57 protein-coding genes (2 of these 57 running past the window's edge) are annotated in these 56279 nt (G+C 56.7%); 32 read left to right on the top strand and 25 right to left on the bottom strand.

Annotation, left to right across the window (positions count from 1 at the left end; translation table 11 throughout):
- A protein-coding gene (locus tag GOW92_RS21530) for a TIGR00730 family Rossman fold protein (protein ID WP_170564755.1) crosses the window boundary here: on the bottom strand, window positions 1–224 show its beginning. The gene continues 328 nt to the left of window position 1, outside the view; only the first 224 of its 552 coding nucleotides appear in the window; it begins with the start codon at window positions 222–224; its stop codon lies beyond the left edge, outside the window.
- A gap of 126 nt (window positions 225–350) precedes the next feature.
- Between GOW92_RS21530 and GOW92_RS21525 the strand changes: the two genes are divergently transcribed.
- The 3 genes from GOW92_RS21525 (at window position 351) to GOW92_RS21515 (ending at window position 4027) form a co-directional block, all read left to right on the top strand.
- The gene (locus GOW92_RS21525; RefSeq protein WP_170564751.1) at window positions 351–1667 is read left to right on the top strand and encodes a LysM peptidoglycan-binding domain-containing protein; all 1317 of its coding nucleotides are present in this window, start codon (window positions 351–353) and stop codon (window positions 1665–1667) included.
- 79 nt (window positions 1668–1746) lie between these two features.
- A complete protein-coding gene (locus tag GOW92_RS21520; protein WP_170564748.1) occupies window positions 1747–3546 on the top strand; it encodes an ABCB family ABC transporter ATP-binding protein/permease in 1800 nt (599 codons plus the stop codon).
- 157 nt (window positions 3547–3703) lie between these two features.
- The gene (locus tag GOW92_RS21515; RefSeq protein WP_170564745.1) at window positions 3704–4027 is read left to right on the top strand and encodes a hypothetical protein; all 324 of its coding nucleotides are present in this window, start codon (window positions 3704–3706) and stop codon (window positions 4025–4027) included.
- A gap of 43 nt (window positions 4028–4070) precedes the next feature.
- On the opposite strand, the gene GOW92_RS21510 is transcribed toward GOW92_RS21515, so the two are convergent.
- Together GOW92_RS21510 and GOW92_RS21505 are read right to left on the bottom strand one after the other, a co-directional pair.
- Window positions 4071–7868, bottom strand: a complete 3798-nt coding sequence (locus GOW92_RS21510) for an efflux RND transporter permease subunit (protein ID WP_170564742.1) — start codon at window positions 7866–7868, stop codon at window positions 4071–4073.
- Window positions 7865–9097, bottom strand: coding sequence for an efflux RND transporter periplasmic adaptor subunit (locus GOW92_RS21505; protein WP_170564739.1), 1233 nt, complete (start codon window positions 9095–9097; stop codon window positions 7865–7867). Before GOW92_RS21505 ends, GOW92_RS21510 begins: the two co-directional genes overlap by 4 nt.
- Before the next feature lie 226 nt (window positions 9098–9323).
- Here GOW92_RS21505 and GOW92_RS21500 point away from each other — a divergent pair, with 226 nt between their 5' ends.
- From GOW92_RS21500 to GOW92_RS21480, 5 genes are all read left to right on the top strand, one after another.
- Window positions 9324–9995 (top strand): hypothetical protein, encoded by a 672-nt coding sequence (locus GOW92_RS21500; RefSeq protein WP_170564736.1) that lies wholly within the window; start codon window positions 9324–9326, stop codon window positions 9993–9995.
- 42 nt (window positions 9996–10037) lie between these two features.
- Window positions 10038–11360 carry a PQQ-like beta-propeller repeat protein gene (locus tag GOW92_RS21495; protein WP_170564732.1) on the top strand — a complete coding sequence of 441 codons (1323 nt, stop codon included), beginning with the start codon at window positions 10038–10040 and terminating at the stop codon, window positions 11358–11360.
- A gap of 48 nt (window positions 11361–11408) precedes the next feature.
- Window positions 11409–12872: a ribosome biogenesis GTPase Der gene (der, locus tag GOW92_RS21490; protein WP_170564729.1), complete on the top strand. Its 1464-nt coding sequence runs from the start codon at window positions 11409–11411 to the stop codon at window positions 12870–12872.
- Window positions 12873–13035: 163 nt separating this feature from the next.
- Entirely contained in the window at window positions 13036–14022 is a 987-nt protein-coding gene (locus GOW92_RS21485) for a fatty acid desaturase (RefSeq protein ID WP_170564726.1), read from the top strand.
- 90 nt (window positions 14023–14112) lie between these two features.
- On the top strand, window positions 14113–14742 hold the full coding sequence (locus GOW92_RS21480; RefSeq protein ID WP_170564723.1) for a helix-hairpin-helix domain-containing protein: 630 nt from the start codon (window positions 14113–14115) through the stop codon (window positions 14740–14742).
- A 55-nt stretch (window positions 14743–14797) separates the two neighbouring features.
- Here the strand turns inward: GOW92_RS21480 and serS are convergent, their stop codons facing one another.
- Together serS and GOW92_RS21470 are read right to left on the bottom strand one after the other, a co-directional pair.
- Window positions 14798–16090, bottom strand: a complete 1293-nt coding sequence (gene serS, locus GOW92_RS21475; RefSeq protein ID WP_170564720.1) for a serine--tRNA ligase — start codon at window positions 16088–16090, stop codon at window positions 14798–14800.
- A gap of 72 nt (window positions 16091–16162) precedes the next feature.
- The gene (locus GOW92_RS21470; protein WP_170564716.1) at window positions 16163–17827 is read right to left on the bottom strand and encodes a mechanosensitive ion channel family protein; all 1665 of its coding nucleotides are present in this window, start codon (window positions 17825–17827) and stop codon (window positions 16163–16165) included.
- 201 nt (window positions 17828–18028) lie between these two features.
- On the opposite strand from GOW92_RS21470, the gene yajC reads away from it, so the two are divergent.
- From yajC to GOW92_RS21420, 10 genes are all read left to right on the top strand, one after another.
- The gene (gene yajC / locus GOW92_RS21465; RefSeq protein ID WP_170564713.1) at window positions 18029–18316 is read left to right on the top strand and encodes a preprotein translocase subunit YajC; all 288 of its coding nucleotides are present in this window, start codon (window positions 18029–18031) and stop codon (window positions 18314–18316) included.
- A 33-nt stretch (window positions 18317–18349) separates the two neighbouring features.
- Window positions 18350–20011, top strand: a complete 1662-nt coding sequence (secD, locus tag GOW92_RS21460; RefSeq protein ID WP_170564710.1) for a protein translocase subunit SecD — start codon at window positions 18350–18352, stop codon at window positions 20009–20011.
- Between the two features lie 2 nt (window positions 20012–20013).
- Entirely contained in the window at window positions 20014–20982 is a 969-nt protein-coding gene (secF, locus tag GOW92_RS21455) for a protein translocase subunit SecF (protein ID WP_170564708.1), read from the top strand.
- The gene (locus tag GOW92_RS21450; RefSeq protein WP_170564706.1) at window positions 20969–21745 is read left to right on the top strand and encodes a sulfite exporter TauE/SafE family protein; all 777 of its coding nucleotides are present in this window, start codon (window positions 20969–20971) and stop codon (window positions 21743–21745) included. Before secF ends, GOW92_RS21450 begins: the two co-directional genes overlap by 14 nt.
- A complete protein-coding gene (locus GOW92_RS21445; protein WP_170564704.1) occupies window positions 21732–22085 on the top strand; it encodes an Mth938-like domain-containing protein in 354 nt (117 codons plus the stop codon). Before GOW92_RS21450 ends, GOW92_RS21445 begins: the two co-directional genes overlap by 14 nt.
- Window positions 22086–22232: 147 nt before the next feature.
- A complete protein-coding gene (gene ccmA / locus GOW92_RS21440; protein WP_170564702.1) occupies window positions 22233–22847 on the top strand; it encodes a heme ABC exporter ATP-binding protein CcmA in 615 nt (204 codons plus the stop codon).
- Window positions 22844–23500, top strand: coding sequence for a heme exporter protein CcmB (ccmB, locus tag GOW92_RS21435; RefSeq protein ID WP_170414442.1), 657 nt, complete (start codon window positions 22844–22846; stop codon window positions 23498–23500). The genes ccmA and ccmB overlap by 4 nt, the downstream gene beginning before the upstream one ends.
- A 61-nt stretch (window positions 23501–23561) precedes the next feature.
- The gene (locus GOW92_RS21430) at window positions 23562–24335 is read left to right on the top strand and encodes a heme ABC transporter permease (RefSeq protein ID WP_170564700.1); all 774 of its coding nucleotides are present in this window, start codon (window positions 23562–23564) and stop codon (window positions 24333–24335) included.
- Entirely contained in the window at window positions 24332–24490 is a 159-nt protein-coding gene (gene ccmD / locus GOW92_RS21425) for a heme exporter protein CcmD (protein ID WP_170564698.1), read from the top strand. Before GOW92_RS21430 ends, ccmD begins: the two co-directional genes overlap by 4 nt.
- Window positions 24483–25019, top strand: coding sequence for a DsbE family thiol:disulfide interchange protein (locus GOW92_RS21420; protein WP_170564696.1), 537 nt, complete (start codon window positions 24483–24485; stop codon window positions 25017–25019). The genes ccmD and GOW92_RS21420 overlap by 8 nt, the downstream gene beginning before the upstream one ends.
- 108 nt (window positions 25020–25127) lie before the next feature.
- On the opposite strand, the gene acnA is transcribed toward GOW92_RS21420, so the two are convergent.
- Window positions 25128–27818 (bottom strand): aconitate hydratase AcnA, encoded by a 2691-nt coding sequence (gene acnA, locus GOW92_RS21415; RefSeq protein ID WP_170564693.1) that lies wholly within the window; start codon window positions 27816–27818, stop codon window positions 25128–25130.
- A 231-nt stretch (window positions 27819–28049) separates the two neighbouring features.
- Here acnA and GOW92_RS21410 point away from each other — a divergent pair, with 231 nt between their 5' ends.
- Window positions 28050–28751 carry a DUF1223 domain-containing protein gene (locus tag GOW92_RS21410; RefSeq protein WP_170564690.1) on the top strand — a complete coding sequence of 234 codons (702 nt, stop codon included), beginning with the start codon at window positions 28050–28052 and terminating at the stop codon, window positions 28749–28751.
- Here the strand turns inward: GOW92_RS21410 and GOW92_RS21405 are convergent, their stop codons facing one another.
- From GOW92_RS21405 to purB, 4 genes are all read right to left on the bottom strand, one after another.
- On the bottom strand, window positions 28752–29675 hold the full coding sequence (locus GOW92_RS21405; RefSeq protein ID WP_170564687.1) for a lysophospholipid acyltransferase family protein: 924 nt from the start codon (window positions 29673–29675) through the stop codon (window positions 28752–28754).
- Between the two features lie 115 nt (window positions 29676–29790).
- Window positions 29791–30882, bottom strand: coding sequence for a flagellar motor switch protein FliG (locus tag GOW92_RS21400; RefSeq protein WP_170564684.1), 1092 nt, complete (start codon window positions 30880–30882; stop codon window positions 29791–29793).
- A 68-nt stretch (window positions 30883–30950) separates the two neighbouring features.
- Complete coding sequence (locus GOW92_RS21395) at window positions 30951–31490, bottom strand: tetratricopeptide repeat protein (protein WP_170564681.1); 540 nt, start codon at window positions 31488–31490, stop codon at window positions 30951–30953.
- A gap of 378 nt (window positions 31491–31868) precedes the next feature.
- Entirely contained in the window at window positions 31869–33173 is a 1305-nt protein-coding gene (gene purB / locus GOW92_RS21390; protein WP_170564678.1) for an adenylosuccinate lyase, read from the bottom strand.
- An 89-nt stretch (window positions 33174–33262) separates the two neighbouring features.
- On the opposite strand from purB, the gene GOW92_RS21385 reads away from it, so the two are divergent.
- From GOW92_RS21385 to GOW92_RS21365, 5 genes are all read left to right on the top strand, one after another.
- A complete protein-coding gene (locus tag GOW92_RS21385) occupies window positions 33263–33595 on the top strand; it encodes a hypothetical protein (RefSeq protein ID WP_170564675.1) in 333 nt (110 codons plus the stop codon).
- Window positions 33592–34014, top strand: a complete 423-nt coding sequence (locus GOW92_RS21380; protein WP_170564672.1) for a DUF6314 family protein — start codon at window positions 33592–33594, stop codon at window positions 34012–34014. The genes GOW92_RS21385 and GOW92_RS21380 overlap by 4 nt, the downstream gene beginning before the upstream one ends.
- Window positions 34015–34082: 68 nt before the next feature.
- The gene (locus GOW92_RS21375; protein WP_170564669.1) at window positions 34083–34670 is read left to right on the top strand and encodes a biotin transporter BioY; all 588 of its coding nucleotides are present in this window, start codon (window positions 34083–34085) and stop codon (window positions 34668–34670) included.
- A gap of 141 nt (window positions 34671–34811) precedes the next feature.
- A complete protein-coding gene (locus GOW92_RS21370; protein ID WP_170564666.1) occupies window positions 34812–35369 on the top strand; it encodes a hypothetical protein in 558 nt (185 codons plus the stop codon).
- A gap of 10 nt (window positions 35370–35379) precedes the next feature.
- The gene (locus GOW92_RS21365) at window positions 35380–35730 is read left to right on the top strand and encodes a hypothetical protein (RefSeq protein ID WP_082649311.1); all 351 of its coding nucleotides are present in this window, start codon (window positions 35380–35382) and stop codon (window positions 35728–35730) included.
- 9 nt (window positions 35731–35739) lie between these two features.
- Here the strand turns inward: GOW92_RS21365 and GOW92_RS21360 are convergent, their stop codons facing one another.
- A complete protein-coding gene (locus GOW92_RS21360) occupies window positions 35740–36954 on the bottom strand; it encodes a bifunctional alpha/beta hydrolase/OsmC family protein (RefSeq protein ID WP_170564663.1) in 1215 nt (404 codons plus the stop codon).
- 241 nt (window positions 36955–37195) lie between these two features.
- Here GOW92_RS21360 and GOW92_RS21355 point away from each other — a divergent pair, with 241 nt between their 5' ends.
- Window positions 37196–37390 carry a hypothetical protein gene (locus tag GOW92_RS21355; RefSeq protein WP_170564660.1) on the top strand — a complete coding sequence of 65 codons (195 nt, stop codon included), beginning with the start codon at window positions 37196–37198 and terminating at the stop codon, window positions 37388–37390.
- Between the two features lie 4 nt (window positions 37391–37394).
- On the opposite strand, the gene dddP is transcribed toward GOW92_RS21355, so the two are convergent.
- A complete protein-coding gene (gene dddP / locus GOW92_RS21350; RefSeq protein ID WP_170564657.1) occupies window positions 37395–38738 on the bottom strand; it encodes a dimethylsulfonioproprionate lyase DddP in 1344 nt (447 codons plus the stop codon).
- A 123-nt stretch (window positions 38739–38861) separates the two neighbouring features.
- Between dddP and GOW92_RS21345 the strand changes: the two genes are divergently transcribed.
- Window positions 38862–39605, top strand: coding sequence for a heme-dependent oxidative N-demethylase family protein (locus GOW92_RS21345; protein ID WP_170564654.1), 744 nt, complete (start codon window positions 38862–38864; stop codon window positions 39603–39605).
- 36 nt (window positions 39606–39641) lie between these two features.
- Here GOW92_RS21345 and GOW92_RS21340 read toward each other — a convergent pair whose 3' ends face one another.
- The 5 genes from GOW92_RS21340 to GOW92_RS21320 all read right to left on the bottom strand — a co-directional run bounded on the left by GOW92_RS21340 (window position 39642) and on the right by GOW92_RS21320 (window position 44126).
- Window positions 39642–40553, bottom strand: coding sequence for a hypothetical protein (locus tag GOW92_RS21340; RefSeq protein WP_368040314.1), 912 nt, complete (start codon window positions 40551–40553; stop codon window positions 39642–39644).
- Between the two features lie 199 nt (window positions 40554–40752).
- On the bottom strand, window positions 40753–41541 hold the full coding sequence (locus GOW92_RS21335) for a lytic murein transglycosylase (protein WP_170564648.1): 789 nt from the start codon (window positions 41539–41541) through the stop codon (window positions 40753–40755).
- Window positions 41542–41607: 66 nt separating this feature from the next.
- On the bottom strand, window positions 41608–42252 hold the full coding sequence (locus GOW92_RS21330) for an MSMEG_1061 family FMN-dependent PPOX-type flavoprotein (protein WP_170564645.1): 645 nt from the start codon (window positions 42250–42252) through the stop codon (window positions 41608–41610).
- Window positions 42253–42352: 100 nt separating this feature from the next.
- The gene (gene glnA / locus GOW92_RS21325; RefSeq protein ID WP_170564642.1) at window positions 42353–43759 is read right to left on the bottom strand and encodes a type I glutamate--ammonia ligase; all 1407 of its coding nucleotides are present in this window, start codon (window positions 43757–43759) and stop codon (window positions 42353–42355) included.
- 28 nt (window positions 43760–43787) lie between these two features.
- Complete coding sequence (locus GOW92_RS21320) at window positions 43788–44126, bottom strand: P-II family nitrogen regulator (RefSeq protein ID WP_058274017.1); 339 nt, start codon at window positions 44124–44126, stop codon at window positions 43788–43790.
- Window positions 44127–44295: 169 nt separating this feature from the next.
- Here GOW92_RS21320 and GOW92_RS21315 point away from each other — a divergent pair, with 169 nt between their 5' ends.
- The 3 genes from GOW92_RS21315 to tig all read left to right on the top strand — a co-directional run bounded on the left by GOW92_RS21315 (window position 44296) and on the right by tig (window position 48792).
- On the top strand, window positions 44296–45849 hold the full coding sequence (locus tag GOW92_RS21315) for an NAD(P)H-hydrate dehydratase (protein WP_170564639.1): 1554 nt from the start codon (window positions 44296–44298) through the stop codon (window positions 45847–45849).
- Window positions 45850–46151: 302 nt separating this feature from the next.
- On the top strand, window positions 46152–47276 hold the full coding sequence (locus GOW92_RS21310) for a porin (protein ID WP_170564636.1): 1125 nt from the start codon (window positions 46152–46154) through the stop codon (window positions 47274–47276).
- Window positions 47277–47460: 184 nt separating this feature from the next.
- A complete protein-coding gene (gene tig / locus GOW92_RS21305) occupies window positions 47461–48792 on the top strand; it encodes a trigger factor (RefSeq protein WP_170564827.1) in 1332 nt (443 codons plus the stop codon).
- Window positions 48793–48891: 99 nt separating this feature from the next.
- Here the strand turns inward: tig and GOW92_RS21300 are convergent, their stop codons facing one another.
- The 7 genes from GOW92_RS21300 to rpsF form a co-directional block, all read right to left on the bottom strand.
- Window positions 48892–49743 carry an acyl-homoserine-lactone synthase gene (locus tag GOW92_RS21300; RefSeq protein WP_170564633.1) on the bottom strand — a complete coding sequence of 284 codons (852 nt, stop codon included), beginning with the start codon at window positions 49741–49743 and terminating at the stop codon, window positions 48892–48894.
- A gap of 96 nt (window positions 49744–49839) precedes the next feature.
- Window positions 49840–50541 carry a LuxR family transcriptional regulator gene (locus GOW92_RS21295; protein ID WP_170564630.1) on the bottom strand — a complete coding sequence of 234 codons (702 nt, stop codon included), beginning with the start codon at window positions 50539–50541 and terminating at the stop codon, window positions 49840–49842.
- 214 nt (window positions 50542–50755) lie between these two features.
- On the bottom strand, window positions 50756–51244 hold the full coding sequence (locus tag GOW92_RS21290; RefSeq protein WP_170564626.1) for a lytic transglycosylase domain-containing protein: 489 nt from the start codon (window positions 51242–51244) through the stop codon (window positions 50756–50758).
- A 153-nt stretch (window positions 51245–51397) separates the two neighbouring features.
- On the bottom strand, window positions 51398–51754 hold the full coding sequence (locus GOW92_RS21285) for a hypothetical protein (protein ID WP_170564623.1): 357 nt from the start codon (window positions 51752–51754) through the stop codon (window positions 51398–51400).
- 238 nt (window positions 51755–51992) lie between these two features.
- Window positions 51993–52613, bottom strand: coding sequence for a 50S ribosomal protein L9 (gene rplI, locus GOW92_RS21280; RefSeq protein ID WP_170564620.1), 621 nt, complete (start codon window positions 52611–52613; stop codon window positions 51993–51995).
- A gap of 12 nt (window positions 52614–52625) precedes the next feature.
- Window positions 52626–52853, bottom strand: coding sequence for a 30S ribosomal protein S18 (gene rpsR, locus GOW92_RS21275; RefSeq protein ID WP_005982441.1), 228 nt, complete (start codon window positions 52851–52853; stop codon window positions 52626–52628).
- Between the two features lie 27 nt (window positions 52854–52880).
- A complete protein-coding gene (gene rpsF / locus GOW92_RS21270; protein ID WP_170564617.1) occupies window positions 52881–53234 on the bottom strand; it encodes a 30S ribosomal protein S6 in 354 nt (117 codons plus the stop codon).
- Window positions 53235–53518: 284 nt separating this feature from the next.
- Between rpsF and GOW92_RS21265 the strand changes: the two genes are divergently transcribed.
- Entirely contained in the window at window positions 53519–54037 is a 519-nt protein-coding gene (locus GOW92_RS21265; protein WP_170564614.1) for a hypothetical protein, read from the top strand.
- 128 nt (window positions 54038–54165) lie between these two features.
- Window positions 54166–54738 (top strand): YceI family protein, encoded by a 573-nt coding sequence (locus GOW92_RS21260; RefSeq protein ID WP_170564612.1) that lies wholly within the window; start codon window positions 54166–54168, stop codon window positions 54736–54738.
- 71 nt (window positions 54739–54809) lie between these two features.
- Here GOW92_RS21260 and GOW92_RS21255 read toward each other — a convergent pair whose 3' ends face one another.
- Window positions 54810–56036 (bottom strand): cytochrome b/b6 domain-containing protein, encoded by a 1227-nt coding sequence (locus GOW92_RS21255; protein ID WP_170564609.1) that lies wholly within the window; start codon window positions 56034–56036, stop codon window positions 54810–54812.
- Window positions 56037–56197: 161 nt separating this feature from the next.
- On the opposite strand from GOW92_RS21255, the gene fabD reads away from it, so the two are divergent.
- A protein-coding gene (gene fabD, locus GOW92_RS21250) for an ACP S-malonyltransferase (protein WP_170564606.1) crosses the window boundary here: on the top strand, window positions 56198–56279 show its beginning. Its footprint extends 857 nt past the window's final position; only the first 82 of its 939 coding nucleotides appear in the window; the start codon lies at window positions 56198–56200; its stop codon lies beyond the right edge, outside the window.

Raw genomic sequence — 56279 nt, 5'->3', positions numbered from 1 at the left:
ACTTCACGTTGCAGAAGATGCACGGGGATGACACCGAACGTGTCGCCGCCAGCGGATTGCGCGGCACGTGCAACCTCGCCCATCAGCCCGACATCTCCGGCACCGTAGACCAGTCGCCAGCCTTCTTCGGCCAAAAGGGTTCCGAAGTGCTGCGCCGCTTCGGAATAGGCCGGATTCGCGCCATTTCGTGACCCGCAATACACACAGACAGATTTCTGAGACATGGGTTGGCTTCTCCGGGCTTGTATCTGGGCTTTTGACCCGTGATAGCGGGATTGATAGATTGGCTCAACCGTCAGGCAGAATGTGTTATACTCAAGGCACTTGCGCTGCGGAGTGAAGGGAAAAGAATGAATTCCAATTCGGGAAGCGAAAGTTCCGGAACTTTCACCTGGGGGGTGATTGCCGGCGTCGTTGCACTGGTCGGAGCCGGTGGGTTGTACCTGTCCGGTATCTTCGGTGCTGGTCCTCAGGACGCTGTGCCGCAACAAGACACCGCCGTCCAGACCACGGAAGCAGCCAGTGCGAATTCTACCCCCTCTGAGGATCAGAGCGCGGTAGCTCAGGAACAGGAAACCATTGATCAGTCTGATGGCACTTCTGTACCAGCGAAGGACACGGCCGAAGCCGAGCCGGTTGCCGCACCACCGACTCTGGACCAGATTTTTGTTGAACCCGACGGAAATACTGTCCTTTCGGGCAACGCAGAACCGGGTGCGGACATTCGCGTTTTGCTGGATGGTGAGCAGGTACACAGCTTTACCGTCGACGACTCCGGTCAGTTTGCCGAGTTTCTGTTGATCCCATTCTCAGATGATGCACGCGGGTTAACACTGGAAACTGCGGGTGAGGATCAAACTGTCCGTTCGGACGATTATTTGATTGCTGCCTTGCCTGAACCGGAACCGGCAATTGAGCAGATAGCGGCCTTGGAAACAGGTGACGCCGCCAGTGATGAAACTGCAGAGGCGCAAGACACGTCGACGCCCGCGTCGACAGATGAAACAGCGACAACCGGTGACGCCGAAACGGCGGATGCACCTGCAGATCAAACAGAGGATCAGCCCCAGGAAAATGCACAACAAGTCGCTGAAGAAAGCAATGAAAGTCAACAGGTTGCTATTTTGCGTTCAGGTGAAGACGGGGTTGAACTGGTTCAATCTCCAACAGCTGCACCCGATACCTCGGATGAGGTGGCGTTGGACACGATCGGGTATTCTGACGCTGGCGACGTTGAGCTGACAGGTCGGGTGCCGGACGGGTCTGCGGTGCGGCTGTACCTGGACAACCAGCTTGTCGCCGATTTGCCGCTGGTTGATGATGGTAAATGGCGCAGCGAGTTGGAAGGGATTGACCCTGGCATCTACACCCTGCGCGTGGATGAAATCGCAACGGATGGCACAGTGGTCAGCCGCCTTGAAACGCCGTTCAAGCGTGAACCACTGGAAGTTCTGCGTGCCGCAGAAGGTGGTGACCAGCCCGAAAGCGAACCGGATACGCCCCCAATCCGCGCGGTCACCGTGCAGGAAGGCGACACGCTTTGGGCCATTTCGCGTGACCGGTTCGGCGACGGTATCTTGTACGTGAAACTGTTCGAGGCCAATCGCAACGCGATCCGCGATCCGGACCTGATTTACCCGGGGCAGATCTTTACCATCCCGGAATAAACTTTTCCCTCTGGCCCTTGCCGGGCCCGGGGTCTATCTCTGACCGCAGATCAGGTACGTGATGAGAAGAGCAGCCCCAATGACCTCAGCCGATTTACCTACGTCCGAGGAACGCCGCTCTGGCTGGCGCACGATCCGCAAGGTTGCGCCGTATCTGTGGCCTGACGACGAGCCTTGGGTAAAACGTCGCGTCGTCTTGGCGATGGGCATGTTGGTTCTGGCCAAGCTGATCGCAGTCTATACCCCGATCCTATACAAAGGCGCGGTCGATGGGCTGGCGGGCGAAGGTGTTCCGCCGCTAGCGTTGGGTGCTGTTGGTCTGACGGTGGCGTATGGCGTCGCGCGGATGATGACCGTCGGCTTCCAACAGCTTCGTGATGCGGCCTTTGCTCCGGTTGGGCAGCGAGCCTTGCGTGCGCTGGCGTTGGAGACGTTCCAGCATATCCACCAACTCTCCATGCGTTACCACGTGACGCGTCGCACCGGAGGGCTGAGCCGGATCATTGAGCGCGGCGTGAAAGGCGTGGAATTCCTACTGCGCTTTTTGCTGTTTTCCATCGGCCCGCTGATCCTGGAACTGGTGCTGGTCGCGATCATCCTGATGTGGTTGTTCGACGTCTGGTACCTGGTTGTCGTTGCCGTCACGATCGCGCTTTACATCTGGTTCACCTTTGCGGTGACCGAATGGCGTGTGAAGCTGCGCCGCGAAATGAATGATCAGGACACCGAGGCCAACCAACGGGCAATCGACAGCCTGTTGAACTTCGAAACCGTCAAGTATTTCAACGCGGAACAGCGCGAAGCTGAACGGTACGATGTCTCGATGAAGGCTTATGCCGGAGCGGCGCTTAAAACGGCCTATTCACTGGCCTTCCTGAATTTCGGCCAGTCCTTTCTGATCACATGCGGGCTGATCGGCGTGATGGTTCTGGCAGCCCTTGGGGTACAGCAAGGAACGCTGACCGTTGGGGACTTCGTCATGGTCAATGCATACATGATTCAGATCACTGTGCCTCTGAACTTCTTGGGCACCGTTTACCGAGAAATTCGCCAATCGCTGGTGGATATGGGGCAGATGTTCGACCTGCTGGAGCAACCGACCGAGGTGCAGGACAAGCCCGACGCGCCTGATCTTGTGGTCGATGGTGGCCAGGTAACGTTGGACAATGTCCACTTTGGCTATGATGCGGATCGTGAAATCCTCAAAGGCGTGTCACTGATGGTTCCCGCTGGGCAGACCGTTGCAATCGTGGGCGCCACTGGCTCGGGCAAGTCTACAATTGGCCGCTTGCTGTTCAGGTTTTACGATGTCACTGGTGGCGCGTTGAAGATCGACGGACAGGACGTGCGCGATGTGACCTTGGACAGCCTGCACGCGGCCATCGGCGTTGTGCCGCAGGACACGGTGCTGTTCAACGATACTATCCGCTACAACATTGCCTATGGCCGGGATGGAGCTACTCAGGCCGATGTCGAAGCTGCAGCCAAGGCAGCTCAGATCCACGATTTTATTGTGACCTTGCCCGAAGGCTACGACACCAAGGTTGGCGAACGGGGTCTGAAGCTGTCGGGTGGCGAAAAGCAACGGGTCGGCATTGCGCGGACACTGCTGAAAAACCCGCCGATCCTGCTGTTGGACGAGGCGACCTCGGCGCTGGATACGGACACCGAAAAGGACATCAAGGACGCATTGGCGCGGGCAGGCGAGGGGCGAACCGTGATGACGATTGCACATCGCCTGAGCACCATTGCCGAAGCGGACCGTATTGTCGTGCTGGAACGTGGCGAAATCCTGGAGCAAGGCACTCATGACGAGCTGTTGCAGCGCGAAGGCCGCTATGCACAGCTTTGGAGTCGCCAGCAAGCGGACGCCGCCTGACCCAGTCGCAGGACTATAGGTAGGCGTAAACAGAACAGCGCTCAAAAAATGCGGTTGTTCGCCCAAGTTTAATTTGACGCTCATTTTTGTTGGTGACAATTCAAATAAAGTCACGGTGCCAGGCATTTGGACCGGACTTTAAACAAAGGAATATCGAATGAAAAAGCGTGCAGCAGCAGCGTTTACCGCAGCTGTTCTTATGGCGACTTCGGCCTTTGCCGAGGATCTTGAGTTTCTGGTGGTGAACGAATCCAGCGCGGATCTGGTCGAATTCAATATCTCACCCGCGTCCTCCGATAGTTGGGAAGGAAATCTGCTGAGCGGCGGCTATGTGGCACCCGATTACGAAATCGACGTTGTGATCGCGGATGGTCTGACAACTTGTGTTTATGATATTCGGGGCGGGTTTGACGATGGCTCGTCGGTTGAAGACTTCGGTTTGAATCTGTGTGATCTGGGTGAGTATGTGTTCACCGACTAAGTCTTAAAAAGAAAATGGCGAACCCTGCGGTTCGCCATTTGCATTACTCCGCCGCCTTGAGGGGGGATGTCGGCGGGTGATCAGGACGCTCGTCCTTGTCGGCCTCTGGTGAAGGTGCGGTGGGTGTCTCATCCCCCCAAACAACTTCCGTGGCCTGTACCTGACGTGCAGCGCGACCCACGGCCATATCCTGAGCGATTTGGCTCGTACGACCCGCGGTTGCTCTTGCCAGTGTTTTGGCCGCCCAAACAGCATAGGTGGTAACCCATACCCGCAGCGCCAGGAACGATGGCGTTACGATTAGAGTCAGGACCGTTGCGATACCCAGCCCAAACACAACCGCGGTCGCCAGTTGTTTCCACCAAAGCGCCGTCGGGCTGTCGATAGAGTAACCGCCGTTGATGAAGTCCAGCGACAATCCGAACATCATCGGTGTCAGGCCGGCCATCGTTGTCAGGGTGGTCAGAAGAACCGGACGAATACGCGCCTCAGCCGTACGGATGATCGCCTCGATCCGTGGCATATATCGGCTATATTCCTGATAGGTATCGATCAGAACAATGTTGTTGTTCACCACAATCCCTGCCAACGCCACAATCCCTGTCCCGGTCATGATGATCGAAAACGGTTGCTGCATGACCATCATCCCGATCAGAACACCGGTAGTCGACAGAACAACCGCCAGCAGAACCAGAACCGAGTTGTAGAACGAGTTGAACTGCGCCAGCAGGATCACGAACATCAGCCCCAGCGCACCGGCAAAGGCGTTCATAAGAAACGCCCCTGATTCTGCCTGGTCTTCCTGATCTCCGGTCCATTCCCAGCTGACTGTGTTTGCGAAGGGATCGGTTTCCAGCCATTCGGTCAGAACTGCAATGCGTTCGTTGGGATTGATCAGGCTGAGCCGGGCGTCGCCGGAGTCAATGTCGGCACGCACAGTGTCGAGGTTTTCTGCACCTGTTAGCGTCACCAGTTCATAGAGATTGCCCGTCGGGCCGGTGAGCGTTGCGCCGGTTGGTTCAGCTCCTTCGACCACCTCCCGCACGATCGCCAGACGCTGTTCGGTGCCATCGGGGTTATCCATGACAACCTTGCTTAGACCCGGTTCAACATCCGCCTTCACATCGTAATAGCGCTGCTGGTTGACCCGGTTGATCTCGGCCAGCTTGGCCACTGGTTTGCGCGTAACGAAATTCGACAGGGGCACAAGGCCATCTGGCGTGCGAACTTTGAGCGTGTCCAGCGTGGACAGAACGCGGTCGGCATCGGGCAAGCGGACGCGGATTTCGATCTCTTCGTCCACGGTGTCCGGGCGCATTTCTCCCAGCAGCAGCCCGCGCGTGACCAACTGTACCATCGCGCCAACGGTCGCCACATCGGCGCCGAAACGTCCCGCTTTTGCGACATCCACATCAATCTGCCAGTCGATACCGGGCAGGGGAAGCGTGTCTTCGATCTTGATCAGACCAGGGGTCTCATCGAAAACCTCTCTCGCGGCTACGGTGGCCGCGGTTAGGTCTTCCCAGCCGTCCGCCTTAATACGAAGGTGAACCGGTTTGGCCGAGGCCGGACCTTGTTCCAGTGGTTGGATATCAACGATGAAGCCCGGCAGGTTGGCAAGATCAGCGGTCAGATCGTCCAGAACCACGTTTCCATCATATTCCGGTGCAATGGTTTCGCGATCCAGCAACCCGCCCAGAATCGGTTCGGACAGATTGGGCCGGTCCTCCCACGGGATGATCTCGAACTGGACACGGCCTACAGTATCGGCCGGTGCCTCTGCACCCCCGTTGTTCTGATTCAACCCGCCTTCGCCCGCAAAAGCAAAGACGTTTACGACCGCAGGATGCGCGCTGATGATCTCTTCGGCGGCCAAAACCATCGCGTCCTTTTCCGTCAGCGAGAGGTTGCCCCGCGCGCGGACGTAGGCCGTGGCCTGTTCCGGCTCGGTTTCCACAAAAAACTCGACACCGCGATTGTTGTTGCCAAAGGCGGTCATTACCGCGACGACGGCGAAACCGATAGCTAAGATGGACACAATTGGCATGATCGGATTGCCGACCAAGAATTTCATCACGTAGCCAAAGTTGGTATGTTCTCGGGCAGTGTGGACATGGTTGTCCGGCGCGCGCTGGATTTTGGCCGCGCTCAGCGTGATCGACCCGCCAAAGGCTCCGAACATCAGCAACAGGGCACCAAATACCACACCGCCAGCAGACGATCCGGGCATCAGGTAATCGGGGTTCACCATCTGCATCGCGCCCAGGAACATCATATACAAAACCGGTGGGATCATGATGACGCGCACCCACCACGCCGTTCTGGCGCGCAACCAATCAGAAGTGCGGTCAAACACGCGGCTCACCCGCCCCGAGACACCACCCACAACCGGCAGATAGACCAGAGCCACGACCAACGACGCCGACAAAACAAAGATCAGCGTGATCGGCAGCATCTTCATGAACTCGCCCGGAACGCCGGGCCAGAACAGCATGGGTAGGAAGGCACAGAGTGTTGTCGCGGTCGACGACACAATGGGCCAGAACATCCGTTGTGCTGCCTCAACATACGCATGCATCGGGCCGACGCCTTCCTTGATGCGTTTGTCAGCATACTCCACGACAACGATGGCCCCATCGACCAGCATCCCCACGGCCAGGATCAACCCGAACATCACCATATTCGAGATTGTGACCCCGATCATCGCCAGAAAGGCGAAACACAGCAGGAATGAGGTGGGAATTGCAAAGCCCACCAGCAGAGCCGCGCGGGTCCCCAGCGAAGCCAGAACAACGATCATTACCAGAGCGATAGCGGTCAGAACCGAGCCTTCGAGCTGGCGAACCATCGAATCGACAATGCGGCTCTGGTCATTTGAGGTGCCAAGTTGGATGGCCGCCTGCATATCGGCGGGCCACTTGGCTTGTGCGGCGGCAATGGTCTGTTTCACGCCATCAACCGTGTCGATCAGGTTAAAACCCTTGCGCTTGACCACCTGCAGCGCGACGGTCTGCTCTCCGTTGAAACGGGCAGTCCCTTCGCGGTCTTCAAAGGTATAGTTGACCTGCGCCAGTTCACCCATTGTGACGACCCGGTCGCCATTAACCTTGACTGGCAAATCATAAACATCCTGCGCAGTTTTGAAGGATGATGGGATCTTTACCGAGAATGCGCCCTGTTCCGTTTCGACTTCACCGGCTGCAATCAATTGGTTGTTATTGCGAACTACGTCGATAAGTTCAGCTGCGGTAACATTGTACGCCTCAAGTCGCAGAGGGTCGATGATCACCTCTAGCAACTCGTCCCGATTGCCCGCGATGCCGGCTTCCAGAACGGAGTCCATGGCCTCGAGGTCATCCTGCAAGTCCTTGGCGACGCGCGCCATTGTGCGTTCCGGGACCGCCCCTGTCAGGTTGACGATTACAATGGGGAATTCCGAAAAATTGACCTCGGTGATCGTGTATTGCTCGGCTCCGTCGGGGAACTCGCCCTGGGCAGTATTCATCGCGTCGCGTACATCAGCGATGGTGGCGGACTTATCCCACCCGAACTCGAACTCCATCAGGATGCCGGCGTAGCCCTCGGCGGCGGTTGCTGTCATCTTATCCAGCCCGTCGAGATCGGCCATCTCGGTTTCCATGGGCTTGACTAGAAGATTTTCGCTGTCCTCAGCTGAAATGCCCGGGAACTGGACCGATACGAACAGCATCGGGATATCGATGTCCGGTTCGCCTTCTTTCGGCAGGTTCACATAGGCAAACCCACCAATCACAATCGATATAGCGATAAAGGCCAGAACCATTCTGGCCCGGCCGGCGGCCCAACTGACGATTCCGGTCATTTCGCGGCTTCCTGATATGTAGGCTCGACGATGACGCCACGGGTCACGAATTCCTGCCCGACAACTATGATGTCAACAGTTTCCGGCAGCCCACCGACCCAAACGCCTTCGGCGGTGTCACGAAGAAGAACAATGGGTTGGAAGTCGACCACGTTGCCTTGGCCAACGACGCGAACACCGAGTTGGCCGTTATTGTTCAAGGTCAGCGCTGATTGCGGCAGGAAATGCGCCTTGGCTCCGGCGGCCGAAATGCTGATGTCGGCGGTCTGACCGTCCCGAATGGCCAGCTCCGGGTTGGGAACGGTGATCTCAACCTCGAAGGTACGGGTGGTTTCATCGGCGGAACGGCTCAGGAATGTCACACGACCGGCGACTTGCAGACCGGTTACCAGTTGCGCCTTGGCCTCGGAACCAACAATCACTCGGTTAACTTCGGTTTCAGGAACAAACCCAACCAGCTTGATCGGGTCCAGTTGGATAACGGTCGCGCACAGCGAGCCGGGCTGCATTAGGCTGCCCAATTCGGCGGTGTCGCTTTCCAGAAGGCCTTTGAAAGGGGCTTCGATGGTCTGGCGGTCAATTTCGCGTTCTGCAGCTTTGACTTCGGCGGTTGCGGCTTCGATCCCGGCGCGGGTGGCCTCAAGGCCGGCTTCAGCCGTTTTGATGCCAGCCTCAGCGGTCCTCATGGATGCCTCGCTTGAGATTCTGCGTGTTTCCGATCCAAACCCGGAATCGGACAGCTTGTTTGCGGCTGTCAGGTTGATCTCGGCCTCGGCAACGCGCGCATGTGCTTCCTCAAGACGGGCTTCGGCTTCTGGAATGCGGCTTTCGGCCTCCAGCTTAGCAGCCTTGGCTTCGGCCAAACTGGCGGGGCGAGTGCCCGGGTCCAGCTCGCACAGGAGATCGCCAGCTTCGACGAACGTACCTTTGCGTTTGGGTTCAGAGATGACAGTCGAAGTGGTTTCGGCCAGAACTTCGACCTGGCGGTTGGCCTTGGTCTGGCCTCGCAACAGTACGGCGCTGTCAATTTCGCGTGCGGTTGACCTCAGGGCAACTACGCCAATCAACGACTGATTCACGTTCGCTATGTCACCGGATTCGCCGGCAGCTTCGGGGCTGGCCTCGGCTTCAGCGCGTCCGGCAAAGGCGAACAGGGTGTCTCGTTCAAAAACCAACAAAAACAAAATAACAATCACCAAAGCGGCGTTTGCCAATGAAATCAAGCGCATGCAGGACAACTCCCAGAATTCTTTGCCACGTCTTATTTGGCGGTCATGCTAGAAAGTGGGGACGATTATGTACCGTTTCCACACTAAACTGAATAGTTCGGTTTAATTTTTTCTACAAGAGCGGAGGCCCCCGGCTGGATTGTGGAAAATCGGGCTCTTGGCTTGGCGATTGCGCCGGGGTATGACATGGCGCCATACACCAAGGATGCAGCCCCGGAGGGCAGGGATGAGCGACGTCGACAGTTTTATTGATGAGGTGACCGAAGAGGTGCGCCGCGACCGACTGTTTCTGCTGTTGCGCAGATGGGGTTGGGTCGGTGTGCTTGCGGTTGTCCTGATCGTGGGCGGTGCTGCGTTCAACGAAGTACGCAAGTCGCGCGCAACCAGTCAGGCGCAGGATTTGGGTGATTCAATCCTGGCGGCGCTGGCACAGAATCAGTCGGATGACCGGGCCGCCAGCCTTGCCGCCGTCGAAACGCAATCGCCGGGTGGGGATGCGGTTCGCAACATGTTGTTGTCGGCCTCTCAGCTTGAGGCCGGATCAGAGCCGGATGCGGTCGCCAGTCTGAACGCCGTTGCATCGCAAGGGGATCTACCGGAAATTTATCGTGCGATCGCGGCGTTCAAGGCGCTGCTTTTGCAAAGCGACACTATGCCGGCAGCCGATCGTCGTGTTCAATTTGAAGCGCTGGCCGCACCGGGTGCGCCGCTGCGGTTGCTGGCCGAGGAACAACTGGCCCTGATTGATGTGTCCGAAGGCAATGTTGAAGCGGCCATCACGCGGCTGCAGACTTTGCGACAGGACGCAGAGGTTGGCGTGGATTTGCAGCAGCGTGCAGCTCAGTTGATTGTGGCACTTGGTGGCGAACCAGAGCCACTGGTAGCCCAGCAGGGCTGATCTGGTGACGGCAAGAAAAATCACAGGCGAGTTCGGAATATCATGGTAGCAAGTCTATTCTCCCGTATTGGATTGCCGCTGGCAGCCCTTTCCCTGACCATGGTCGCTGCCTGTCGCGAGCCCGAAGTCATTTTGCCGGGGCCGCGTGAAGATATTCGTCCCGCTATCGATTCCGAAACAGTGGAAATCCGCGGTTCGAAACCGATCAGTTTGCCTGCCCAAAAAGCCAATGCAAGTTGGCCGCAAAGCCCGGGTACGGCTGCGTTCCGTACGACCAACGCACAGTTGCGCACCACGCCGCAGCGTGTCTGGTCCGCATCCATCGGTAAGGGCGACTCGCGCAAGCAGCGGATCACAGCCGACCCCGTTGTGGCTGGTGGGTTGATCTATACGCTGGATGCAGGGGCAACGGTGTCCGCCGTGTCGCCGCAAGGACAGCTCGTTTGGGATACCGATCTGATTCCACCAAGTGATGGCGACTCGGACGCCACCGGTGGCGGCTTGGCGTACGACAATGGTGTGCTTTATGTCTCTTCCGGTTATGGCAGACTGACAGCGCTGGATGCCAAAACCGGTACAGTTCGCTGGCAAAAGAGGTTGAACGCAACCGGTAGCGGCGCGCCGTTGGTCAGCAACGGGCTGCTGTATCTGGTCGCCGGTGATGAAACCGGGTGGGCAGTCAACACCAAGGACGGCCGCATAGCCTGGCAAATTCAGGGCATCCCAAGTGTCGGCAACGTTTTGGGTGCGCCCGCGCCAGTTATCGCATCAGATTTTTCCGTATTCGCCTTTGGCTCGGGGGATATCTCAGCGACGTTCCGTCGAGGTGGTATTCGCCGCTGGAACGCTTCTGTCGCCGGCGGACGTCGTGGACGAGCAGCGGCGCAAATCGTTGATGTGACCGGCGGGCCGATGGTGGTGGGCGACAAGATTTATATCGGCAACCATTCCGGGCGCACGGTCGCTTTCGACGCAAATTCCGGCGAACGGATTTGGACCGCAGACGAAGGAGCCGTCGATACGGTCTGGGCCGCAGGAAACAACATTTTCCTGATTAGCGACCGCAGCCAACTGGTGCGGCTGGACGCGGCAACCGGAGCGATTGTCTGGGCGCAGGACCTGCCGGGCTTTGTCAAAGACAAGCCGGGGCGCCGTGGGCCGATCTATGCGCATTACGGGCCGATCATGGCGGGCGGGCGCATCGTTATTGCCTCGAACGACGGCTATATTCGGTTCTTCAGCCCGGTTGACGGCACGCTGGTTCACCGCGTCGAAGTGCCAGGTGGCGCGACGACGGCACCGGTTGTGGCCGGACAGACGCTGTACGTTGTGTCGACCAAAGGTGATTTGCACGCTTTCCGTTGACGACAAGATGCGCTAAAGGGCGCGTCTGAGTCTTGAAAGTTGAGTATCATGTCGCTGACCCTCGCCATCGTGGGGCGCCCGAATGTGGGCAAATCCACACTGTTCAACCGCCTCGTGGGCAAACGTCTGGCTCTAGTCGACGACCAGCCCGGTGTAACGCGCGACCTGCGCGAAGGCGAAGGGCGTCTGGGTGACCTGCGATTTACCGTGATTGACACTGCGGGTCTTGAAGACGCGACCGATGACAGCCTACAAGGCCGTATGCGCCGCCTGACCGAGCGCGCCGTGGACATGGCCGATGTGTGCTTATTCATGATCGATGCGCGGGTCGGGATTACTCCAACCGATGAGATGTTTGCCGAAATTCTGCGTAAACGTTCCAAGCACGTGATCCTTGCTGCCAATAAAGCCGAGGGTAATGCAGCGGATGCAGGTGTGCTTGAGGCCTACAACCTGGGTCTGGGTGAACCGGTTCGCCTGTCGGGCGAGCATGGCGAGGGGATGACCGATCTTTATTCCCAGCTTATGCCCTTGGCCGATGCGGCCGAGGAAAAGGCCGTCGACGATACCCCGGTGACTGATATTGAACTGGACGAGGATGGAGAGGGCGAAACGCCACTGATCACCGCTGCCAAACCGCTACAGGTGGCTGTCGTCGGGCGCCCGAACGCCGGTAAATCCACGTTGATCAACAAGATCGTTGGCGAGGACCGTCTGCTGACCGGCCCCGAAGCCGGGATTACACGCGACGCGATCAGCCTGCGCCTAGACTGGGCGGACCCGGACGGGGAAAGCACGCCCATGCGTATCTTCGATACCGCCGGGATGCGCAAAAAAGCCAAGGTTCAGGAAAAGCTCGAAAAGCTCTCAGTCTCGGATGGTCTGCGCGCTGTTAAGTTTGCAGAAGTTGTTGTTGTACTGCTGGATGCGGCCATCCCCTTCGAACAGCAAGATCTGCGTATCGCCGATCTGGCCGAACGTGAAGGCCGCGCTGTCGTTGTCGCCATCAACAAGTGGGACATTGAGGAAGACAAGCAAGAAAAGCTGCGGGATCTAAAAGAGTCGTTCGAGCGTTTGCTGCCGCAGTTGCGAGGCGCGCCTTTGGTGACGGTTTCGGCAAAGACGGGTCGGGGGCTGGAACGTCTGCGTACCGCCATCCTGCGTGCGCATGACGTCTGGAACCGCCGCGTTCCGACAGCTGCGTTGAATCGTTGGCTGACGGCAATGCTGGAACAGCACCCGCCGCCAGCGCCACAGGGCCGCCGGATCAAACTGCGCTATATGACTCAAGCCAAGACCCGCCCACCTGGGTTTGTGGTCATGTGTTCGCACCCTGACAAGATGCCGGCCAGCTATACGAGGTATCTGGTCAATGGCCTGCGCGAAGATTTCGATATGCCCGGCACTCCGATCCGTCTAACTTTGCGCGGCCAGGGGGACAAGAACCCCTACAAGGGACGCCGCAAGAAAAACGCGGGTGCATTGGCCAAACATCTCAAAGGCCGCGCGTAACTGCGCCAATTTTCAGCATTTTTGTCTGAGGGGCGTGACAGCCCCATTTCCCCGCGCTAGCATTCACTGGCGCGCATCTGTTTCGCGCGCATATTATTTCATGCGGAACTTCCGCACCCGTTTTTGACAACCATTGGACCTAACCAACGTGGGGAGCGGCTGGATGGATCTGAGGGAATACACAAGGCAATACGCGGTTCAGGACAACAGATTGGCCGCGCTGAGCTATTTTGGAACCTTCGCGGTGTATTTCACATCACTTGCGCTGGCGATTGCCTATGTGGATCGCTGGTACGTCATGATCCCGGCCGGGATCGTCTTTGCCTTTTCTGCGGTGCGCCTCTACGTGCTACAGCACGACTGCGGACATCACTCTTTGTTCGAAACGCGTGCCCAGAACGAATGGGCCGGGCACGGGCTGTCGCCGTTCACCTTTGCTCCGTTCGAAGTGATGAAGCAGAACCATAATCTGCATCACGCAGGTATTGGCAATCTGGAGCATCGCGAAACCGGCGAAATCCACACCATGACTCTGCGAGAATGGAACGCGGCTGATTGGAAAACGCGCTTGTTTTACAGGCTTTACCGCAACCCGTTCATCCTGGTTCCAGCTGGGGCACTGTTCACCTATTTCATCCGCTACCGCTGGCCCAAGAACACGGTGCGGTTTGGCGTCAAAGGCGTTTTGCTGCACAATCTGTCGATCATCGTTTTTCTTGGTCTTTTGTATTTGATCGCTGGCGCAACAGGTATTTTGGTTTGGTTGGTGTTTTCACTGCTGGGCGGGATGCTGGGTGTGTTTCTGGTCTACCTGCAGCATAATTTCGAGGACACTTATTGGGATCGCCGCCCGGATCTGGACCCAAAACTGGCAGCGTTGCAGGGATCATCCGCGTTGGATTTTGGGTGGTGGTTCGACAATGCGGTCGCTTGCATCACGCTGCATGACATCCACCATTTCAATGCCCGCATTCCGTCGTACCGGCTGCGTGCGTGCCACTATAACCTTCCGCCAGAATTTACACCGCGTCGGATTAAATTCCCCGAGGCCGTCGCGGCATTGAACCTGAAACTGTGGGACGAGGACGCCAAGCGGCTTGTGCCGTTTCCCAGAAAGGATCAATCCGGTAATCTTGCACACAGTAATTGACCAAATGGCCCGCATCTCTGGGCGCAGGCTTGTGAGAGAGCGTATCCAGTATACATAGGACAACGCAGGGAAAATCAGAAAGGACAAAGAATGACCGCAGTGACCGCAATAAAAGGCGTCGGAGAAGGGCTTGCAAAGTCGTTGTCTGCCAATGGTTTCAAAACCGCCGAAGCCGTAGCCAAAGCAACCCCCGCTGCACTGGTCAAAGTTCCCCGTATCGGCACGGCCCGCGCGGCCGGTCTGATCGCGGCCGCGAAAGAGGCGACAGCGGCTAAACCGACGGCGGCAAAACCCGCGGCGGCCAAGCCTGCCGCTAAGCCTGCGGCCAAGAGGACTGCTGCGACAACTGCAACGCGCCGCGCACCTGCCAGAAAAACTGCGCCGCGCCGACCCGCGGCGCGCAAGACCATTGCCGCCGCTGCCGCCGAGAAACGGGCGGAGGAGGCTGCACGCAAAGCGGCGGAGGAGAAAGCCGCAGCCGCATTGGCAGAAGCCAAGGCTAAGAAGAAGGCAAAGGCAAAGGCCAAGGCTGAAAAGGCCGCCAAAAAGCTGCAGGAGATGGAAGCTGTCTTCTCAAAAGCCAAGGACAAGGTGAAAGCCAAGGCGAAGAAAGATAAGAAGAAAGACAAAAAGGACGGCAAGAAAAAGGCCGACAAATCGGACAAAAAGAAAGATAAGAAGAAAGACAAGAAGAAGGGTAAGAAAAAGGCGAAGAAGTAAGGCTTCTCCGCCTGGTAGTTTCTTGAACTGGTGCCCTATTGGGCTCCGGTTTTCTTTATGCCAGCGTACCGTCCAACTGCAGCGTCAACTTGCCGCCAAGGTAAGGGGACAGAACCTCGGGCAGGGTAACGGTGCCGTCTGCATTCTGGCCGTTTTCCAGCACAGCGATCAAACAGCGCCCAACGGCCAGACCTGATCCGTTCAGCGTGTGGACGTATTCCGGTTTGCCGCCACCTTCGGGACGGAAGCGCGCGTTCATCCGGCGCGCCTGAAAATCACCGCAGGTCGAGACCGAGCTGATCTCGCGATAGGTGTCCTGACCAGGCAACCATGCTTCGATGTCAAAAGTCCGGCGCGCGCCAAAGCCCATGTCACCGGTGCACAGGATGACGGTGCGATAGGGGATGCCCAGCTTTTCCAGAATACCCTCGGCACAGCGTAGCATGCGTTTTTGCTCGTCATCCGATTTGTCCGGATGCGTGACCGAGACCATCTCGACCTTTTCGAACTGGTGTTGACGCAGCATCCCGCGGGTATCTTTGCCCGCGCTGCCGGCCTCGGACCGAAAGCAGAGCGAATGCGCGGTATAGCGGCGGGGCAGGTAGCTTTCCTCGATCATCGTGTCGTTGACGATGTTGGTCAGCGAAACCTCAGAGGTTGGGATCAGCCACCAGCCCTCGCGAGTCTGATAGCTATCCTCGCCGAACTTCGGCAACTGGCCGGTGCCTTGCATCATTTCGGACAGAACCAGAACCGGGCCGTTTACCTCGGTCAGCTCGTTTTCGTTAATGTGCGTGTCCAGCATGAACTGCGCCAAGGCGCGGTGAACGCGGGCGACGCCGCCGGACAGCAGCACAAAGCGCGAGCCAGACAGTTTTGCCGCTGTTTCGAAATCCATGCCGTTTTGAACAGCCTCGATTTCGAAATGCTCTTTAGGTGCAAAATCCAACTCTCGCGGAGCGCCCCAACGGTTGACCTCGACATTGTCGTTCTCATCCGCACCTTCAGGCACGTCCTCAGCGGGCAGGTTCGCGATGCGGATCAACTGATCAGTCAGCAGCGCGTCCAGGTCCTTGGCTTCGGTTTGCATCCGGGAGATTTCGGCCTTTTTTTCAGCGACCAGCGCGCGCAGACGCTGAAATTCAGCTTCGTCACCGCGTGCCTTGGCAGCGCCAACTTCCTTGTTGGCCTTGTTCTGTTCGGCTTGCGCCGTTTCCGCGGCCAAAATCTTGGCCCGGCGGCTTTCGTCCAGCCTTAGCAAATCTGACGACACCGGCGCGTCCCCACGGCGCGCAAGTGCGGCGTCGAAGGCGGCTGGGTTTTCGCGAATGGCGCGGATGTCGTGCATGGTTCAGATCCTTAAATGCGTGAATCACTGAATCCGCTTATGCACCATCTGAAAGGCAGGGTGTAGCGCCGGTTACGACTTATCGGCGTCCGCGTGTGTTTCATGCGCCAGATGGCCATCCCAATGCTCGGTCGGGATCTTGGGATCAGGCGGATCAGCCATGTAAGAGGGCGTCATGATTTGCACACCGTTTTCATTGAACACGGCTACGATATTGCGATGCAGGTCCGACCGGATTTTCGGAATTATGCTGCCTCGGGTCGTGTAGCCGTTGATCTGGTAATTGATCGCGTAGTCCGCCAATGCCGTCCACAAAACAAAAGGTTCCGGTTTGGCCTTGATACCCTTGGTCCGGTTGGCGGCCTCGATCAACATCGCCTCGACCTTTTCCGGTGGCTCTTCGTAACCAATGCCGACCGTAGTGTGCAGCAGCAGCCCGCTTCCATCGGTCTTCTTCGAGAAGTTGACCACGTCCGAGTTCATAAGTTGCGCATTTGGGATCGAGATCAGCTCATTCTTGATGGATTTCAGGTGCGTCTCCATCAGCTTGATTTGAACCACGTCACCGATGTGATCGCCGATTTGAATGCGATCCCCAATTGAAGTCGAACGGCGGTAGATCACGAACAGACCGGCCAGCATGTTTGACACCACTGAATTGGCGCCAAGCGACAGCATCGCGCCCACGAGAATGGTCAATCCTTGGAATGCAGCCGAGTCCGATCCAGGGATGTAGGGGACCGCGAAGACCAAGGCGATCAGGATCACGACAACGCGTGCAATGTTGAAGGTTGGGCTGACCCAGTGTTTTTCGAAATCGCCCATATCGAATGAGCCCGCTTCGACAGCGTCAAAAAACACCCGCATCCCCTTGATGATGTACATCGTTACCCAGGCGATCAAACCCAGCATGATCATGTTGGGGATGTAGCTGATAACGCCTTTGAAGATCAGCAGGACAGGCTCTGTCAGGTAAGTCAGCAGAAGCTGGGCGAAATAGCGAGTTTCGGCGAAGGCCAGCAGAACAAACGAGAGGTAGTAGTAGAAACCCAGGAAGAAGATGATGAGCAGAACAAAACTCAGCCCGTACCGGACGAGCGCTGCAATCGCCTCAGCCTGAACGCTTTTGGCCGTCGCGGTTTCCACGTCTTTAAGATGACGGGAGACAAACTTCAGTGTCTTCCTTCGTATGCGACGGTGCAACCAGAGGATCGCAACGACAAACGCAACGAACCCCAAGGTCCATGCGGCGGCCTCGATCGCACCGGAAACGCGCGCCTGTTCGGTGCGGTTGGAGCGATAGGATTCAATGGATTGTTTGATCGCGTCCCCGTGTAAAACACTCAGAACACTCAGCTCCATCTGTTCCAATTCGGCGTCAGCTTCGGTAACGATCGAGATTCTCTCACCATCAGCCAGTGTCCAGATACCAAACTCGGTTTCTTCGTATGTGATCTCGACCTCTTGCGTGTCCGAGGCTTCTGCGACTTCGACAATCTTGTTCTGAACAATCTCCGCTCGTTCGGGGGCGGGCAAGGCACTAGACCCACGGACCCGGAACAACACGTCCCCGTCCACTATAACCGGGGCGACGAAGGCATCCGATTCCGTACCCTCAGAAGCCGGCGGCTCGGCCGGTGTTTCCTGTGCCGACGCAGCGTCTGAGAGCCAAAGGCTGGCAGCCAGTGCTGTCACAAAATAAGCCAACAAAAGGAAGGGCTTGAATTGTCGTGTCATATGTCCCCCTTAGCCCAAACTATACCCAGTTTCGGTGACCTGCCTAGGACATATCTGCAACGCCTGGCTTGTTCTTTGCACACTGTGGTCAGATCCCGGTGGAGTTCGGCGCGGCCTTCGCTTGCAAAGGCGCAACTCAGAGCATAGGTTCTCGCCAAATTTGCGGAGCTTCTCCGCAGCACCAAAACAAAGGAATATCCCATGGAAGGTGGCGCAATCGCCCAGTTTCTCCCGCTGATCCTGATCTTTGCGATCATGTATTTTCTGCTCATCCGCCCTCAGCAGAAAAAGATGAAGCAGCATCAGGCCATGGTCGAGGCAGTGCGCCGCGGCGATCAGGTCGTCACCCAGGGTGGATTGATCGGCAAGGTGTCCAAGGTCAAGGAAGGCGACAACGAGATCGAAGTTGAAATCGCCGAGGGTGTGAAGGTTCGTGTGGTCAAATCGACCATTGCGCAGGTTCTGAACAAAACCGAACCTGCGAAGTAACTTCGCGCGATAATTCCTTGAAAAGGCAGGGTAATGCTGCAAATTGATACCTGGAAGCGGGTTCTGATCTGGTCGGTCTGCGTGATCGGCCTGCTGATGGCCCTGCCGAATGCGTTTTATACGCGCGTCGAGCAATCCAACGATGCCAAGGCCGCAATCGAGCTTGGCATCGACACTCCTGAAATGCAGGCCGAGGCGGCGCAATGGCCGAACTGGCTGCCGTCGTCCTTGGTCAATCTTGGCCTTGATCTGCGCGGTGGCGCGCATTTGCTGGCTGAAGTTCAGGTCGGTGATGTGTACGAATCCCGGATGGAGGCAATGTGGCCCGAAATCCGCGATGCGCTGCGAGATGAACGCGCCACGGTTGGCACCATTCGGAAACAAGATTCCGCTCCGGACGAGATTCGGGTGCGCATCAGTCAGCCCGAGGGCATGTCGCGTGCGTTGGAAGTTGTGCGCGGTCTGGCCCGTCAGGTGCAGACCCTGACAGGGGTAGGTGCGACCGATATCGAGGCGCGGGCTGAAGGTGACACAATCGTCGTTCAATTGTCCGAGGCGGAAAAGCTGGCCTCAGACGACCGAACCGTGCGCCAGTCGCTTGAAATTGTGCGCCGCCGTATTGACGAAGTCGGTACACGTGAACCCACAATCCAACGCCAAGGTGCGGATCGTATCCTGATTCAGGTGCCAGGTATCGGCAGCGCTGGTGAACTGAAGGAGATCATCGGCACCACTGCTCAGCTGACGTTCAACCCGGTTGTGGGGCGGGGTACCAACCCGGACGCAGTGCCGGGGATTGGCGAAAAGGTCCTCCCCTCTATCGACGAAACCGGCTTGTTCTATACGGTCGAGTCGGCTTCGGTCGTCACCGGTGAAGAGCTGGTGGACGCGCAGCCGGCCTTCGATCAGAACGGTCGCCCGGCGGTCAGCTTCAGGTTCAATACATCGGGAGCGCGCAAGTTCGGCGACTATACGCTGGAAAACATCGGCCAGCCTTTCGCAATCATTCTTGATGATGAGGTCATCTCGGCCCCTGTCATTCAAAGCCACATTCCAGGCGGCTCGGGCATAATCACCGGCAACTTCACCGTTGAAGAAAGTACCAATCTGGCAGTTCTGTTGCGCGCAGGTGCTTTACCAGCGGGGCTGGAGTTCCTCGAGGAACGGACCATTGGTCCGGAATTGGGTCAGGACAGCATTGATGCCGGCAAGGTCGCGACGATCGTAGCCTTTGCCGCAGTGCTGGTTTTCATGGCGCTCAGCTACGGCCTGTTTGGTATCTTTGCCAACATCGCTCTGATCATCAACGTGGGCCTGTTGTTTGGCCTGCTGTCCCTGATCGGAGCGACCCTGACACTGCCTGGTATCGCTGGTATCGTACTGACGGTTGGTATGGCGGTGGATGCCAACGTGCTGATCTTTGAGCGGATCCGAGAAGAATTGAAATCCGCAAAGGGCCCTGCACGCGCCATCGAGTTGGGTTATGAAAAAGCACTCTCGGCTATCCTGGATGCGAACGTCACAACGTTCATCACCGCCGTGATCCTGTTTGCAATGGGCAGCGGCCCGGTACGCGGTTTCGCAATTACGTTGGGTCTTGGTATTCTGACCTCGGTCTTCACCGCGATCTTCGTGACGCGTTTGATGATCGTCATCTGGTTCGAACGCCGCCGCCCGAAAACGATCGAGGTTTGATCATGAGACTGAAACTCGTACCCCAGAACACCTCGTTCGATTTCTTCAGCCGCTGGAAGATCTGGCTGGGAATCTCAGCCCTTATGATGATCGTGGCCTTCACGTCCTTCATGCTTCAGGGCCTGAACTTCGGTATCGACTTCCGGGGCGGTACCACGATCAGAACTCAAAGTGCAGAAGTCGTGGATGTTGGTGCTTATCGTGAAGCCATTGCGCCGCTGGAATTGGGCGACGTGACCATTACTGAGATTTTCGATCCCACTTTTGGTGAGGACGAAAACGTCGCGATGATCCGCATTCAGGCGCAAGCCGATGCCGAGGCTGTGTCGGCCGCAACGGTGACTGCCGTGGAAGAGGCGCTCAAAATCGCTGCGCCAGATATTCAGTTTGTGTCCGTCGAATCTGTCGGCCCCAAGGTCTCGGGCGAATTGATCCAAACGGCGGTGATCGCGGTGGTGCTCGCTATTGGTGCGGTGCTTGTCTACATATGGCTGCGCTTCGAATGGCAGTTCGCTTTGGGCGCGGTGGCCGCGCTGGTGCATGACGTGATCCTGACCATCGGGATTTTCTCGGAACTGCAAATCCGGTTCGACCTGGCTATCATCGCCGCGCTGTTGACCATCGTTGGCTATTCGCTGAACGACACCGTGGTCGTGTTCGACCGCGTCCGCGAGAACCTGCGGAAGTACAAGAAGAAGGACCTCAAAGAGGTTCTGAACATCTCGATCAACGAAACACTCAGTCGAACAGTAATGACCTCGGTTACCACCCTGTTGGCTCTGATCTCGCTCTATGTGCTGGGCGGGGACGTGATCCGCGGCTTTGTCTTCGCGATGATCTGGGGCGTGATCGTGGGGACATACTCTTCGGTCTTTGTGGCCTCGACCATCCTGCTGTGGCTGGGCGTCAAACGCGACTGGTCGAAGCCGTCAAACAACGCGGGCAACCAGTTCGCAAATGTGGACGCCTGATCTGCTCGGCCAGTCCCCCACGGGGCTGGCCGTTATCGTTTTGGCAGCGACTCTGGGCGGGATCGTACGCGGGTTTTCCGGTTTTGGGACCGCGTTGGTTTTTCTACCTTTGGCCACCCCATTCCTTGGTCCGTTCGGAGCGCTGATCGGATTGACAGTCATGGACATCTTCGGGCCACTCCCTAACCTCCGCCGGGCGTGGCGCGCCGTTGACCATGGCGATCTGATGCGACTGTTGCTGGGTTGCGCTTTGGTCCTGCCAATCGGCTTGTGGATGCTTACGCAGGTCGAGCCAGAGGTTTTTAGATACGCCGTCAGTATCCTCGCTCTGTTTATGCTTGCGATTCTGATTCTAGGACTACGCTACCAAGGGCGCGTGCGACGTACGATGGTGACGGCGATCGGTGGAGCTGCAGGGTTTCTCGGCGGGGTTGCTGGGCTGCCTGGGCCGGCGGTGATCCTGTTCTACATGTCCCGTCCACTGCCGGTTGAGGTCATTCGGGCCACCATCCTGCTATTCCTATTTGGTTTCGACTTTCTGATCTTCGGTTTCCTGACCAGCATGGGGCGCGTGACCCTTGATAGTGTTGTGCTGGGGCTGGCTCTGTCTGTCCCAAACCTTTTGGGCAATTGGCTGGGTGGCTGGTTGTTCAATCCGGAAAAGGAAAAGATCTATCGCACCGCGGCCTATTTGGTGATCGCGCTTGCCGCCTTGTCGGGCCTGCCGCTTTGGGGCATAGAAGACATCCATGCGGTTGAATGAGATCACATATAACGGCGCATCCCCCGTAGACGGGTACGGACCAGGTTTTTTCCGTATCGGTGGCCGGGTTTATGAAGGCTCGGTTCTGACTGGCCCTTCGGGCACTGCCAGCTGGGGCGGATACGACGATCCATCGCCCTTACTTGGACTGGCCGCGCAGGTGGATGTCATCTTGATCGGAACGGGCACTGAGTTGGCCCACATCCCCACAGCGCTTCGATCAGCGCTTGAACAGGCAGGCATGGGGGTTGAAATCATGAACTCGCCGGCAGCCTGTCGCACCTACAATGTTCTGCTCTCTGAAGGGCGTCGCATAGCGCTGGCTATGCTTGCCACCTGACGGGTTCCTCTTCATCTGGGTGAAAGTATCCCGGGGAGCGCGAGGGCCTGGCCGTTCGCATTTAAGGTTATCCAAACGCAGAATGGGTGTTGCCCTGCGTCAAATCCCGCCTTTTGCCCCTATGCGCAATAAGATAAGCGGGGCCGTATGACACTGACCGTAACCGATCTTGCCATCACCCGTGGGGGCATCGCAGTGCTCGAAGGGCTGAGTTTTTCGCTAAAACCCGGACAGGCATTGATCCTGCGCGGACCAAACGGGATTGGCAAAACTACCTTGTTGCGCACGCTGGCAGGGCTGCAACCACCGCTGAGCGGAACAATTGACGGGGCCGAGGATCGTATCGCCTATGCCTCACATTCCGATGGATTGAAACCAACTCTGACGGTTGTCGAGAACCTGACGTTCTGGGCCTCGGTTTTTGGTACTGATGACATTCAGTCCGCATTGGATGCCTATGAGCTGAACGAACTGTCGGATCGTCACGCCGGCAACCTGTCCGCCGGGCAGAAACGCCGGCTTGGACTGGCCCGAATGCTGGTCACCGGAAGGCCGATCTGGATGCTGGACGAACCTACCGTGTCGCTGGACAAGGATGCTGTTCAGATGTTCGCCGACGCCGTTCGCGCACATCTGGGGCAGGGCGGATCGGCCCTGATCGCCACTCACATCGACCTGGGTTTGGACGGCGCGGTTTTGGATGTGGGCCCAAACAAGGCCAAACCGAAACCCATCGACGACTTTGACGGAGGCTTCCTGTGATCGCCTTGCTGCTGCGCGACCTGAAACTGGCCTTCCGTGCTGGCGGCGGTTTTGGCTTGGGCCTTGCGTTCTTTCTGATCGTGACCGTCCTGGTACCATTTTCAGTAGGCCCGCAATCGTCATTGCTGTCGACCATTGCACCGGGTGTGCTTTGGCTGGGCGCTCTTCTGGCCTGCCTGTTGTCGCTTGACCGGCTGCTGGCGCTGGATTGGGAAGACGGATCGCTTGACCTGTTGGCCACGGCGCCCTTGCCGCTTGAGGCCGTCGTATCGATTAAGGCTCTGGCCCACTGGCTTACCACGGGATTGCCTTTGGTTTTGGCCGCACCCTTTCTGGGCGTGTTGCTGAACCTGCCGGTGCCCGGGTTTTTCTGGCTGGTGATATCGTTGCTAATCGGCACCCCGGCCATGAGCGTGATCGGTACTTTTGGTGCGGCGCTGACTGTGGGATTGAAGCGCGGCGGACTGCTTTTGTCACTTCTGGTTCTGCCGCTTTATGTCCCAACGCTGATTTTCGGAGCCGAGGTCGCCCGCCGTGGTGCCACAGGCATGGAAACGCAAACCCCGCTGTTGATGCTGGCGGGGATCACCGCTGCCACGATTGCGCTGCTGCCCTTTGCCAGCGCAGCTGTGCTGCGGATCAACCTTCGGTAACGCAGTCACACTTTGACTGATGTCAATTGAGAACGAACACGAGTCGGACTAAATAGAGCCCATGTCTATCGCAGCCAAAGCCAATACCCTCTGGGAATACGCCAACCCGCGCAAATTCCTCGCCACCAGCGAGCGGGTGTTGCCGTTCTTCTGGATTTCCTCCTTGGTGTGTCTGGTCGTCGGACTGACTTGGGGCTTTTTCTTCACACCGGATGACTACAAACAGGGCTCGACCGTCAAGATCATCTACCTGCATGTACCTGCGTCACTGATGGCGATTAATTGCTGGCTGATGATGCTTGCAACCTCGCTGGTCTGGCTGGTGCGACGTCACCATGTCAGCGCGCTGGCCGCGCGGGCTGCGGCGCCGGTTGGGATCGTGATGACCCTGATCGCCTTGGCAACCGGCGCGATCTGGGGGCAACCGATGTGGGGCACCTGGTGGGCCTGGGATCCGCGCCTGACCGCGTTCCTGATCTTGTTCCTTTTCTATTTGGGTTATGTGGCCCTGTGGGAAGCGATTGAAGATTCCGACACCGCAGCCGACCTTACCTCGGTCCTTTGTCTGGTGGGGTCGGTTTTTGCCTTGCTTAGCCGCTATGCTGTGAACTTCTGGAATCAGGGCCTGCATCAAGGGGCGTCCGTGATGCGCGCGGCGGCCGTAACCGGTGCGGATACCGAGGAAAAAGTCAGCAATATCTATTTCTATCCGCTGCTGCTGTGCATTATCGGATTTGTGCTGCTGTTCATTGCGTTGGTTCTGTATCGCACAGGTACAGAAATTAGGGCGCGTCGGATCAAGGCGCTGCTTTCGAGAGAAAGGCTAAACGGATGATCCCTGATCTTGGAAAATACGCCGATGCGGTTTTGTGGTCCTATGCGGTCTCGCTCGGGCTGCTGATTGCGTTGTTTGTTCTCAGTGTGATGCGTGGCCGCAAGGTGCGGGCGGAAATGGAAAAGGTCGAAAACAGGATGATGCGCAATGGCTAAAATCTCGCCCCTGATGATTGCGCCGCCACTGATTTTTGGCGCGTTTGCCGTTTTGGCGGGCATTGGCATGTTCCGGGAAGACCCAAACGCCTTGCCATCGGCGCGCGAAGGACAACCTGCGCCGCCCGTTGTTCTGACCGAGTTTCCGGGCAAGACGTTGTTTGACGATGCGACCCTGCGCGATGGTGAGGTCAAGCTGGTCAACTATTGGGCCAGCTGGTGCGCCCCGTGCAGGGCCGAGCACCCCAACCTTGAGGCGCTATCCGAAGAGGGTATCCCGGTCTACGGCATCAACTACAAGGATCAACTGAATAACGCCGAAGCGTTTTTGAACGAACTGGGCGACCCTTACGAGTCCATCGGACGGGACGAACAAGGCCGAATGGCGCTGGACTGGGGTTTGTATGGGGTACCTGAGACCTATGTGATCGACGGAGAGGGCACGATCATTTTGCGCTTTGCCGGTCCGATTACACAGCGCGTGATCGAAAGCACGCTGCGGCCAGCACTGGAGAAAGCCGGCCGGTGATCTGAACCATTGCCAAGCGGAGCGTGCCTGCGGCACGCGCTTTAGTCTGGAGCCTGTGGCACTGGCCCAAGAAAAAGCCCCGGCGTTGTTGGTCGGGGCTTTGTTGTTTTAATCTGCCTTGGCGAGGTTCCGCAGCACGTATTGCAGTACGCCGCCGTTTTCGATGTATTCGATCTCGGGCGCGGTATCGATCCGGCATTTCAGCGTTATCGTCTTTTCGGTTCCATCGCTGAAAATGATGGTGCAGGGCACCTCCTGCAGCGGTTCAACCGAGTCCAAGCCATGGATCGAAACGGTTTCGTCACCTGTCAGTCCCAGCGTCTTGCGGGTGTCGCCGCCGGTGAATTCGAACGGGATCACGCCCATGCCAACCAGGTTGGACCGGTGGATTCGCTCAAAGCTTTCCGCAATCACGGCTTTGACGCCCAGTAGGGCCGTACCCTTAGCCGCCCAGTCGCGCGAGGAGCCCGCACCGTATTGCTCACCGCCAAAAACAACCAGCGGGACGCCCTGTTCCTGATAGGCCATTGAGGCGTCATAGATCGACGTCTGTTCGCCATCAGGCCCTTTTGTGTAGCCACCTTCGACCCCATCGAGCATCTCGTTCTTGATGCGGATATTGGCGAAAGTGCCGCGCATCATGACTTCGTGATTGCCGCGGCGGGAGCCGTAAGAGTTGAACTCGCGCGGCTGCACCTGACGTTCGATCAGGTACTTACCGGCAGGCGACGTACTTGCAAACGATCCGGCCGGTGAGATGTGGTCGGTCGTGACCATGTCACCAAGAACCGCAAGAACCTTGGCCCCGTCGATGTTCGAGATCGTGCCTGGCTCGGACCCCATCCCCTGAAAATATGGGGGGTTCTGGATATACGTCGAAGTCGGCGGCCAGTTATAGGTTTCCTGTTGCGGAACCTCGACGCTCTGCCACTTTTCGTCACCTTTGAAAACGTCAGCGTATTTGGACTGGAACGCTTCGCGGGTGACCGTTTCCTGAACCAATTCGGCAATTTCGCTTTGGGTTGGCCAGATGTCTTTCATGAAGACGTCATTGCCGTCCTTGTCCTGACCGATCGGCTCGGACGTCAGATCGATATCCATGGTGCCAGCCAGTGCGTAGACCACGACCAGTGGCGGCGAGGCCAGATAGTTGGCCCGCACGTCCGGCGAAATCCGGCCTTCGAAGTTGCGGTTGCCAGACAGAACGGATGTGGCGACCAGATCTCCTTCGGCAATCGCTTCGCTGATTTCCCTCTGGATCGGGCCAGAGTTGCCGATGCAGGTGGTGCAGCCATAGCCGACAAGGTTGAATCCGATGGCATCCAGATGCTGCTGCAGGCCCGCAGCCTCAAGGTATTCAGACACAACCTGTGAACCGGGGGCCAGCGATGTTTTGACCCACGGCTGACGGTTCAAGCCTAGCTCATGCGCCTTTTTTGCGACCAGACCGGCACCAATCATCACATAAGGGTTTGAAGTGTTGGTACAGGAGGTGATCGAGGCGATCACAACCTTGCCCGATTCCATGCCGTAATTTTCGCCCTTGACCACGACCTGCTTGCCCATCGGGCGTTTGAAGGTTTCGGCCATTTCCTTGGTGAAGGCTGCTTTGGCGTCGGTCAGCGCAACATAGTCCTGCGGACGCTTTGGCCCCGAGATTGCGGGAACAATTGTGCCCATGTCCAGCGTCAGAGTGTCGGTGTAAATGGGCGCATAGTTTTCATCGCGCCACAGGCCGTTTTCCTTGGCATAGGCTTCGACCAACGCCAGACGATCCTCATCACGGCCGGTGTTTCGCATGTAGCGCAGTGTTTCGCCGTCGATTGGGAAGAAGCCACAGGTCGCGCCATATTCGGGCGCCATGTTTGCAATGGTCGCGCGGTCGGCCAGCGGCAAGCGGTCCAGACCTTCGCCATAGAATTCGACGAATTTGCCCACGACGCCCTTTTCGCGCAGCATTTCCACGACTTTCAGGACAAGGTCAGTGCCGGTTGTGCCTTCGACCAAAGCGCCGGTCAGCTCAAAGCCTACTACCTCAGGGATGAGCATCGAGATCGGCTGGCCCAGCATCGCGGCTTCGGCCTCGATCCCACCGACACCCCAGCCCAAAACGGCCATACCGTTGACCATCGTCGTGTGGCTGTCGGTACCAACCAGTGTGTCGGGGTAGGCGACATCGTCGCCGTTCTGATCGGTGTCGGTCCAGACAGTTTGTGCCAGATATTCCAGGTTCACCTGATGGCAGATGCCGGTTCCGGGGGGAACAACGCGGAAGTTGTTGAATGCCGACTGCCCCCATTTCAGGAACTGATAGCGCTCCATATTGCGCTCATATTCACGGTCCACATTCATCTGGAACGCGCGCGGGTTGCCGAATTCGTCAATCATGACCGAGTGGTCGATGACCAGATCAACAGGGTTCAGAGGGTTGATCTTTTGCGCATCACCGCCCAGCCCTTTGATGCCATCGCGCATCGCTGCCAGATCGACAACAGCCGGAACACCGGTAAAGTCCTGCATCAACACGCGCGCAGGACGATACGCGATCTCGCGCGGGTTCTTGCCGCCACTTGTCGCCCATTCGCCAAAGGCTTTGATATCGTCGACCGAGACGGAAAAACCGTCATCCTCGAAACGCAGCATGTTTTCCAGAACCACTTTGAGCGCGGCGGGAAGCCTTGAAAAATCGCCCAGTCCGGCCGCTTGCGCGGCGGGGATGGAATAATATGAAATGGACTTGCCATTCACGCTTAGGCTGCGGCGTGTTTTGGCGGTGTCTTGTCCGACTTTGATGGGCATCTGTGGCCTCCCTCTGAAATGACTTAGGTCCCGGGATTCGCTAATAGTTATCTGCATCACCAAAGCCTTTGATTCAAGGACCAAGGCGGTGAGCTTGCTGAGTGATGTATACCATTGCACACAGATTTTAAGAGGCGCGATGGTCGCATGTCTCAAGAAACGTTGATTGGAGGTTGATCGGGCTTGCGTTTAGACCGGACAGTACATCCAGTCAAAGGCCCGAGACCTGTAATGTTGAAATCCATTCGTGCAACAGCGCTTATTTCCTTTTTTTTGACCACCGCGGCCATTGCAGAAGGTGACCCGGTTGTCGTTGAGCTTTTCACGTCTCAGGGCTGTTCATCCTGTCCGCCCGCTGATCGGCTCATGCACGATTTGGCCAAACGCGACGATGTGATCGGTCTGGCACTGCACGTGGATTACTGGGATTACATCGGGTGGAAGGACGAATATGCAAAACCGGATCACACCTTGCGTCAGCGCACCTATGCGCGGGAAGGTGGTCGGTCGATGATCTATACTCCGCAGATGGTGGTAAACGGGCAGCAGGATGTGGTCGGCGCGCAAGCGCGGGAATTGGATCGCCTGATCAACGCGCATATCAAGGCAGCCCCTCAGGCGTCCGTGACGGCCGTTCGCTCAGGCAATGATGTGTCGGTCGATGTGATGCCGGTCGAGTTGCCGGCCGGAGAAACCTACGACATCCGCGTCGTTCAGTACTCGCCTATGCGCCACGCCTCAATCCGACGCGGAGAGTTGGCCGGACATGAACTGGATTATGCGAATGTTGTCGAGGCCTGGTATACGGCAGGTCAATGGGATGGCGTTGCGCCTCAGGCGTTTTCAGTGGCCGTAGATGCGGATTTGCCGGCCGTCGTCCTGGTGCAAAGGGAAGGGCACGGCCCCATAGTGGCCGCCACTAAGGTCAGGTAATTAGGGCATATCCTCGGGCTGAACTCCCAGACCATTCCAGGCTTTCCAGCGTCGGTGAATCCAGAACCACTGGCCCATATGTTGTCTAACCATGGCCTCAAGATCATCATTGGTGAACTGGGTCATGGTTTTGGGGTCTGTATGCGGCACCGGATCGTGCAGCACGATTTCAAAATCCACACCATTGGGTTGGCGCACCGCGTAGCACGGGATCAGGACGGCATTGTACTTCATAGCCAGTTCTGCGTTCAGAACCGAGGTCACGGCGGGCTTGCCGAAGAATGTCAACTCTTCCCCGCCATGGGCATGCAGATCAGACACGATCGCGATGATCCCGTTTTTCTTGAGTGAGCGGACCATTTCAACCATCCCACGACGTCCTTGTTCGAACATCGGCGAGCCGGTTTTGTGGAACGCTTCAACATACATGTCGTTGAAGTAAGGGTTCGCCATACGGCGATAAAGGCACCCAATCGGGCGACCACTGCGTTCCTGCAAGGCAATACGTGCGGCCAGATAGTGTCCAAAATGGGCGGTGATCATCATGATGGGGCGCCCGTCTGCCACAGCGGCGTCAAATGCCGCAACACCCGAACCACTTACTTTTGCCGTGCTCTGACGCTGGGTGAAACCTTCGGGCGAAAAATGCTCCATGATCGCGCGGCCAGCATTGTCGGGAACGGCGCTGCAGATTCTTTTGACTTCCGCCTCTGACAGGTCCGGGCAGGTTAGTTTCAGATTGTTGCGCACGCGTGTGGTGAAGCCGATCATCGGTGAAAGCCCACGCGCGATTGCACCCATGGTTTTTAGTCGTGTTTCATAGGGCAGCAAACGCATGGCCCCGATAACGCCCTTCATGAACAATCCAGTGATGTAGTATTTTCTAAGCGCTGCGCGGCTTAGTTCCGACTTTTCGACGGGCATGAATAGGTCTCACCGGCTGTTGCGATTTGCCGGGCAAGACATACAAGGCACAATCCGCAACCACAAGCGTTGCAAAACTAGGCCGGGCCCGGGCACGCCTGATCACGCTTGCCAGTCACTCTTCGCTATCCTCTTCAATCAGCGGTATTGCGCCCTCGTCGACCAGCGCACGAATTGCGCCAACTACAAGCGTCATCGCTTCCTCGGCCTCGGACAGTTTCACCTTGTCGCGCTCGGTGATTTCTTCACGCAGGTTATCCGCCATGCGCGTCGACATGTTGGACAGCAGAAAATCGACCGCAGCCTTGTCATCCTCGGCTGTGGCACCGGCCAAAGCGGTGACGAGGTCAGCCTGATCCACCCCCCGCAGAACCGCTGGCACGTCGCGAGGCAAAATGCGGGCCGGGATATGGGCGAAGGTAAAGATCGATCGGCGTACGAGGGCAGCGAAATCGGTGTCTTCCTCGTCCAGAGCCTTCAATAAGCCTTCTCGCGTTGCCGCAGCGGACTGGTTTAAGATCGCGCCGACTCGGACACCGGGGCCATCGGAAAAGGCGGTGGTCGGGCGCCGATCAAGCTGAGCGGCCAGCGACCAGCCAATTCGCTCGACAGCTTCCGGCGTGATGTTAGCGGTTTTCGAAACTGCATAGGTGATGCGGCGTGCGACCGGGCCGGGCAGGTGACCCAGAAGTTGCGCGGCATTCGCGGTTTCTAGCTTGGACAACATCACCGCCGCAATTTCAGTGCTTTCGGCCAGAGCAATGGTGGCTAGATCTTCGGTCGGGATTTCCCGCAGTCGTTGCCACGGATCTCCGATCTGACGTACCCCGGCTTCTTTCCGTAACCGGGCCGCTGTTGCCGGTGTGATCCTATCGCTGACTGCGTCAAGCGCACCGGCCAACCCGTGTGGAAATGACAGGCCGAGACTGTCCAGCGCTTCCGCAAATTCATGTGCAACGGAGGCCAGCGTGACGCGATCTACAAGACCCATTTGACCCAGTTGATGAGTTAGCTTTTCCTGCAAGTCATCGGGCAGTTCTTCCAGCGGGATATCTGCGCCTTCATTCAACAAAAGGCGCACAACCACAGCGGCTTTTTGTCGACTGCTCAGCGCCTTGGGGACGACGCGAGGCGCGTCGTTCTGATCGTCGGCGGCGGGTGTCGAGGTCCCCGGTGCCAGTTGAACCAAAGTGTTTGTGTCCTGCATCTGCCTGTGGTGCCAAGATTCTGTTCCACAGGCAGATTACGGAGAGTCGGGTAAAGAAAGACTGAAGCTTAGTAGCTGTAAGTCAGCCCGGTGCGGATCGCCTCGCGCAGAGACGCTTCGGCCCAGGTGCCTTCTCCGCCGCGCGCCTTGATCTCGCGCCACTGGGCGATGGCAAGATCGGTTTTGCCTTCGGTGACAAAGCCCTGGCCCATATAGCTGCGCGCCAGAATGTTGTCGGGATTTGCCTTAATAGCGTTCGAATAAAAGGCATTTGCCAGGTCAAGCTCACCCATTTTGCGGTATGTGAAGCCCCAATAGGTCAAAACGCGATCATCGTCTTGATCCATAATGCGCAGGATGTCCTGTGCGTTCTCTAACTGCCCGTCATAGGCCAGTTCACGCACGGCGTCATACAGTTCGTCCTGCGTAAAGTTGCTCTGGTTCGGCTTCACGCACCGTCCGGCGTCTTTGTCATAAACTCGACCGAATAGACACTTCTTTGTCGTGTTGGTTGGCTTTGGCGGGTTGCTGTCACCACCAGCGGCGATCGCGACCGGCGCGAATGCAAAGGCCTGAAGGGCGATCGTTGAAGCGAGTACTAGGCGCATTTTCCTACTCCGTTGTCAGGGCTGCTTACAGAAAGCATAGTGCGTTCTTCTCAAAAGCTAACAACCGAAGGCTCGCGTTTATTCACAAATGGGAAAAAATTTTCTCAGCTGTTCGTAATTTTGGCGCAGGTTTGAGTTTCAGCATCCCATACCGAACCTGGTGCGCAGGACTGAGTTTGCTTGGAATGACCACTACAGGCCAATGCAACGGAGGCTGAGCAACTAAGGGCCAAAGCACAAATCAGAGTACGGATCATCGTGTTTCTCCTGTCCGGATTTACACCTACATCATAGCTTGTTTTGACCCGTCTGGCAAAACACCAAGGCCCGGAACGCGTCCTGCGATCCGGGCCCTGCGAACCAACTGATCAGATTGGGCTATTCGCCAAATACACGGGCGAAGATCGTGTCGACGTGTTTGGTGTGATAGCCCAGATCGAATTTCTCTTCGATTTCTTCCGGGCTCAGCGCGGCGGTGACGTCGGGATCTCCCAGCAATTCCTCTTTGAAATCGGTGCGGTGTTCCCAGACTTTCAGTGCGTTGCGCTGGACCATGGAATAGGCGTCTTCACGGCTGACACCTGCCTGTGTCAGTGCCAGCAGAACCCGCTGGCTCATTACCAGGCCGGGAAACTTGTTCATATTCTCGATCATGTTCTCGGGAAAGATCAGCATTTTGTCTATGACGCCAGTCAGTCGGGCCAGAGCAAAGTCCAGCGTGATAGTGGCATCCGGCCCAATCATGCGTTCAACCGAAGAATGCGAGATATCGCGTTCATGCCAGAGCGCCACGTTTTCCATCGCCGGGATCGCTGCTGCGCGCACCATACGCGCAAGCCCGGTCAGGTTCTCGGTCAGGACCGGGTTTTTCTTGTGGGGCATGGCAGACGAGCCCTTCTGACCCATCGAGAAGAACTCGGCCCCCTCCAACACCTCTGTCCGCTGCATGTGGCGGATTTCGATGGCGATGTTTTCGATGCTGCTGGCGATGACGCCAAGCGTGGCAAAGAAAGCCGCGTGGCGGTCGCGCGGAATGACTTGTGTGCTAATCGGTTCAGGAACCAAACCCAACTGGTCGCAGACATGCTCTTCCACACGGGGGTCGATGTTAGCAAAAGTGCCAACCGCGCCGCTAATTGCACCGGTTGCAACTTCCGCGCGCGCATCGCGCATCCGGGACAGGTTGCGGTCCATCTCGGCGTAAAAGCGGGCAAAGGTCAGACCCATGGTGGTGGGTTCGGCGTGGATGCCGTGGCTGCGGCCGATGCGGACTGTGTCCTTGTGTTCGAATGCGCGGCGCTTCAGAGCAGCCAACAGACCTTCGAGGTCTGCGATCAGCAGATCGGCGGCGCGGGTCAGTTGAACGTTGAAGCAAGTGTCCAGAACATCCGAACTGGTCATGCCTTGATGCACAAAACGGGCTTCTTCGCTGCCAACATGTTCGGCCAGATGGGTCAGGAACGCGATGACGTCATGCTTGGTGACCGCTTCGATTTCATCAATGCGAGCAACGTCGAATTCTACATCCTTAGCCTTCCAGACGGCCTCCGCGTTTTCACGCGGGATCACGCCCAGATTGGCCATCGCGTCGCAGGCATGGGCCTCAATCTCGAACCAGATGCGAAACTTGGACTCGGGCGACCAGATGGCGACCATATCGGGGCGGGAATAGCGTGGAATCATTGGCAGCGGCACCTTATTGTGATTTGGCAGGAGGCGTTGCGGCGGGGTTTAAACCCGCGCAAGCAAAGGAACAAGGCGCGAGTGCAAAGATGAGACGGTTTGCCCTGATTTTAGCCCTTTGGCCGGGTTTTCTGGCGGCGGAAGAGTTCAGAACGCTGACGGGTGACGAGATTCTGTCGGTATTGACCGGGCAGAAACTCGATTACGGGGAAGGTATCTCGCAGACTTTCGACGATACGATGCTGACGCAGTACTTTTCAGGCGGTCCGAGCGCGGGTCGTTGGGCGGTGCAGGGGGATCGCTATTGCTCGCTCTGGCCACCTTCCGACCTGTGGGCCTGCTATGATGTGCAGCAAAGGGATGATGTGATCCGCTTCATAGATGATAATGGGGGCACAACCGACGGGACAATCGTCGAATGAACTTGCCGAAAAACCTGTCCGATTTTGAAGGAAATTGGAGCCTGAACCGGACCATTCGGGATGCACAGGCCGGGCAGGTGGTGCAGGCCGATGGGCTAGCGGTTTTGCGTCCGACTGAAGATGGTTTGATCTATGATGAAGAGGTCACGCTGCGTGTGCCGGGTCAGGCCGAGATGAAAGGCACGCGTAAATACTTGTGGCACAAGGCGGGCAGGGCGATTGCCATTCACTTTGACGACGGCCGCTATTTTCATCAGCTGGAACTGGGGCAGGCACATGCGTCTGACCATCACGATTGCCCGCCTGATAGCTATGATGCCGTCTACGATTTTTCGGCATGGCCGGTCTGGTCAGTGCGCTGGATCGTCTCGGGCCCCAGAAAATCATATGAAATGAGCACTGAATATCGTTTAAGATAGCGTAATCATGTTGCAGTCTGTCCTCTAAGCGGGCATTTCTGCGTGTGCAAAAAGGTGGAGATGCAAAAATGAATGCGAATGTACTGGCCAATGCGATTGGCCCGCGCGAAGGTACCGCGCTGCGCGTCAAACAAGTTGTGCTGGTGGCACTGGGTATTCTGGCTTTGGCAATTGCCGCAAAGATCAAGGTCCCGATGTGGCCTGTTCCGATCACGATGGGCACCTTTGCCGTGCTGACCATTGGCACCGCCTATGGCACGCGTCTGGGTCTGGCCACCATGCTGGGCTACCTGTTGATCGGTGCGCTGGGCTTTGATGTGTTCGCAGGTTCCTCGGCCGAGAAATTTGGTCTGACCTACATGATGGGCGGTACCGGCGGCTATCTGGTCGGTTACCTGCTGGCAACTGTTCTGCTGGGCGCACTGGCCGCGCGCGGCTGGGACCGTTCGTTCGGCAAGATGGCGTTGGCTCTGGTTCTGGCAAATGTCGTGATCTACTTGCCTGGTCTGCTGTGGCTGGGTCAGTTGTACGGATGGGACCAACCGATCCTGCAGTGGGGTCTGACACCCTTCTTGGTGGGCGACGCGATCAAGCTGGTGCTGGCTGCACTGCTGATCCCAGGCCTGTGGAAACTGGTGGGCGACGCGCGCTCGTAACCTCCAGCCAAGTCAAATCTGACATAACCGCGCCCGGAGGTTTCCTGGCGCGGTTTTTTTGTGCCCGCACATTGGAATGCTGGACAAAAGGGGTCACAGCAGGTCAATCTGCATTCAATGAAATCATCAGGTTATTGAGATATGCGTATTCAATTTTCTTCGGCGCTCGCCGTTTGCGCCTCGCTATGGTTGTGCGGTACGCCTGCGTCAGCCGACACTCCGGTTACCTACACGGACAATGGACGCGCGTTGTTTGGCTTTTCCGTGCCTGACTTTTGGGCGTTGCGCACTGGCGGCCCGCGCGAAATTGAGGATACCGAACTGGGCGACGCGCGCGCCGTTGCCCGGGTCATGGGGATGCGGCCTGTTACCGACGACAATGTCTGGATGGGCTTTGTTTCGCCGGCAGGCGTAGCTTCGATCGATGGCGGTCTGCGGTATCTTGAAGACATAGACAGGTTTCTGGTCAAGGACCCGACTGTGTCCGAAACCACCACGACGCGTATCGGCGGATTGCCCGCACGGGTTATTCGCGGGACCGGCAATCGCGAAGGACGTGGTGTTAACTTTACGGTTTCGGTGATCGACTTACCGAAGGGGCGTGTAGCCATTGCCGTGGCGATCCTGCGCGACGGCGCCGATCCAGCTTATGTGGACGACCTGAACGCCGTATTCGCGTCGTTCCGGTCCCTGCAGTGAGGAGGCGCACATGACCCGCAAATTGATCAAACGCGCAACCCTTGCCCTGGGATTGGGTGCTGCCACACTGACGCTTTCGGCCTGTGACGGCGTCACAGTCGGAGTGGGATACGGGTATGACCCCTTCTACGACTCGATGTTATGGAACGACTACTATCACGACGTGGACGTGGATATCGACATCGACCGACCGGATCGACCCAGACCGCCGGATGGACGCCCACCTGCGCGTCCTGTTCCGCCAATCGCCAAGCCACCGAACAGACCGCCAGTGTCCCGACCGCCGAACCGTCCAAGACCACCGGTTGCACGGCCACCGGCGGCCCGACCACCCATTCACCGCCCCGCAGGGCGGCGCTGAGCGCGAGCGTCAGTCCAGCAGCACGGTTGTGATCTGGGCTGACCCTTCCAGGGTTCTGTGCACCGGGCATTTGTCTGCGATTTCGAGCAGTCTTGTGCGCTGCTCGGCGGTCAAAGGACCTTCAAGGCGGATCTTGCGACGAAACTGATCTACCTTGCCTTCGCTGGCCAGCCCTGCGTCCTGCGCGTGCACCTTGTTGTGGCACACATCGACCGTGATGTTTTTGAGGGGCCAGCGCTTGCGCCGTGCATACATGCGAATAGTCATCGACGTGCAGGCCCCCAGACCCGAGGACACGAATCCGTAGGGCGACATGCCACGGTCGGTGCCGCCATACGAGGCGGGCTCGTCCGCAACTGCGTGGTGCCGGGGACCGGACTGGATATCCTGCAGGAACCCTTCCGGATCTGCCTCAGTCACGCGAACAACACCTTCGGGCGCACCCGGTGGTGGAGCAGGTGGGCAGAGCCTGACGTAACGCGTAACCCATGCTGAAATTACGTCAGCCGCGTATTCCGCGTCGGATGCGCGGGTAATCAAGTGGTCGGCATCGTCAAGGGTAACAAAGCTCTTGGGATGTTTGGCCGCCAAGAAGATTGTGCTGGCGTTGTCGATACTTACGGTTTCATCTCTTGGTGCGTGCAAGATCAGCAAGGCCGCCTTCAGGTCCGCGATAGCGGGCATCAAGGCCGTTTCGGAAATATCATCCACAAACGCCTTGCCAATGCGGAACGGACGCCCGCCCAGCATCACATCCGCCGCTCCGGCCTGCGTGATCTCTGGTAACGCGTCTTCAAAGTGATGAGCGACATGGCCGGGATCTGCAGGCGCACCCAGCGTGACCACGGCCTTGACGCTGGGAATGCCAGCCCGGGCACGTAACACAGCCGCACCGCCCAGCGAATGACCGATGAGCAGTGCCGGCGCCATGTTGCGACCCGCCAGATAGTGCGACGCTGCGATCAGGTCTTCGACATTGGAGGTGAAGGTTGTGTTAGCAAATTCGCCGCCGGAATGGCCCAGACCAGTGAAGTCAAATCGCAGTACGGCGATGCCCATCGCTGCAAGCCGTGCCGCAATCCGTCGCGCAGCAGGGATGTCCTTGGAACAGGTGAAACAATGCGCAAACAGCGCTGTCGCCAGAACCGGTCCGTCCGGAAGATCCAGGCGCGCGGCCAATTGGTTGCCGTCGTGACCGGCAAAAGTAATGCGTTCGGTGGGCATGGCAGTTCCTTGTTCGTCGGGATGACTAATAGTGTGTGCTACTGACTGGCTGCTCAACCCCATTGTAAGAAGCGTCACGGGAAGGTGAGTGGGGTGAATAGATTACGCGCAAATCTTTGTTTGCGATGTGAGATAAATAAATCAATTTATGTGATGTATAGATTAATAAATATTCGTTTTACTAATTTAATGCTCTGCCCCATCTTACAGCCATCAGAAACGTTCAACCCAGGAGTTTCAAATGGCACATACCGCATCCGATCCAAGGGGCGTGGTTCTACGCCCGGACATATTGGCCGTGATTGCTCTGACCGGGGTGATCGGATTTGCAATTGGGCAATCCATACCGTCTGTGACCTATACCGAGGCACAAGTTACTGAACCCGTGTCCGAAGACTGGCACGGCAATGTCATGCGGTCGCATTGGTCGAACTGAAACGTCAGCTCAGTCCCATGAGTTGCGGATCAAAGGGATAGGTGGTCAGGTTCTCATACCCGTCTTCGGTGATCAGAACCTGGTCTTCCAGCTTGATTGAGAAATCGCCGCCAACCTCACCAACAGCCGCCTCGACACACAGGACCATGCCGGGCTCTAACGGATAGTCGTATGAGTCGGCCACCGCCTTGTCCGGGTAAGCGACCAGAGGCCATTCATCGCACAAGCCGACACCATGCATCAGGCATCCATATTTCTGAGCCTGGAACTTATCGTCCAGCTTGTGTGCGTTGGCCGTCAGTTCGGGGATCATCACGCCGGGTTTCAGCATCTCCATGTTGGTCATAATGTGCTCATGAGCGTGCTGCATAGCGTAGATCATGTCAGGCCGGGGCCTTTCGTCGCCGATCCACCATGTGCGAGAGATATCAATACAGATGCCGTATGAACCGATAAGGTCGGTGTCAAAAGCGATGATCTCGTTCTGTTGCGTGATCCGGGGGCCGCATTCCTGAAACCACGGGTTTGTTCGCTGGCCCGAGGCCAGCAGGCGGGTTTCGATCCATTCACCACCGCGACGGATGTTTTCGGCATGCAGGACCGCCCAGATATCGTCTTCCGAGGTTTTGCCGTCGCCTACATTGGCGCGCGCGAACTTCTCCATTTCCGCTACGGCGGTTTCGCAGGCATGGTTGGCGCAGCGCATGGCCAGAATTTCGTCAGGACCTTTGATGGCTCGGGTCTTTTCGGTGACCTCCTCACCCTCCATGATCTCGAACCCCTGCGCTTCTAGCGCGCGCAGTCCGTGCAGCATGATCTTGTCTACGGCAAGGCGCTTGTTGCCGCCGCTGTGTTCGTCAATTAGAACGCGCACCTCGTTTGAAAACACATCTGCGGCTACATCCACCTTATCGCCCCGGTCGAAATAGAACAGGTCAGCGCCGGACCGCTGTTCCCGCACCAGAGGGTTGAACGTGGAAAGGAACGGAGAATTCTTGTAATCCCAAATCACCATATACCCGTCTGCGCACAACAAGACCGCGCGGAATGGGTTGTGCGTGTTCCAGAGCTGCATATTGGTGCTGTCAGTGGCATAGCGGATATTCAACGGGTCGAACATCAACAGCCCGCCATAACCGCGGTCGACAACGGCTTTTGTCAGTCTTTTCCACCGGTGTTCGCGCATCCGCGCCAGATCAGGCAGAGATAGGCCAGCCGCTTCCCATTCGGAGAACGCAAGCTGCGTCGGGCCGATCTCGATCCGATCATTTGCGTTCGGGGTGCCATCCCCAAGGGTCGCACCTTTGGTCGGGTCGATCTTGCGGGTGTCGCGGTAGTGCCGGTTCATGGTGGGTCTCCCTGCCTATTTTTTGAGCGTGGAGAATCAATAGACATCCGTCTTGAAAGTTTGCGACGGCGCGTTCGTCGCTTTTTGACCGACAAGCGAATTTTGTGGTGATACGTCAAGTTCATGACCACTATTCTGCAGACTTCAATCCCTTATGACCCGCTGGCAAGACGCCCGTTGCCCGGCGTTCAGCCGGCCAATATGGATAACTGGTTGCACTGCGACGATGCCTTCGCTGCCCAAATGCAAAGGCGTGAAGAGCTTTTGGCTGGCTGCCGTGCGGATATTATGTCGATGGATCCTAGCGCTTTACCGGCCGCACAGGAGTTGTTGGAGCTGGTGCTGAGCCGTGTTTATCCAGAGTGTACAGATCACGTCATCCGCCCTGACAGGCAGAAAGTTCCGGTCGATCACTCACAGCCGTTGGACACGTTGTGCCGGTTGGTACAGGAAGATTTTTGCATCCTGCAAAAACATGGGGATGAACACGTTCTGACCGCGGCCATCCTTTGTTTTCCGGCCAGTTGGCGCTTGTCCGAGAAGTTTATGCGGCCTCTGATCGACATTCATGTGCCTGTCGACAGCTATGACGCCAATATCGCCCGACGGGTCCAGCGGTTGTTTGACGGAATACAGCCGGGGCGCCCACTGTGGCGGTTCAACGCACTGTGGTATCAGGACGCCGAGCTTCATCAACCACGCAGTGCCAACGACCGACGGGATCCTCAGGATCGGGGGACAGCGCGGTTCCTGCGTAGCGAGCGACAGACGTTGTTGCGCCTGCCTAAAACGGAGGCCGTGGTATTCTCGATCCACACATATGTGTTGGCAGAAGACCAGTTACGTAAAATGGAAAACCCCGCCTGATGGCGGGGCCTCCAAGGAGGGTCATTTCAAACCGGGCTACATGCCCAGTGCGCTGGCGACGTCCGCAAGTGCTCCGCTTGTGCTGAGAGCGGAGATTGCGACCGTATACGCCAGCACCTGAGTATTCAGGCGGAAGTCTTCACCCCTGATCAGGTTAACAGCGGCCAAGGAGGCCGCAATCGGGACCGACACGCTTGCCACGGCACCCGTTAATCCCCAACTGCTAAGCCGGAGGATATCACTGGGTCGTTCGTGGACGAGGGGGGGCGTGTCGTCCCGATCGGTAGGCTGCTCGATAGGTTCTGTCCGAAAAGCGATGCTGAGCAACTGCTCATCCGACAGCTGGATCGGCCGGGCTACTGGGGGCAGTGCCTTTTTTTCTGGCTCATCCAGGTCTTCTGCGTCAGTGACATTCAGTCCGGCAAACGGGCCTGTCACTGCCTCGAAAATCTGCTTTCTGTCACGCGGCTTGCTTGGGGCCAGCGTGTCAAATGCGCTCATGAATTGTTCAATGGTCAAAACGGTATTTGGCGACAACCATTCCACCCGCTGTGTCGCGCAGACGTCGACCATTCTGTAAAGGATCACGACCAGCATAAGCTCTGAGACTTCGCTGTCATCCAGCAGGGGGGAAACTGGGGTCACAGTGATCGTCAGCCGGTTTTTCGGCATCGTGACCACCGGTTTCTGGATCGTTTTTAAACCAGCGGCACGGTTGAGGCGTTCGAACCGGTCCTCGGTCTCGGCCATTTTGGTATCCAAGGTCAACCGCACCAGATACTGACTGGAAACAATACTGGCTTCGGTGCTGTTCAACAGGGACTTACGCTCGACCAGGTGGCCATAGTCCGCAAGGGTCTTGTCAACGATATCGCTGAACCGCTCGATCGCGTCTTCGGTCTTACCGTTGAATTGCAGACCACCGTGATAGCTGTGCTTCGGAGTCACTGCGCTGTCCTTTGTCGCATCCTGTCTTTGGAAACAATCTAACAAGCGATCTGGGGCAGATTTGGGCGAAAATGGAAAAAAATGAGAAATCGTGCGGATTGATTACGCTATGGAAACCAAGGCATTTTAGGGGCTTTTAAATGTCTGTGGCGACAATGTGGCCGAAATCGGGTGTAAAAGCCCGAATTCATCGCCAGCCTCAGCCGTCGATTCGGGCAGCCATAATTGCGATGGATTGTTGGTAAACCGAGGCGGCATTCCACTGTTGAATCACCGCAAAGTTCGGCTGACCCTGTTGATAGCCGCGACCCGGTTTCCAGCCTTTCTTACGCAGAAAATTGGCGGTCGAGGCCAGCGCATCGGTCATGTTGTAAAAGTCGACGCGGCCGTCGCCGGTCGCATCGACCCCGTATTGCAGGGCATTGCCTGGCAGGAACTGGGTGTGTCCAAGTTCGCCATGTTTTGCCCCTTTTGTCGCGGTCGTAATGCTGCCTTGATCGACCAGTTTCAGCGCCCCGATCGCATGTGGAATGAAAAACTCGGACCTCCGACAGTCATAGGCCAGTGTTGTGATTGCGGAAACAACCTGACTGTCGCCCATGAAGTTACCAAAACCGGTCTCCATGCCATGAATGGCGATCAGCACTCCCGCCGGCACACCGTATTGACGTTCCAGCGCCGCATAGAACTGCGGGTTGCGTGCTTTGCGTTTGCGCCCCTGCGCCACGATGGTGTCCGCCCCGCGTACGCGCATGAATTTGTCTAGGGAATATTTAAAGCTTTTCTGATTGCGGTCCGCCGCGATCGTGCGTGTTGCGTACTGCGTTTGTGCCAGCGCCTGCAGACCCTTCTTTTTGACGCCGGAGCGTTTGGCTTGTCTGGCAAAGTCCTTTTTCCATGCCTCAAAGCCGCTACTGGTATTGCCGCAAGGCGCTGCGGACGCAGCCGCTGGGAGTAGCAAGGCAAACAAAATGGCAAAGCGAAGCATCAGGAAATCCCGGGCAATTTGATATGTAAGGCGAAGGTACGCTGCATTTCCGGCTACGAAAAGACGTTAGTACAGGTCCAGTTCTCCAGTACCTTTCAAGCTCTCAAACCACTCATCGGGTGTTTTGTTGATTTTGGCGTGTTTGACCATCATGGCGTTCATATTGGGAAGGTCCGAGGAATCCGGCCATTCCTCTGGCTGCCAAAGGTTCGCGCGGATCACACATTTGGGGCAATGTGCGAAGATCGTTTCGACATGAATGACCAGGGCCAGTTTGGGCGGACGGTTGTTGATTGCCATGCTGTCCAGCAAGTCACGGTCTTTACATATCCGGGCTGAACCGCGGAGACGCAGAGTTTCCATTTTGCCGGGCACAAAGAAAATAAGGCTGACGCGCGGGTCCAACAGGACATTGTGGAACGTATCCACGCGTTTGTTGCCCGGTCGATCCGGTAACGCGATCAAAGTGTCTGACAGCACTTTGGTGAACCCTTCAGGATCGCCGCGAGGCGAAATGTCCAGATGGCCTTCGGGGTTGGCCGATGCAATCAGGCAGAATGTGGATTTGGCGATGAAGTCGCGACACATCTGATCCAGCCCGGATAACTCTTTGGCCATGATCTGGGGCAGGGGTGCGCCAGTTATGCGCTCCAGTTCGTCTGCCGAGGTCACGAAGTCCGCGAATTGTGAGAAGGGGGCGTCTGAAAGCATACGATCTCTCCTAACCGGTTGGCCCGAGTGTGAAAGAACATACCAAACGAAACAAGGGCGCCCGAATGGACGCCCTTGCAAATGTAAACCCAAATCCGGATCAGCAGCTGTAGTACATGCCGTATTCGACCGGGTGTGGGGTGTGCTCGTAGGTTTCAACCTCTTCCATCTTCAGTGCGATGTAGCCGTCGATCTGGTCCTTGGTGAACACGTCGCCCTGCAGCAGAAAGTCGTGATCCGATGCCAGAGCTTCCAGAGCCTCACGCAGCGATCCGCAAACGGTCGGGATGTCGGCCAGTTCTTCGGCAGGCAGATCGTACAGGTTCTTATCCATGGCTTCGCCCGGATCGATCTTGTTCTTGATGCCGTCCAGACCAGCCATCAGCAGAGCGGCAAACGCCAGGTAGGGGTTCGCAGCCGGATCGGGGAAACGAGCTTCAACGCGCTTGGCTTTCGGGCTTTCAGTCCACGGAATACGAACGCAACCCGAACGGTTACGAGCCGAGTAGGCGCGCAGAACGGGGGCCTCAAAACCTGGGATCAGACGCTTATAGCTGTTGGTCGCCGGGTTGGTGAAAGCGTTCAGCGTTTTGGCGTGCTTCAGGATGCCGCCGATGAAGTACAGAGCTTCGTCAGACAGATCAGCGTATTTGTCGCCAGCGAACAGAGGCTTGCCGTCTTTCCAGATCGACATGTTCACGTGCATACCGGTGCCGTTGTCACCTGCGATCGGCTTCGGCATGAAGGTGGCCGATTTGCCGTAGGCGTGTGCAACGTTGTGGATGACGTACTTGTACTTCTGCAGTTCGTCGGCTTGCTTGGTCAGGCTGTCAAAGATCAAGCCCAGCTCGTGCTGACACGAAGCAACCTCGTGGTGGTGCTTGTCAACTTTCATGCCCAGACGCTTCATGGTCGACAGCATTTCGGAACGCAGGTCCTGCGCTTCGTCGATCGGGTTGACCGGGAAGTAGCCGCCCTTGACGCCCGGACGGTGGCCCATGTTGCCCATCTCGTACTCGGTGTCGGTGTTCCACGACGCGTCAGTTGCATCAACTTCGTAGGATACCTTGTTGATGCTGTTCGAGAAACGGACATCGTCGAACAGGAAGAATTCGGCCTCAGGACCCATGTATGCAACATCGCCAATGCCCGATGCTTTCAGGTAGGCTTCGGCTTTTTGGGCGGTGCCGCGCGGGTCGCGCTCATAGGCTTCGCCGGTGTCGGGCTCGACAACCGAGCAATGCACACAGATGGTTTTTTCCGCGTAGAACGGATCAACATAGGCGCTGTCGGTATCGACCATCAACTTCATGTCCGATGCTTCGATCGACTTCCAGCCCGCGATGGACGAACCGTCGAACATGAAGCCTTCTTCCAGGAAGTCCTCGTCAACCTGATCGGCCATCAGCGTGACGTGCTGAAGCTTACCGCGGGGATCAGTGAAGCGAACGTCGACGTACTCGGCGTCCTCGTCTTTGATCAGCTGAAGAACTGCGTCCTTGCTCATAACTTTATATTCCTCTGCTTTGAGTTTGTTACAGTGCTTCCGGGCCGGTCTCACCGGTCCGAATGCGAATGGCTTGTTCAACAGGCGAGACAAAGATCTTGCCGTCGCCGATCTTGTCGGTTTTGGCTGCCGCGACGATGGCGTCGATGGCCGCATCAACCTGATCGTCGTCCAGCACAACCTCGACCTTCACCTTGGGCAGGAAATCGACGACGTATTCCGCGCCGCGATACAATTCGGTGTGGCCCTTTTGACGGCCAAAGCCCTTGACCTCGATCACGCTGAGGCCCTGGACGCCGACGTCCTGCAGCGCCTCTTTCACCTCATCGAGTTTGAACGGCTTGATGATCGCTTCGATCTTCTTCATCCCGGGCTCCTATTAACTCTTGTCAGTCAGGCACTGACCACGTCTAAATTCGGGCGGCAATGTGATTACGATATCGACCCGCACAAGGTGTTGAGAAATTAGGCGGTGGGTCAAATTTTGATCGACTTGCACAAAAAATAAGCGAAATTGAATCGCCAAGGGAATTGAGATGACGGAATTGCTGACAGCGGCGCAGATGCGAGCAATTGAAACAGCGGCGATTGAGTCCGGTCAGGTGACCGGTCTGGAACTGATGGAGCGCGCCGGTCGCGGCGTTGTAGAGGCGATTTTCGAGGAGTGGCCTGAACTGTCAGAAACGTCTGGCACTGCCGTGGTTTTGTGCGGTCCCGGCAATAATGGTGGTGATGGGTTCGTCGTTGCGCGGCTGTTGAAAGAGTGGGGCTGGGAAGTCGAGGTCTTTCTGTATGGGGACCCGAAAAAGCTGCCGCCCGATGCTCGTACGAATTTCGAGCGATGGGAAAGCAAGGGCCAAGTCAATATTCGACGAATTGATCCTCCTACATTGGTAGATGATACGTTTCGGATTCCGCCCGCTACAGACTTGATAATTGACGGGTTGTTCGGAACTGGTCTGACGCGCCCGTTCGACGGAGTCTTTTCACTTATGACACTGGAGCCGGCAAGGAGCTTGCTGCAAAAAAACAACGTTCGGCTAGTTTCAATCGATGTTCCCAGTGGGTTGTGCTCCGACAGTGGGCGCATTCTTGGGAATGTCATCGTCGCTGATCTCACTGTTACTTTTCATGAAAAGAAAGTCGGTCATATGATCAACGATGGACCCGCAAGCTGTGGAATGGTTCGGACCAAGCAAATTGGGCTTAAGCAAAAAAAATACAATCAAACCGTTCAATTGACTTCTGAGAAGGGGCTATTCCCGGCAAAGTATACGGCGGATCACAAATACTCTCATGGCCATGCGCTGATCCTATCTGGTGGTCCCGGTAAAACCGGAGCGGCTCGGTTGGCGGCGCGCGGAGCTCTGCGGATCGGGGCGGGGCTCGTAACGTTGGGCGTTCCTCCGTCTGCGCAGATGGAAGTCGCGGCGCAGGTGACGGCCATTATGTTGCAGCGGGCCGAGGATGCTGACGCGCTGGCTGAAGCCTTAAAAGATAAGCGACTGAATGCCATGTGCCTTGGTCCGGGATTGGGACTAAAGCGTGCCCGCGATTTGGTGCCAGTAGCTTTGGAAGAGGGTCGATCAACCGTGCTGGATGCGGATGCGTTGACGGCTTTTGCCGATGATCCCGCGACCCTGTTCGAGCAACTGCATGAGAATTGCGTCTTGACCCCGCACGGGGGAGAGTTCGCCCGGTTGTTCCCCGATATTGCTGAAAAACTGAAAGCAATTCCGACCAAAGGCCCGGCCTATTCCAAGGTCGACGCGACACGTGAGGCGGCCAAACGGGCAGGGTGCGTGGTTCTGTTCAAAGGGGCAGATACGGTGATTGCTGCACCGGACGGACGATGCGCAATAAATTCGGCCGAATACGAGCGTTCGGCGCCGTGGTTGGCGACGGCTGGTTCTGGTGATGTGCTCGCCGGTTTTATCACCGGGTTGCTGGCACGAGGGTTCGCCCCAATGCAGGCAGCGGAAACGACAGCCTGGCTGCATGTTGAATGCGCGCGCCAATTTGGCCCCGGGCTGATAGCCGAGGACTTACCCGAGCAATTACCTGCGGTTTTTCAGAGTTTGGCTAAATGACGCATGGGCGGAAATTAGCCGCTTTTTTCAGCGCTCGGCAAGAAATGGCCGCACGTATACGCATCAGTGCATATCATTCCTTTTGAAAGACTTCGGACAGAGTGGCAGACTTGTACCTAGATTTTCCTGCCTACGACGTCTTGGTGGCCAAATCTTTGAAATGATTATAATTTACTTTCTGCCGATTTGAGCCGTAAGGCAGAAATCCAAAACGCGAAAAACTCGGTTCTTTGCGGTGTGGGCTGTCACATCGGTTTTGCTTTTTGACGGTGCCCACAAACAAAACGTTTATGGTGAATGAAATGACAGTGAAATTGAAACTCCCCTCGGTTGCCGCCGTCCTTGCGATGACCACGGCGATCCCTGCCTTGGCTGAACTAAAGTACGAAAACAACAGCGGTGGCTCTGTTGTGCTTTATGGTCAGCTCGACCCGGTGATCGTATCGGTCGATGACGGTCAGGAAACCGAGACCCGGTTGCTGGACAATGACCTATCCAACAGCCGCGTTGGTTTGCGCGTTATGCAACCCTATGGCAGCAATGAGTTCATGTTCCGGTTTGAAACGGGTCTCGGTCTGCCCAGCACGGGCCCAGCCAACCAAGATGGCACCAATACCAACGGTTGGACCCGAGAAGACATCCGCCACGTCGATTTCTCGCTCAAGGGTGGCTACGGCAAGTTCTCTGCCGGACAGGGCAGCATGGCCTCGGATGGGGCCGCGGAAACTGATTTATCCTATGTTGGAACGGCACTGTATTCGTTCACGAACGATGAAAACGGCGCGTTCTTCTACCGTGGTTCTGATGGAGTACTAAGCGATATCACCGTTGGTGACTCGGCCGGGAACTTTGATGGCGGGCGCCGGGGCAGGATCCGGTACGATACGCCTGATTTCAACGGTTTTTCGGCGGCGATAGCATATGGTCAGAACATCCTGTCTAGCAGCGACGACGACGATTATTACGACATCGCGGTAAACTACCGGAACACCTTTGCGAACGGCGTCGAGTTTGCCGCCAGCATCGCTTATGCGGTACGCGACTTCGACGGGCAACCTGGCGAACGGAAGGACACCATCGGGTCAGCCTCGGTTCTGCTTCCGAGCGGATTTAGCTTTACCGCGGCTCTTGGTACGCGCGACGATACCTCGGCCGGTGCCAGTGATCCGGACTATTGGTACACCAAGCTGGCCTATGAAGGCGATTGGGTGTCCTGGGGCAAAACCGGCGTAGGTATCGACTATTTTGACGGTTCGGATTTCGAAAATCAGGGCTCCAGCACCAAGTCCTGGGGCATTGCCGTTGTTCAGCGCATCGATGCGATCAACACAGATGCATACCTGAAATACCGCAACCACGATTTCGACGACACGGTCGATTTTGACAAGAACGAAGCCTGGGTGCTGGGCGCGCTCTGGAAGTTCTGACAACGTTTCCCTGTTAACTGCAGGCGCCCCGGTCTTGTCCGGGGCGTTTTTTTGTTCAAATCGGCGGCAAAACAAGGCTGATCGGGCCATTGCCCCTTGCACGTGGGCTGCTGGGCAAATAGAAGGCGTCAAATTTGCCCGGCGCGCCGTTTTGCGCGCCCCGAATCCTATGGGGACTACCATAATGCAGGTTACCGAGACGCTGAACGAAGGTCTAAAACGCGGCTACAATATCGTCGTATCCGCAGCCGAGCTGGACGACAAAGTTAACGAGAAACTGGTCGAAGCGCAGCCGGAAATCGAAATGAAGGGTTTCCGCAAAGGCAAAGTGCCGATGGCGCTGCTGAAAAAGCAGTTTGGCCAGCGCCTGTTGGGCGAAGCGATGCAGGAAAGCATCGACGGCGCGATGAACAAGCACTTTGAAGACAGCGGCGAGCGCCCCGCGCTGCAGCCTGAAGTCAAAATGACGAACGAAGACTGGAAAGAAGGCGATGACGTCGAGGTCGCAATGTCCTATGAGGCACTGCCTGCGATCCCCGAAGTTGATCTGAAATCGGTTGAACTGGAAAAGCTGGTTGTCAAAGCGGACGACGCGGCTGTCGAAGAAGCGCTGAACAGCCTGGCCGAAACCGCTCAGGACTTTAAAGCGCGCCGCAAAGGTTCGAAGGCCAAGGACGGCGATCAGGTTGTGATCGACTTTGTTGGCAAGGTTGACGGCGAAGAGTTCGAAGGCGGTTCTGCCGAAGATTATCCGCTGGTTCTGGGTTCCAACAGCTTCATCCCTGGCTTCGAAGAGCAGCTGGTTGGTGTGAAGGCCGAAGAAACAAAAGACGTAAACGTTAAGTTCCCTGAGGAATATGGCGCCGAGCACCTGGCCGGTAAAGACGCTGTGTTCACTTGCACCATCAAAGAGGTGAAAGAACCTGTCGCGGCAGAAGTAAACGACGAACTGGCCACCAAGTTCGGCGCAGAAGATCTGGCCGCGCTGAAAGGTCAAATCGCCGAGCGTCTGGAAGCGGAATACGCCGGTGCGTCGCGCGCGGTCATGAAGCGTGGCCTGCTGGACGCGCTGGACGAGAAAGTAAAGTTCGACCTGCCGCCGTCGCTCGTTGAAGCCGAAGCCAAGCAGATCGCGCATCAGCTTTGGCACGAGGAGAACCCGGAAGTGGAAGGCCACGACCACGCCGAGATCGAACCCACTGACGAGCATAACAAGCTGGCCGAGCGCCGTGTGCGTCTGGGCCTGTTGTTGGCTGAACTGGGTCAGAAGGCCGAGGTCGAAGTGACTGACTCCGAGATGACTCAGGCGATCATGAATCAGGCCCGTCAGTATCCGGGGCAGGAACGTCAGTTCTTTGAGTTTGTACAGCAGAACGCACAGATGCAGCAGCAACTGCGCGCGCCGATCTTCGAAGACAAGGTCGTCGACTATGTGTTCGAACTGGCTCAGGTCGCGGACAAAGAAGTCAGCAAAGACGATCTGCAGAAAGCCGTTGAGGCGCTGGAAGAGGAGTAATCCTCTTCCGCCCATCCCCCCTCATGGGCAAAAAAAATACGGAGCCGTCTGGAAAAAGACGGCTCCGCTTGGGTGGCTTTAACCTATGAGGTGAGGGGGTCAGGCCTCATGAGCAAAAGCACGGGGGGTTCTTAGCAGAGCGGTCTTTTGCTCTGGCGTAAAGCGGTCTGAAAGCGCTTCGATCAGTTTCAGTACTGATTCAACTTCGGCTTTCGATGTTGCCGAACTCATCTGTTCGACAAAGTACTTTTCCAATTGAGTCAACGGCTGATGGTCGTAATTCGCCGCACTTGGCTTGGTCTTTGCACTTTCGACCAAATCCAGGGCCTGTTCGTCGGTCAGGAAGACATCGTGTTCAATGTCGGCGTATTCCCGAATTCCAGCGATCCGCTCTTCCGAGCAATCCATCAACGCGGCCATGGCGACAACCTTACCCATCGGCTTGGCGGTTCCTAGATAGTCGTAAGGCGCATTGCCGGATCGTTGCAGAACGCGGTTCATCACCGGATCAATCACGGCGATAGAGTCCAAAACACCGGCCATCTTGGCATATTCGAACGAGCCGATCATGACCTCGCTGGTGACATAGGAAACGGAGTTTTCACCGCGTCCTCGCCCAAGCTTTTTGGTGTCGACGCAAAACCGAGTTGCTTCCCAGACCTGAGCGCTGCGGATCGGCGGTTCACCGTCCAGGATTGAATGAAAAACGTCGGACAGCATGTGTGGCCCGGTCGTTTGCAATAGTCTCATGCACCCAACAACGTCCCCCTCGTCGTTGATGCTGACTACGTGTGCTGGATGAAGGTCGTCAAAATGGTCGCGTTCGCGCCCATCAACTATATTTACATCCCAGCCAAGGCGATCGCCGAAAACGCGCGCGCGCAATTTGTACATCTCGTCCAAGACATGCGTAAACTTATTCTGGTTGATACCATCAATTACGATGATCATTTCCATCCCCCTACAGTCTGGTTACCGTAAGAAAGACGTTAACTGACTTTTTGGCTGAGACTATTGGGGGATTCCCGTATTTTTTATCTTTTTTGATTATCCTGGGGCAATAATACCCAGTCCGATAGCCCTTCCAATGGCTTGCGGGGTTGTCAAAGCGCCCAGTTTTTCGCGCCCAGACCGCATATGGACTTCAACGGTTCGGTGCGAAATGGACAAAATGTCGCCGATATCCTGCTGAGACTTGCCGTCAGCAACCCATTGCAGGATCTCTTTCTCGCGCGTTGAAAGGGTCGGTAGATACAGTGCTTTGGCCAGCAAACCGGACTGCATTACGGTGTCATGTGCTGTAACCGCAGCCATTTGCAGGTCGCCCATAACATGTTTCTTCAGCTTCTCCCACTCGGAGTCCGTGCAGTTTCTGGTCACATTCAGCAGACCACATTCCCCGTAGGGGCCACGTACTGGAACAGTTAGCCCACGGGATGTAATGCCAAAATCATGCGCATCTCGGAAAACTGAATGAAACTTTTCGTCGTGATTAAACCTGCCCCAGTCCACTGGAGCAATGCTGAGCGCAGATTGATACAAGGTCGGGTCGAAATGATGAAAGCCTTGGCTTCCATAGTGAATCTTCCATTCGTCCGGGTAGTTGGCATACCCCTGAACGTCACCCTTCACAGGGTTAAAGGTGGCGTAAGACGCGTAATCGAAGCCCAGCTCGTCGCAGACAGCGTTAATGATGTCGGCTGCCGACTTTTCCTCGTGGTCGATCGCGGCCAAGTCTATAAGTTTCACCTGTCCAACCCTTGCGGCGGCAATTCTTTCCCCAAAGAAGTGCCATATCTGTCCATTTCACCGAGTACGTTGCGTCAACTCTGGTACCTGACGCAAGCTAATTGTGCATAACGCTTAGGCATAATGCGTGGTTATAGCAACAGGATACCTTAGCGATTATATAAGTCATTATTGCAACCTTTGCGCTAATAACAAGCTATATCCTTACCTAGCGTCACTTGGAACGTAGGCCAGTTTCTACCAGCATTCCGGCGGCCTTCGCCTCTGGATAGTAACCTTTGGCATAAAGAAAGATGGCCCGCTTCTGGTTGCCGTCCGACAAGAGCCACGCCCCACGAAGGTACTTTCCAGCGAATTCCAGATTCGTGTCCGCGTCCAACAATCCCTGTGCGTTGCCTTTGTATCCCATTGATCGTGCCGTCGCGGGCAAGATCTGCAGCAAGCCGTAGTAGGGGCGGTTAACGGCCCATGGCCGGTGGGTGCTTTCCCGTATGGCCAGTTTGTGGACCAACTCGCGTGGCAATTCGTAATGATCAGCCCATTTGTTGATAGACGCGCGCAGTTCGGGCGTCTCGTTAGGGTATAGCGGCGGATCAAATGTGGCGTTGCGTGAACTTTGCTTGCCATCAAGGCCGCCGCAGGCAGCCAGGGCAGGTGCGCCAAGTAGAGCAACAAGTAGAGCGCGGCGCGTGTATTGGGGCATGTGTGGTCTCCGGATGGGGGTGGGCGCATGATAGTCCTGCGGGACGCAACCGCAAGCAAACAGCCAGTCCGCGCGCTGAATTGTGCTGGGTCCCGTTGCGTCATGATCCCACACCGGATTCCTCCGTATGAGCCGGGTTAGAAAAGCGCCCTGTCACATTTCGACTTGGAACCACAGAATGATATCGGCAAACCAGATCTTGTTCTCTGTAGCGCGAAACTGAACGGTGTTGTTGATCCCGGGATTGAGGACAGTTCCGGGGAACGCTTCCCACAATCCGCGAATGTCGCCGCCTGACATAGACGGGCCGTAGATAAAGGTATCATTGATCTCGATCTGGAACGCGCCGCCGGACGGTGTTGCCCAAGCTTTGAAGGCGAGGACTGGTTTGGCGCGGTTGGTTCCAATTACAAGGTTGGATGGGATTGGGTCGCTGAATGTCTGGCTTTCGCCGGGGTTTAGTGAAAATGAGCCGTCATTCACGACGATGTAGTCGCACAAAGATGCCATGGTGATTTCTCCTGTCGGATCGCGGTCCGCCCATACGCGCGATCGCGCAAAATGCCATAAAAAATGAACTTCAAAAAAATGCGGCAGAGGCGGCAGGGGCCGCGTGACCCCAGGATAGCACAAATCCCATCCAAATTCTTGCTTGAGCCTGCCGTCATTATTTATTCATGGCGAAAGACCCGAACAAAAAAAGCCGCGCCTTTCGGCGCGGCCAATCGATTTTTCCAAGGTGGCCAGATCAGGCTTTGGCTTCGTCTTCCTCAGCCGGGGCTTCTTCGGCAACCAGATCGTCGTCTTCGGAAGCTGCGGAACCGATATCGTCGAACAGTTCGGCGATTTCGAATTCTGCGGCGGCTTCTTCTTCAGCGGCCAGTTCCTGGATCGACTTGCCCGATGCCTGCAGTTCGGCTTCTTCTTCCGAGCGGGCAACGTTCATTTGGATTTCAACTTCGACCTCGGGGTGCAGTTTAACTGCCAGCGAGTGCAGGCCCAGTTCTTTGATCGGAGCGATCAGAGCAATCTGCTTCTTGTCGACGGTGAAGCCAGCCTCGGTTGCGGCGTCTGCGGCGTCACGCGGGGTGACCGAACCGTACAGAGCGCCGGCATCCGATGCCGAGCGGATCACAATGAACTGCTGACCGTCCAGCTTTTCAGCCAGAGCTTCAGCTTCTTTTTTGGTTTCCAGGTTGCGCGCTTCCAGTTGCGCTTTCTGGGCTTCGAACGACGCGATGTTCGCGTTCGATGCACTCAGCGCTTTGCCCTGAGGCAGCAGGAAGTTGCGGGCGTAGCCAGGCTTGACGTCAACGACGTCGCCCATCTGACCCAGTTTCGCAACGCGTTCCAGAAGGATAACTTGCATATCAGTCTCTCCTTACTTCACAGCGTAGGGCAGCAGGGCGAGGAAGCGGGCGCGCTTGATAGCACGGGCCAGTTCACGCTGCTTTTTCGCCGAAACGGCGGTGATGCGCGAAGGAACGATCTTGCCGCGCTCAGAGATGTAGCGCTGCAGCAGACGGGTGTCCTTGTAGTCGATCTTCGGCGCGTTGTCGCCCGAGAACGGGCAGACCTTGCGGCGGCGGAAAAATGGTTTTGCGGCCATGGTATTTGTCCTTTCGTCAGGCGTTGATCAGCGGCGCTCGCGGCGGCCTTCGCGCTCATCGCGCTTCTGCATCTGGACCGAAGGGCCCTCGTTGTGCTCGTCGACCTTGATGGTCAGAACGCGCATAACATCGTCATGCAGGCGCATCAGGCGTTCCATTTCCTGAACGGCGCCAGCGGGGGCGTCGGTTTTCAGGAAGGCATAGTGGCCTTTGCGGTTCTTGTTGATCTTGTAGGCCATCGTCTTGACGCCCCAGTACTCGCTTTCAACGACGTTGCCGCCATTGTCCGCCAGAACGGTGCCGAAATGTTCGACGAGGCTTTCTGCCTGCGCGTTGGACAGGTCCTGACGCGCGATCATTACATGCTCATACAGTGGCATGTGCACTCCTGTTTATATCAAGGCGCATTTCATAGGCGGGGCCATTTTGTCCTTCGCGACCCTGCCACGAGAGGCTGCGCGATTCACATGATTTGCGAAGGATGGCCCCATATACACGATTGCGCGCAGGGGGCAAGGGCCGACACACATGCCTTGGTGAAGTCGCGCTATTTCCTTTGCGGCGCCCAATTCCTGACGCTTTTCGGCTCAAAGTTGTTTTGCATACCGGGAACTAACCGGACAGACCGAACCTAAGACGGCAACCTGAACTAGGGTACAGAAACATGACCGCGATGAACACGAATACCTTCGAGAAGTCTGCGACAAGCACGACTTATGATCAATCGGTTCCAGTTCTAATCGCATTTGCGCCGAACTGGAGGGCCAGAACCATTCTGGCACGCGTCGCGGGTGCGTTTCTGATCGTTGTGGCGTTTTCCATGTGGCTGATGTCAGGCGCAGTAATGGCGACCGAGGTTTGGCCGATCAAGCTGGCCGCGTCGCTGACGTTTCTTCTGATCGGCGTTAGCTTGCTGACCATTCAGGTGCTTGATGCGCGCCCCGATGCTTACTTCGATCCGATCCGTCGCGAGGTACGTGTGCTGCAAAAGAATGAAAACGGGCGCCCTCAGACGGTTCTGCGCAGAAGCTATGACACGTTGGGTGGTGCGCGGTTTGAGGATGATCAGGTCGAACTCTATGACGTGGATGGCAGCCTGCTGATGAAGCTGCCGCTGCAATCGGCGGATGTTGGCCGAGCGCTGAAGGGCCAATTGAGCGGAAGTGTAACGATCTTTGCCTGATTTTCACTTCTGTTCATTTAGGAACAGAAATTGTTAGAGAATAAGTCTTGTGTGCCGCCCTTGGGCGGCACATTTTTGTTGTTGAGCATTCCAACTGGTTTGCATTCACAACATTTTTGGAGATTGTCATGAAATCCACCCTTCTTGCTGCTGCACTGGCCGTATCGGCGACCTCGGCATTTGCAAGCGCCGAGAAATACGTTCTGGACCCCAGCCACAGCCAGGTTGTCTTCAACTATAACCACCTTGGTTTCTCGACCACCTATGGCATGTTTTCGGGCTTTGAAGGCGAGATCATGTTCGATCAGGAAAACCCGGCCGATTCCAGCGTGAGCGTGTCGATGCCGGTCGTCGAAATGATCACAGGCTGGAAGCCGCGCGAAGATCACTTCATGACCGAAGATTTCTTTGGCGTCGCCGAAGGGGACCTGATCACGTTCACATCGACTGGTATCGAAGTAACCGGTGACAACACCGCAAACATCACGGGCGATCTGACCATGAATGGTGTCACCAAGTCGGTTGTTTTGGATGCCAAGCTGAATCAGGTTGGCGAGCATCCAATGGCTGGCAAGCCCTGGGCTGGTTTTGATGCAACCACGACGCTGGTTCGCAGCGAGTTCGATTTGGGCCAGTTTGCGCCGTTTGTGAGCGACGAGGTCGAGGTTCGTATTTCGGTCGAAGCACAAAAAGCCGAATAAGCTTGCCTGATAGGCAAAAAAGAAACCGCCGGGACCGTCAGGCCCCGGCGGTTTTTTCTGTTCGACTGTCTTTACTCAGCCTGAGTGGCTGTCAGTTCGACGGCGACTTTGACTGCAAAAGCCAGCGAGTCTTCGGTCGGTTGGGACGTCCCGACATCATAGTCCAGTCGGTTCAGTTCCAACTCTCCCTGCATCTTAGCCGTCCCATCTTGCAGGTCCAGTTCGAACGGTAGGATAACGTCCATGGTTTTGTCCCGGATGGTCAATGTCCCGCGCGCCTCATAAGCCAAATCTGTTTTAAACAGATCCGCTGTGAAGTTCGCGGTTGGAAACTGAGCGCTGTCAAAGAAACCTGTACCCAGTGCTTGCTGTGTCACCGTGCCAAGGGTCAATGAGCCGATCGCGATGGTCACATCGACGGATCCCGCTGGTCCGGGATCAGCCGGCTCGTCAAACGTGATTGCTGCAGTCCAATCGGAAAACGCTCCACTCACAGGGCTACCCAACTGGGTGATTGTTATGGTCAGATTACCGGCCTGGACCTGCCAGTCGGATTGGACGGCTTCCAGTTCGGCAGATGCATGGTCGCCGGACGAATGAGCCGAATATGCCCCGTCGAGCCACCCAATGCCCAGAGCCACAGCCCAGATGGCAACTGCAGCCACGACGGGCGCAGGCGAATGCCACTGCTGAGGCGGTTCCGGCAGATCGACCCGTCCTGGCAGCATACGGCGCAGGGTGCTGTCCTTATCGATCACGTGGTGCTTAAGGGCTCCGACGATGTGCAATACTAACGCGCCCACCAGCACCAGCATCAGAACCATGTGCAAGCCTCCGGTCGCTTCGGCCAGCGCGGGGGATTTGGGAACAAAGGGTAGATTCTGACCAAATGGCCAGAGGATCGGCGCAAACCCCTCGGTGGCGGCGTGGTGAATCCAACCTGTCAGAGGAACCAGAACGAGCGACCCGTAAAGCAGCCAATGCACGGTTTCGGCGGCAAATACCTCGGGTTTGTTTTCCGCATTCAGTAGTCCGGGCTTTGGTTGGCTGATTGCCCACAGGATACGGGCAAGTGCCACGAAGAAGACTGTGACACCGATTGTCTTGTGCAGCGAGAAAAGCTGCGCAGCTTGTTGCAAGTCTTCCGGTGTCGTTGGAATTGCCGGATCCTCGATCGCGTGTGCCAGCTGGTTTGCAAACCATCCAATCGGAAGGGCCGTCAGAATAAGCAAAGCCGTCAACCAGTGGAACGTTTTTGAAACGCCTCCATAGCTTTGGGCGGTGTTGGCAAGGGACATTGGTTTAGGACTCCGATCTGTTTGCTGTGACCACCCTAAATGCAGCGGAGGCCGACACAATAGCCTCTGACGCACAGAATGCGTGTCAGGATGCAGAGCTTGTGCCGCTCGTTCACTCGGTTTACACCCCATCGCAACCTAACGTCATCCAAGAGGTTGCAATGACACGCGCGTTCGTTTTTCCGGGGCAGGGCGCCCAGACCATCGGTATGGGCAAGGCACTGGCCGAGGCCTACCCGGCTG

Origin of the sequence: Ruegeria atlantica (assembly GCF_013032505.1) — a bacterium.
In the GTDB taxonomy this organism is placed as follows: Bacteria; Pseudomonadota; Alphaproteobacteria; order Rhodobacterales; family Rhodobacteraceae; genus Ruegeria; species Ruegeria atlantica_F.
Note: the sequence above shows the minus strand (reverse complement) of the source record. Positions and strands in the feature narration are given on the sequence as shown.

Bases quoted from the DNA above. Each gene is read 5' to 3' on its own strand.
- GOW92_RS21290 (WP_170564626.1), bottom strand. From the start codon at position 51,244: ATGCCCCAATACACGCGCCGCGCTCTACTTGTTGCTCTACTTGGCGCA.
- GOW92_RS21515 (WP_170564745.1), top strand. From the start codon at position 3,704: ATGAAAAAGCGTGCAGCAGCAGCGTTTACCGCAGCTGTTCTTATGGCG.
- GOW92_RS21525 (WP_170564751.1), top strand. From the start codon at position 351: ATGAATTCCAATTCGGGAAGCGAAAGTTCCGGAACTTTCACCTGGGGG.
- GOW92_RS21255 (WP_170564609.1), bottom strand. From the start codon at position 56,036: ATGTCCCTTGCCAACACCGCCCAAAGCTATGGAGGCGTTTCAAAAACG.
- GOW92_RS21365 (WP_082649311.1), top strand. From the start codon at position 35,380: ATGACCCGCAAATTGATCAAACGCGCAACCCTTGCCCTGGGATTGGGT.
- GOW92_RS21510 (WP_170564742.1), bottom strand. From the start codon at position 7,868: ATGACCGGAATCGTCAGTTGGGCCGCCGGCCGGGCCAGAATGGTTCTG.
- GOW92_RS21485 (WP_170564726.1), top strand. From the start codon at position 13,036: ATGGATCTGAGGGAATACACAAGGCAATACGCGGTTCAGGACAACAGA.
- acnA (WP_170564693.1), bottom strand. From the start codon at position 27,818: ATGCCCATCAAAGTCGGACAAGACACCGCCAAAACACGCCGCAGCCTA.
- GOW92_RS21470 (WP_170564716.1), bottom strand. From the start codon at position 17,827: ATGACACGACAATTCAAGCCCTTCCTTTTGTTGGCTTATTTTGTGACA.
- purB (WP_170564678.1), bottom strand. From the start codon at position 33,173: ATGATTCCACGCTATTCCCGCCCCGATATGGTCGCCATCTGGTCGCCC.
- GOW92_RS21375 (WP_170564669.1), top strand. From the start codon at position 34,083: ATGAATGCGAATGTACTGGCCAATGCGATTGGCCCGCGCGAAGGTACC.
- GOW92_RS21450 (WP_170564706.1), top strand. From the start codon at position 20,969: ATGTGGACGCCTGATCTGCTCGGCCAGTCCCCCACGGGGCTGGCCGTT.
- GOW92_RS21315 (WP_170564639.1), top strand. From the start codon at position 44,296: ATGACGGAATTGCTGACAGCGGCGCAGATGCGAGCAATTGAAACAGCG.
- GOW92_RS21520 (WP_170564748.1), top strand. From the start codon at position 1,747: ATGACCTCAGCCGATTTACCTACGTCCGAGGAACGCCGCTCTGGCTGG.
- GOW92_RS21385 (WP_170564675.1), top strand. From the start codon at position 33,263: ATGAGACGGTTTGCCCTGATTTTAGCCCTTTGGCCGGGTTTTCTGGCG.
- rplI (WP_170564620.1), bottom strand. From the start codon at position 52,613: ATGCAAGTTATCCTTCTGGAACGCGTTGCGAAACTGGGTCAGATGGGC.
- GOW92_RS21370 (WP_170564666.1), top strand. From the start codon at position 34,812: ATGCGTATTCAATTTTCTTCGGCGCTCGCCGTTTGCGCCTCGCTATGG.
- rpsR (WP_005982441.1), bottom strand. From the start codon at position 52,853: ATGGCCGCAAAACCATTTTTCCGCCGCCGCAAGGTCTGCCCGTTCTCG.
- der (WP_170564729.1), top strand. From the start codon at position 11,409: ATGTCGCTGACCCTCGCCATCGTGGGGCGCCCGAATGTGGGCAAATCC.
- GOW92_RS21285 (WP_170564623.1), bottom strand. From the start codon at position 51,754: ATGGCATCTTTGTGCGACTACATCGTCGTGAATGACGGCTCATTTTCA.
- GOW92_RS21395 (WP_170564681.1), bottom strand. From the start codon at position 31,490: ATGCGCCTAGTACTCGCTTCAACGATCGCCCTTCAGGCCTTTGCATTC.
- secF (WP_170564708.1), top strand. From the start codon at position 20,014: ATGAGACTGAAACTCGTACCCCAGAACACCTCGTTCGATTTCTTCAGC.
- GOW92_RS21410 (WP_170564690.1), top strand. From the start codon at position 28,050: ATGTTGAAATCCATTCGTGCAACAGCGCTTATTTCCTTTTTTTTGACC.
- GOW92_RS21335 (WP_170564648.1), bottom strand. From the start codon at position 41,541: ATGCTTCGCTTTGCCATTTTGTTTGCCTTGCTACTCCCAGCGGCTGCG.
- ccmD (WP_170564698.1), top strand. From the start codon at position 24,332: ATGATCCCTGATCTTGGAAAATACGCCGATGCGGTTTTGTGGTCCTAT.
- serS (WP_170564720.1), bottom strand. From the start codon at position 16,090: ATGCACGACATCCGCGCCATTCGCGAAAACCCAGCCGCCTTCGACGCC.
- GOW92_RS21505 (WP_170564739.1), bottom strand. From the start codon at position 9,097: ATGCGCTTGATTTCATTGGCAAACGCCGCTTTGGTGATTGTTATTTTG.
- GOW92_RS21430 (WP_170564700.1), top strand. From the start codon at position 23,562: ATGTCTATCGCAGCCAAAGCCAATACCCTCTGGGAATACGCCAACCCG.
- GOW92_RS21360 (WP_170564663.1), bottom strand. From the start codon at position 36,954: ATGCCCACCGAACGCATTACTTTTGCCGGTCACGACGGCAACCAATTG.
- GOW92_RS21355 (WP_170564660.1), top strand. From the start codon at position 37,196: ATGGCACATACCGCATCCGATCCAAGGGGCGTGGTTCTACGCCCGGAC.
- GOW92_RS21300 (WP_170564633.1), bottom strand. From the start codon at position 49,743: ATGATCATCGTAATTGATGGTATCAACCAGAATAAGTTTACGCATGTC.
- glnA (WP_170564642.1), bottom strand. From the start codon at position 43,759: ATGAGCAAGGACGCAGTTCTTCAGCTGATCAAAGACGAGGACGCCGAG.
- secD (WP_170564710.1), top strand. From the start codon at position 18,350: ATGCTGCAAATTGATACCTGGAAGCGGGTTCTGATCTGGTCGGTCTGC.
- dddP (WP_170564657.1), bottom strand. From the start codon at position 38,738: ATGAACCGGCACTACCGCGACACCCGCAAGATCGACCCGACCAAAGGT.
- GOW92_RS21420 (WP_170564696.1), top strand. From the start codon at position 24,483: ATGGCTAAAATCTCGCCCCTGATGATTGCGCCGCCACTGATTTTTGGC.
- tig (WP_170564827.1), top strand. From the start codon at position 47,461: ATGCAGGTTACCGAGACGCTGAACGAAGGTCTAAAACGCGGCTACAAT.
- ccmA (WP_170564702.1), top strand. From the start codon at position 22,233: ATGACACTGACCGTAACCGATCTTGCCATCACCCGTGGGGGCATCGCA.
- yajC (WP_170564713.1), top strand. From the start codon at position 18,029: ATGGAAGGTGGCGCAATCGCCCAGTTTCTCCCGCTGATCCTGATCTTT.
- GOW92_RS21265 (WP_170564614.1), top strand. From the start codon at position 53,519: ATGACCGCGATGAACACGAATACCTTCGAGAAGTCTGCGACAAGCACG.
- GOW92_RS21345 (WP_170564654.1), top strand. From the start codon at position 38,862: ATGACCACTATTCTGCAGACTTCAATCCCTTATGACCCGCTGGCAAGA.
- GOW92_RS21310 (WP_170564636.1), top strand. From the start codon at position 46,152: ATGACAGTGAAATTGAAACTCCCCTCGGTTGCCGCCGTCCTTGCGATG.
- GOW92_RS21445 (WP_170564704.1), top strand. From the start codon at position 21,732: ATGCGGTTGAATGAGATCACATATAACGGCGCATCCCCCGTAGACGGG.
- GOW92_RS21330 (WP_170564645.1), bottom strand. From the start codon at position 42,252: ATGCTTTCAGACGCCCCCTTCTCACAATTCGCGGACTTCGTGACCTCG.
- GOW92_RS21400 (WP_170564684.1), bottom strand. From the start codon at position 30,882: ATGCAGGACACAAACACTTTGGTTCAACTGGCACCGGGGACCTCGACA.
- GOW92_RS21500 (WP_170564736.1), top strand. From the start codon at position 9,324: ATGAGCGACGTCGACAGTTTTATTGATGAGGTGACCGAAGAGGTGCGC.
- GOW92_RS21495 (WP_170564732.1), top strand. From the start codon at position 10,038: ATGGTAGCAAGTCTATTCTCCCGTATTGGATTGCCGCTGGCAGCCCTT.
- rpsF (WP_170564617.1), bottom strand. From the start codon at position 53,234: ATGCCACTGTATGAGCATGTAATGATCGCGCGTCAGGACCTGTCCAAC.
- GOW92_RS21480 (WP_170564723.1), top strand. From the start codon at position 14,113: ATGACCGCAGTGACCGCAATAAAAGGCGTCGGAGAAGGGCTTGCAAAG.
- GOW92_RS21320 (WP_058274017.1), bottom strand. From the start codon at position 44,126: ATGAAGAAGATCGAAGCGATCATCAAGCCGTTCAAACTCGATGAGGTG.
- GOW92_RS21260 (WP_170564612.1), top strand. From the start codon at position 54,166: ATGAAATCCACCCTTCTTGCTGCTGCACTGGCCGTATCGGCGACCTCG.
- GOW92_RS21380 (WP_170564672.1), top strand. From the start codon at position 33,592: ATGAACTTGCCGAAAAACCTGTCCGATTTTGAAGGAAATTGGAGCCTG.
- GOW92_RS21405 (WP_170564687.1), bottom strand. From the start codon at position 29,675: ATGCCCGTCGAAAAGTCGGAACTAAGCCGCGCAGCGCTTAGAAAATAC.